The 56,629-nt window shown below is 53.1% G+C and carries 61 protein-coding genes, 2 pseudogenes and 2 other annotated features (1 of these 65 cut by a window edge); of the genes and pseudogenes, 49 read left to right on the top strand and 14 right to left on the bottom strand.

Annotated features, from left to right (window positions below):
- Together BAA01_06955 and BAA01_06950 are read left to right on the top strand one after the other, a co-directional pair.
- Positions 1-262: the end of a betaine-aldehyde dehydrogenase gene (locus tag BAA01_06955; GenBank protein OUM86479.1), read on the top strand. Its footprint begins 1,223 nt before the window's first position; the window shows 262 of its 1,485 coding nt (coding positions 1,224-1,485); its start codon lies off the left edge, out of view; its stop codon occupies positions 260-262.
- A 16-nt stretch (positions 263-278) separates the two neighbouring features.
- Entirely contained in the window at positions 279-698 is a 420-nt protein-coding gene (locus tag BAA01_06950; GenBank protein OUM86478.1) for a hypothetical protein, read from the top strand.
- Between the two features lie 28 nt (positions 699-726).
- Here BAA01_06950 and BAA01_06945 read toward each other — a convergent pair whose 3' ends face one another.
- Positions 727-1,668 (bottom strand): hypothetical protein, encoded by a 942-nt coding sequence (locus tag BAA01_06945; GenBank protein ID OUM86477.1) that lies wholly within the window; start codon positions 1,666-1,668, stop codon positions 727-729.
- A gap of 634 nt (positions 1,669-2,302) precedes the next feature.
- Here BAA01_06945 and BAA01_06940 point away from each other — a divergent pair.
- The 10 genes from BAA01_06940 (at position 2,303) to BAA01_06895 (ending at position 12,978) form a co-directional block, all read left to right on the top strand.
- A complete protein-coding gene (locus BAA01_06940) occupies positions 2,303-3,493 on the top strand; it encodes a formyl-CoA transferase (protein ID OUM86476.1) in 1,191 nt (396 codons plus the stop codon).
- Between the two features lie 95 nt (positions 3,494-3,588).
- A complete protein-coding gene (locus BAA01_06935; protein ID OUM86475.1) occupies positions 3,589-4,764 on the top strand; it encodes a carnitine dehydratase in 1,176 nt (391 codons plus the stop codon).
- A gap of 115 nt (positions 4,765-4,879) precedes the next feature.
- The gene (locus tag BAA01_06930; protein ID OUM86474.1) at positions 4,880-5,563 is read left to right on the top strand and encodes a succinyl-CoA--3-ketoacid-CoA transferase; all 684 of its coding nucleotides are present in this window, start codon (positions 4,880-4,882) and stop codon (positions 5,561-5,563) included.
- Between the two features lie 29 nt (positions 5,564-5,592).
- On the top strand, positions 5,593-6,450 hold the full coding sequence (locus BAA01_06925) for a 3-hydroxybutyryl-CoA dehydrogenase (protein ID OUM86473.1): 858 nt from the start codon (positions 5,593-5,595) through the stop codon (positions 6,448-6,450).
- A gap of 132 nt (positions 6,451-6,582) precedes the next feature.
- Complete coding sequence (locus tag BAA01_06920; protein ID OUM86472.1) at positions 6,583-7,737, top strand: acyl-CoA dehydrogenase; 1,155 nt, start codon at positions 6,583-6,585, stop codon at positions 7,735-7,737.
- Positions 7,738-7,763: 26 nt separating this feature from the next.
- The gene (locus tag BAA01_06915) at positions 7,764-8,960 is read left to right on the top strand and encodes an acetyl-CoA acetyltransferase (protein ID OUM86471.1); all 1,197 of its coding nucleotides are present in this window, start codon (positions 7,764-7,766) and stop codon (positions 8,958-8,960) included.
- Between the two features lie 39 nt (positions 8,961-8,999).
- A complete protein-coding gene (locus tag BAA01_06910; protein ID OUM86470.1) occupies positions 9,000-9,683 on the top strand; it encodes a succinyl-CoA--3-ketoacid-CoA transferase in 684 nt (227 codons plus the stop codon).
- 151 nt (positions 9,684-9,834) lie between these two features.
- On the top strand, positions 9,835-10,611 hold the full coding sequence (locus tag BAA01_06905; GenBank protein OUM86469.1) for an enoyl-CoA hydratase: 777 nt from the start codon (positions 9,835-9,837) through the stop codon (positions 10,609-10,611).
- A 95-nt stretch (positions 10,612-10,706) separates the two neighbouring features.
- Positions 10,707-11,669, top strand: coding sequence for a hypothetical protein (locus BAA01_06900; GenBank protein OUM86491.1), 963 nt, complete (start codon positions 10,707-10,709; stop codon positions 11,667-11,669).
- Positions 11,670-11,712: 43 nt separating this feature from the next.
- Complete coding sequence (locus BAA01_06895; GenBank protein ID OUM86468.1) at positions 11,713-12,978, top strand: hypothetical protein; 1,266 nt, start codon at positions 11,713-11,715, stop codon at positions 12,976-12,978.
- A gap of 12 nt (positions 12,979-12,990) precedes the next feature.
- Here the strand turns inward: BAA01_06895 and BAA01_06890 are convergent, their stop codons facing one another.
- Positions 12,991-13,509 (bottom strand): hypothetical protein, encoded by a 519-nt coding sequence (locus tag BAA01_06890; GenBank protein OUM86467.1) that lies wholly within the window; start codon positions 13,507-13,509, stop codon positions 12,991-12,993.
- 150 nt (positions 13,510-13,659) lie between these two features.
- Between BAA01_06890 and BAA01_06885 the strand changes: the two genes are divergently transcribed.
- The 12 genes from BAA01_06885 to BAA01_06830 all read left to right on the top strand — a co-directional run bounded on the left by BAA01_06885 (position 13,660) and on the right by BAA01_06830 (position 23,958).
- Positions 13,660-14,019, top strand: a complete 360-nt coding sequence (locus tag BAA01_06885; GenBank protein ID OUM86466.1) for a hypothetical protein — start codon at positions 13,660-13,662, stop codon at positions 14,017-14,019.
- Positions 14,020-14,083: 64 nt separating this feature from the next.
- Positions 14,084-14,467 carry a glycine cleavage system protein H gene (locus tag BAA01_06880; protein OUM86465.1) on the top strand — a complete coding sequence of 128 codons (384 nt, stop codon included), beginning with the start codon at positions 14,084-14,086 and terminating at the stop codon, positions 14,465-14,467.
- A gap of 78 nt (positions 14,468-14,545) precedes the next feature.
- A complete protein-coding gene (locus tag BAA01_06875; GenBank protein ID OUM86464.1) occupies positions 14,546-14,959 on the top strand; it encodes a hypothetical protein in 414 nt (137 codons plus the stop codon).
- Positions 14,960-15,133: 174 nt separating this feature from the next.
- Complete coding sequence (locus BAA01_06870) at positions 15,134-15,892, top strand: RNA polymerase sigma-I factor (GenBank protein ID OUM86463.1); 759 nt, start codon at positions 15,134-15,136, stop codon at positions 15,890-15,892.
- A 21-nt stretch (positions 15,893-15,913) separates the two neighbouring features.
- Entirely contained in the window at positions 15,914-16,567 is a 654-nt protein-coding gene (locus tag BAA01_06865; protein ID OUM86462.1) for a hypothetical protein, read from the top strand.
- Positions 16,568-16,885: 318 nt separating this feature from the next.
- Positions 16,886-17,677 (top strand): Fe-S cluster assembly ATPase SufC, encoded by a 792-nt coding sequence (locus BAA01_06860; GenBank protein OUM86461.1) that lies wholly within the window; start codon positions 16,886-16,888, stop codon positions 17,675-17,677.
- Positions 17,678-17,739: 62 nt separating this feature from the next.
- Positions 17,740-19,044 (top strand): Fe-S cluster assembly protein SufD, encoded by a 1,305-nt coding sequence (locus BAA01_06855; GenBank protein OUM86460.1) that lies wholly within the window; start codon positions 17,740-17,742, stop codon positions 19,042-19,044.
- The gene (locus BAA01_06850) at positions 19,041-20,264 is read left to right on the top strand and encodes a cysteine desulfurase (protein OUM86459.1); all 1,224 of its coding nucleotides are present in this window, start codon (positions 19,041-19,043) and stop codon (positions 20,262-20,264) included. Before BAA01_06855 ends, BAA01_06850 begins: the two co-directional genes overlap by 4 nt.
- Positions 20,251-20,685, top strand: coding sequence for an SUF system NifU family Fe-S cluster assembly protein (locus tag BAA01_06845; protein OUM86458.1), 435 nt, complete (start codon positions 20,251-20,253; stop codon positions 20,683-20,685). Before BAA01_06850 ends, BAA01_06845 begins: the two co-directional genes overlap by 14 nt.
- A 185-nt stretch (positions 20,686-20,870) precedes the next feature.
- Positions 20,871-22,268 carry a Fe-S cluster assembly protein SufB gene (locus BAA01_06840; GenBank protein OUM86457.1) on the top strand — a complete coding sequence of 466 codons (1,398 nt, stop codon included), beginning with the start codon at positions 20,871-20,873 and terminating at the stop codon, positions 22,266-22,268.
- An 81-nt stretch (positions 22,269-22,349) separates the two neighbouring features.
- Positions 22,350-23,663 (top strand): hypothetical protein, encoded by a 1,314-nt coding sequence (locus BAA01_06835; GenBank protein OUM86456.1) that lies wholly within the window; start codon positions 22,350-22,352, stop codon positions 23,661-23,663.
- Positions 23,656-23,958, top strand: coding sequence for a hypothetical protein (locus BAA01_06830; protein ID OUM86455.1), 303 nt, complete (start codon positions 23,656-23,658; stop codon positions 23,956-23,958). The genes BAA01_06835 and BAA01_06830 overlap by 8 nt, the downstream gene beginning before the upstream one ends.
- A 74-nt stretch (positions 23,959-24,032) precedes the next feature.
- On the opposite strand, the gene BAA01_06825 is transcribed toward BAA01_06830, so the two are convergent.
- Complete coding sequence (locus tag BAA01_06825) at positions 24,033-25,493, bottom strand: hypothetical protein (GenBank protein ID OUM86454.1); 1,461 nt, start codon at positions 25,491-25,493, stop codon at positions 24,033-24,035.
- A 141-nt stretch (positions 25,494-25,634) separates the two neighbouring features.
- Here BAA01_06825 and BAA01_06820 point away from each other — a divergent pair, with 141 nt between their 5' ends.
- Complete coding sequence (locus BAA01_06820; protein ID OUM86453.1) at positions 25,635-26,399, top strand: sporulation protein YunB; 765 nt, start codon at positions 25,635-25,637, stop codon at positions 26,397-26,399.
- On the opposite strand, the gene BAA01_06815 is transcribed toward BAA01_06820, so the two are convergent.
- Positions 26,396-27,400, bottom strand: coding sequence for a peptidase M23 (locus tag BAA01_06815; protein ID OUM86452.1), 1,005 nt, complete (start codon positions 27,398-27,400; stop codon positions 26,396-26,398). The two genes, BAA01_06820 and BAA01_06815, sit on opposite strands and share 4 nt — an antisense overlap.
- 188 nt (positions 27,401-27,588) lie before the next feature.
- On the opposite strand from BAA01_06815, the gene BAA01_06810 reads away from it, so the two are divergent.
- Together BAA01_06810 and BAA01_06805 are read left to right on the top strand one after the other, a co-directional pair.
- Positions 27,589-28,461, top strand: coding sequence for a lipoyl synthase (locus tag BAA01_06810; protein ID OUM86451.1), 873 nt, complete (start codon positions 27,589-27,591; stop codon positions 28,459-28,461).
- A gap of 20 nt (positions 28,462-28,481) precedes the next feature.
- Entirely contained in the window at positions 28,482-28,811 is a 330-nt protein-coding gene (locus BAA01_06805; protein OUM86450.1) for a hypothetical protein, read from the top strand.
- 7 nt (positions 28,812-28,818) lie between these two features.
- Here BAA01_06805 and BAA01_06800 read toward each other — a convergent pair whose 3' ends face one another.
- On the bottom strand, positions 28,819-29,073 hold the full coding sequence (locus BAA01_06800; GenBank protein OUM86449.1) for a hypothetical protein: 255 nt from the start codon (positions 29,071-29,073) through the stop codon (positions 28,819-28,821).
- A gap of 151 nt (positions 29,074-29,224) precedes the next feature.
- Here BAA01_06800 and BAA01_06795 point away from each other — a divergent pair, with 151 nt between their 5' ends.
- The 3 genes from BAA01_06795 to BAA01_06785 are packed head-to-tail and all read left to right on the top strand — an operon-like array spanning position 29,225 to position 32,468.
- The gene (locus tag BAA01_06795; GenBank protein OUM86448.1) at positions 29,225-30,577 is read left to right on the top strand and encodes an adenosylmethionine--8-amino-7-oxononanoate transaminase; all 1,353 of its coding nucleotides are present in this window, start codon (positions 29,225-29,227) and stop codon (positions 30,575-30,577) included.
- On the top strand, positions 30,574-31,287 hold the full coding sequence (locus BAA01_06790; protein OUM86447.1) for a dethiobiotin synthase: 714 nt from the start codon (positions 30,574-30,576) through the stop codon (positions 31,285-31,287). The genes BAA01_06795 and BAA01_06790 overlap by 4 nt, the downstream gene beginning before the upstream one ends.
- Complete coding sequence (locus tag BAA01_06785; protein ID OUM86446.1) at positions 31,266-32,468, top strand: 8-amino-7-oxononanoate synthase; 1,203 nt, start codon at positions 31,266-31,268, stop codon at positions 32,466-32,468. Before BAA01_06790 ends, BAA01_06785 begins: the two co-directional genes overlap by 22 nt.
- Positions 32,469-32,583: 115 nt before the next feature.
- Here BAA01_06785 and BAA01_06780 read toward each other — a convergent pair whose 3' ends face one another.
- The gene (locus BAA01_06780; GenBank protein OUM86445.1) at positions 32,584-32,853 is read right to left on the bottom strand and encodes a cytosolic protein; all 270 of its coding nucleotides are present in this window, start codon (positions 32,851-32,853) and stop codon (positions 32,584-32,586) included.
- A 196-nt stretch (positions 32,854-33,049) separates the two neighbouring features.
- Between BAA01_06780 and BAA01_06775 the strand changes: the two genes are divergently transcribed.
- From BAA01_06775 to BAA01_06755, 5 genes are all read left to right on the top strand, one after another.
- The gene (locus tag BAA01_06775) at positions 33,050-33,868 is read left to right on the top strand and encodes a hydroxyethylthiazole kinase (protein OUM86444.1); all 819 of its coding nucleotides are present in this window, start codon (positions 33,050-33,052) and stop codon (positions 33,866-33,868) included.
- Between the two features lie 9 nt (positions 33,869-33,877).
- Complete coding sequence (locus tag BAA01_06770) at positions 33,878-34,312, top strand: hypothetical protein (protein ID OUM86443.1); 435 nt, start codon at positions 33,878-33,880, stop codon at positions 34,310-34,312.
- Between the two features lie 10 nt (positions 34,313-34,322).
- Positions 34,323-35,504, top strand: a complete 1,182-nt coding sequence (locus BAA01_06765) for a hypothetical protein (GenBank protein OUM86490.1) — start codon at positions 34,323-34,325, stop codon at positions 35,502-35,504.
- Between the two features lie 75 nt (positions 35,505-35,579).
- Positions 35,580-36,212 (top strand): hypothetical protein, encoded by a 633-nt coding sequence (locus tag BAA01_06760; protein ID OUM86442.1) that lies wholly within the window; start codon positions 35,580-35,582, stop codon positions 36,210-36,212.
- 63 nt (positions 36,213-36,275) lie between these two features.
- The gene (locus BAA01_06755) at positions 36,276-36,752 is read left to right on the top strand and encodes a hypothetical protein (GenBank protein OUM86441.1); all 477 of its coding nucleotides are present in this window, start codon (positions 36,276-36,278) and stop codon (positions 36,750-36,752) included.
- A 109-nt stretch (positions 36,753-36,861) separates the two neighbouring features.
- Here BAA01_06755 and BAA01_06750 read toward each other — a convergent pair whose 3' ends face one another.
- On the bottom strand, positions 36,862-37,107 hold the full coding sequence (locus BAA01_06750) for a hypothetical protein (protein ID OUM86440.1): 246 nt from the start codon (positions 37,105-37,107) through the stop codon (positions 36,862-36,864).
- A gap of 201 nt (positions 37,108-37,308) precedes the next feature.
- On the opposite strand from BAA01_06750, the gene BAA01_06745 reads away from it, so the two are divergent.
- On the top strand, positions 37,309-37,671 hold the full coding sequence (locus BAA01_06745) for a hypothetical protein (protein OUM86439.1): 363 nt from the start codon (positions 37,309-37,311) through the stop codon (positions 37,669-37,671).
- Positions 37,672-37,750: 79 nt separating this feature from the next.
- Here BAA01_06745 and BAA01_06740 read toward each other — a convergent pair whose 3' ends face one another.
- A complete protein-coding gene (locus tag BAA01_06740) occupies positions 37,751-38,770 on the bottom strand; it encodes a ferredoxin--NADP(+) reductase (GenBank protein ID OUM86489.1) in 1,020 nt (339 codons plus the stop codon).
- A gap of 266 nt (positions 38,771-39,036) precedes the next feature.
- Here BAA01_06740 and BAA01_06735 point away from each other — a divergent pair, with 266 nt between their 5' ends.
- The 3 genes from BAA01_06735 (at position 39,037) to BAA01_06725 (ending at position 41,857) form a co-directional block, all read left to right on the top strand.
- The gene (locus BAA01_06735) at positions 39,037-40,179 is read left to right on the top strand and encodes an NADH dehydrogenase (GenBank protein OUM86488.1); all 1,143 of its coding nucleotides are present in this window, start codon (positions 39,037-39,039) and stop codon (positions 40,177-40,179) included.
- A 16-nt stretch (positions 40,180-40,195) separates the two neighbouring features.
- Positions 40,196-40,459 carry a hypothetical protein gene (locus BAA01_06730; GenBank protein OUM86438.1) on the top strand — a complete coding sequence of 88 codons (264 nt, stop codon included), beginning with the start codon at positions 40,196-40,198 and terminating at the stop codon, positions 40,457-40,459.
- A gap of 366 nt (positions 40,460-40,825) precedes the next feature.
- Complete coding sequence (locus tag BAA01_06725) at positions 40,826-41,857, top strand: threonine ammonia-lyase (protein ID OUM86437.1); 1,032 nt, start codon at positions 40,826-40,828, stop codon at positions 41,855-41,857.
- Between the two features lie 106 nt (positions 41,858-41,963).
- Here BAA01_06725 and BAA01_06720 read toward each other — a convergent pair whose 3' ends face one another.
- From BAA01_06720 to BAA01_06710, 3 genes are all read right to left on the bottom strand, one after another.
- Positions 41,964-42,755, bottom strand: a complete 792-nt coding sequence (locus BAA01_06720; GenBank protein ID OUM86436.1) for a thiazole synthase — start codon at positions 42,753-42,755, stop codon at positions 41,964-41,966.
- 70 nt (positions 42,756-42,825) lie between these two features.
- A complete protein-coding gene (locus tag BAA01_06715; protein OUM86435.1) occupies positions 42,826-43,029 on the bottom strand; it encodes a thiamine biosynthesis protein ThiS in 204 nt (67 codons plus the stop codon).
- A 16-nt stretch (positions 43,030-43,045) separates the two neighbouring features.
- The gene (locus tag BAA01_06710) at positions 43,046-43,687 is read right to left on the bottom strand and encodes a hypothetical protein (GenBank protein OUM86487.1); all 642 of its coding nucleotides are present in this window, start codon (positions 43,685-43,687) and stop codon (positions 43,046-43,048) included.
- A gap of 106 nt (positions 43,688-43,793) precedes the next feature.
- Positions 43,794-43,909, bottom strand: a binding site (TPP riboswitch).
- A 414-nt stretch (positions 43,910-44,323) separates the two neighbouring features.
- On the opposite strand from BAA01_06710, the pseudogene BAA01_06705 reads away from it, so the two are divergent.
- A pseudogene (locus BAA01_06705) lies at positions 44,324-44,734 on the top strand (hypothetical protein).
- Here BAA01_06705 and BAA01_06700 read toward each other — a convergent pair.
- Together BAA01_06700 and BAA01_06695 are read right to left on the bottom strand one after the other, a co-directional pair.
- Positions 44,709-45,482: a cobalamin-binding protein gene (locus BAA01_06700; protein OUM86434.1), complete on the bottom strand. Its 774-nt coding sequence runs from the start codon at positions 45,480-45,482 to the stop codon at positions 44,709-44,711. The pseudogene BAA01_06705 and the gene BAA01_06700 sit on opposite strands and share 26 nt — an antisense overlap.
- A gap of 51 nt (positions 45,483-45,533) precedes the next feature.
- Positions 45,534-46,001, bottom strand: a complete 468-nt coding sequence (locus BAA01_06695) for a hypothetical protein (protein ID OUM86433.1) — start codon at positions 45,999-46,001, stop codon at positions 45,534-45,536.
- Between the two features lie 113 nt (positions 46,002-46,114).
- On the opposite strand from BAA01_06695, the gene BAA01_06690 reads away from it, so the two are divergent.
- The 9 genes from BAA01_06690 (at position 46,115) to BAA01_06650 (ending at position 56,029) form a co-directional block, all read left to right on the top strand.
- Positions 46,115-46,534 carry a hypothetical protein gene (locus BAA01_06690; protein OUM86432.1) on the top strand — a complete coding sequence of 140 codons (420 nt, stop codon included), beginning with the start codon at positions 46,115-46,117 and terminating at the stop codon, positions 46,532-46,534.
- 65 nt (positions 46,535-46,599) lie between these two features.
- Entirely contained in the window at positions 46,600-47,397 is a 798-nt protein-coding gene (locus BAA01_06685) for a hypothetical protein (GenBank protein OUM86431.1), read from the top strand.
- Positions 47,394-47,828 carry a hypothetical protein gene (locus tag BAA01_06680; GenBank protein ID OUM86430.1) on the top strand — a complete coding sequence of 145 codons (435 nt, stop codon included), beginning with the start codon at positions 47,394-47,396 and terminating at the stop codon, positions 47,826-47,828. Before BAA01_06685 ends, BAA01_06680 begins: the two co-directional genes overlap by 4 nt.
- A 75-nt stretch (positions 47,829-47,903) precedes the next feature.
- Positions 47,904-48,013 (top strand) — a binding site (SAM riboswitch class I).
- A 110-nt stretch (positions 48,014-48,123) separates the two neighbouring features.
- Positions 48,124-49,413, top strand: coding sequence for an O-acetylhomoserine aminocarboxypropyltransferase (locus BAA01_06675; protein ID OUM86429.1), 1,290 nt, complete (start codon positions 48,124-48,126; stop codon positions 49,411-49,413).
- Positions 49,414-49,561: 148 nt separating this feature from the next.
- On the top strand, positions 49,562-50,611 hold the full coding sequence (locus BAA01_06670) for a homoserine O-acetyltransferase (GenBank protein ID OUM86486.1): 1,050 nt from the start codon (positions 49,562-49,564) through the stop codon (positions 50,609-50,611).
- 94 nt (positions 50,612-50,705) lie between these two features.
- Positions 50,706-51,185: a hypothetical protein gene (locus BAA01_06665; protein ID OUM86428.1), complete on the top strand. Its 480-nt coding sequence runs from the start codon at positions 50,706-50,708 to the stop codon at positions 51,183-51,185.
- Positions 51,186-51,472: 287 nt separating this feature from the next.
- Positions 51,473-53,368, top strand: a complete 1,896-nt coding sequence (locus tag BAA01_06660) for a protein prkA (GenBank protein ID OUM86427.1) — start codon at positions 51,473-51,475, stop codon at positions 53,366-53,368.
- An 87-nt stretch (positions 53,369-53,455) separates the two neighbouring features.
- Complete coding sequence (locus BAA01_06655) at positions 53,456-54,604, top strand: sporulation protein YhbH (protein ID OUM86426.1); 1,149 nt, start codon at positions 53,456-53,458, stop codon at positions 54,602-54,604.
- A gap of 12 nt (positions 54,605-54,616) precedes the next feature.
- On the top strand, positions 54,617-56,029 hold the full coding sequence (locus BAA01_06650; protein ID OUM86425.1) for a stage V sporulation protein R: 1,413 nt from the start codon (positions 54,617-54,619) through the stop codon (positions 56,027-56,029).
- A 78-nt stretch (positions 56,030-56,107) separates the two neighbouring features.
- Here the strand turns inward: BAA01_06650 and BAA01_06645 are convergent.
- Positions 56,108-56,455 (bottom strand): annotated as a pseudogene (locus BAA01_06645) (ABC transporter).
- Between the last annotated feature and the right edge of the window lie 174 nt (positions 56,456-56,629).

Below are 56,629 nucleotides of genomic sequence, written 5' to 3'. Positions count from 1 at the left end.
TGAAGAGCTGGAAGAGGTCATCGAGCGGTGCAACGACACCATTTATGGCCTGGCCGCGGGCGTATGGACGAGCAATATCCGGACGGCACAGTGGATGACCAAGCGCCTGAAGGCCGGGACCGTATGGGTCAATTGTTACAATGTCCTGGATGATGCGGTGCCTTTTGGCGGATACAAGTACAGCGGCATCGGCCGTGAGATGGGCAGTTATGCGCTGGAATTGTACACGCAGGTCAAGAGCGTGTGGGTCAATTACGATTAGTGAGTTGGTGGGCTGCATGGAAACGAAAAAGATAAAGAATCTGATCCGCGGTATCCTGTCTTCCGAAACCAGGCTTTCCTTGCGAAAGGAATGCGTCAATATCGGTTATGAATGCCATTTGGACGTGGTTTCCCGGGAGCAGGAAAATGGAGAATATTTCCTGGTGGGTTACATCGTGACCCACCGGGCGTTTCCCCACATGAAAGAGGATCACCGGTACGTTCAACATATTTTCAAGTTGCTCTATGAGCTGGAACGCATTCCGGCAAAACGCAGGGTCCTTATCTTTGCTGACAGTACATTATACGAAAAATTCAATAAATGGTATCCGGTCAGGGATCGCCGGGGTGTTGAGATTCGCTGCATCGATTTGAGTGAGATGTCCGCAGGCCAAGGGAAACGGCATGAGAAGAAACGATGGGCAGATAGCGGGTGAAACCGTGGCGCCGCTATCTGCCCTTGTTTTACTTGCTGTTTTGTTTGCCCAGCCATTGATCGACCAACGCCTGATTTTCTTCCACCCATCTTCTCACCACAGCAAGCTCGTCATTGCCTTTGTTGAAGATTTCGTTCTCCATCTCACCAAGCTCGGCATCACTCAGCTTAAATCGCTTGAGCGCATCAGCCACTTCAGGATATTGTTCGCTGAAGTCTTTGTGGGCAAGGATCCGGATTTCTTCCCCTTCAGGGATCACCTTTTTTGGATCTTCCAGGTATTTCAAGTCCCATTCGGTGAACATCCAGTGCGGATTCCAACCGAGAAAGACGATCGGTTCCTGCATCTGGTAAGCTTTTCGCACCTTGCTCAACATCGCCGCCTCGCTGGAGGAGATCAGTTTGTAGGAAAGCCCGTATGCGGGGATGACCTTTTCCTCCACTAATCGCATCACGCTGGCCCCGGCATCGATGCCGACGATTTCCCCCTTGAAGGCTTCCTTATGCTTCTCCAGATCGGCGATCGCATTCACTTCTTTCATATAGGAAGGAACGGCCAGACCGGTGTAGGCTTTGCCTTCATACCAACTGCCCAGATCTTCCAGTTGATTTCCTAATTTTTCCCAATAGTTTCGATGAAAACCGGGCAACCACGCGTCCAGGAACAGATCCAGATCGCCTTGTGCCAGTCCCTTGTACAAGGGGGCCACGTCCAGTTCTTTCAGCTCTACCTGATAACCTTCCCTTTCCAAAATCACTTTCCACAAGTTGGATACCACAATCGCTTCAGCCCAGTCGACGAGGCCGATGCGGATGGTGCCCTGCGGAGCGGCGGGATTGGAAGATTGGTTTGGGGACACTTGACTTGGCGCGGATACGCTGCAAGCGGTGAACAGGATAGAGAAGATGAGGATCAGAGAGCCAATAGCACCGTGGTGAAGCCGGCTTCTTTGTCGAACGTTCACGATCATGCCTCCCATTCCATTCATGCTCGATCTTGCCAACACAAAAAGCCACGACAACGCAAAAAGCCACGAGAAGAGACTTTTCCCGTGGCTAAACAGGCGCCATCACAAGCGGATCTCGCCTTCGATCAACCATGGACTTCCCTCCTTCCGGTACGCTTACGAGGTTAGCTGACGGGTTCGGGCGCCAGAATCGCCCTACCCGCGAGAGATAAAGGGTTGTTCATCCCTGTTGTCTCCGCGCGGGACTCACCCCTGCGTGCACCATGGACACGCCCATTCGGTTCCCCCGCTTCCCTGACGGGAATTCAGCGAATTGAAGAGGCAATATGATCTGTGCCATGTGATGGAATTTTCATACTCCATTGTAACTTGCTCGTCGCGGGCATGTAAAACACCGTATTCAGACTTGTCGTGATTTCTCGCAAGATAACCGCGAATCTGACCCCGTGTCGTTGCGATTGGCCAGAAAAACGGCCGATTCTTCTCAATCGCACGGCAAATGATGCGAAAGGTGTGAGGTATGAATAATGATTGTGTTTCCTTCAAGGTTGGATTACAATAGTTTAATGATCTATAATGTTTATATGATATTGTATCCAATATCCTGTGAAAACGCTGCATCAGGAGTGATCACAACATGACACGGGCGTTGGAGGGCATCCGGGTTCTTGACTTGTCCCGAACCTTGGCGGGCCCTTTTTGTACGATGTTGCTGGGTGACATGGGCGCGGACATCATCAAGGTGGAACAACCGGGAACGGGTGACGAATCGCGGCGTTTTACCCCGCCGGCGGTCGCGGGAGAGAGTGCCTACTTTCTCGCCTCGAACCGGAACAAGCGAAGCATGACGGTAAACTTGAAAGCGGAGGAAGGTAGGCAGATCATCCTGGAACTGGCAAAGCGCTCCGATGTCCTGATCGAAAACTTCCGCACCGGGACGATGGAGAAGCTGGGGTTGGGATATGAGACGCTGAAAACTGTCAACCCTCGTCTGGTGTACTGCACCATTTCCGGGTTTGGCAGGACAGGTCCAGACCGGCACAAGGCGGGGTACGATTTGCTGTTGCAAGGATATGGCGGTCTCATGAGCATCACCGGAGAACCGGATCGTCCGCCGGCCAAAGCGGGCATGTCGATTGCCGATTTGTCGACCGGTTTGTTTGCCGTATACGGCATATTGTGTGCTTTGATGGCGCGGGAAAAAACCGGGAAAGGACAGGTTGTGGACGTCAGCCTGCTGGACGGGCAGGTGGCCCTGTTGAATTATATCGCCACCGCCTATTTCATGACGGGCAAAGTGCCGGGGCGAATGGGATCGGCGCATCCGACCATCGTTCCTTACCAGGCATTTCCAACCAAGGATCAGGATATCATCATCGCCGTGGCGAATGACGGATTGTGGGCCAAGTGCTGCGCCGCCCTGGGATGGGAAGATCTGAAGGACGATCCCCGTTTCAGGAGAAACGACGATCGGGTGGCCAATCGCCAGGTTCTGATCGAGATCATGAACGAACGGCTCAAACAACGTCCGAGCGAAGAGGTATTGCGTTTATTGGATGAAGCGGGAGTCCCGTGCGGTCCGATCCACACCGTGGACCAGGTGGTTCACCATCCCCAGGTGCAGGCCAGGGGAACGATCCTGGAGCTGGACCATCCCACGGTTCCCAATCTGAAAGTACCGGGATTTGCGGTGAAGCTGTCGGATACGCCCGCCGACGTGAGATACCACCCGCCGTTGCTCGGCCAGCATACCAAAGAGATCCTGAAAGACGAATTAGGTTACTCTGAGGAGCAGATTCAGTCGCTGTATGACAGAGGCGTCCTTTAAAAAACCCATTTCGTTTGCTGGATTTTAAACGGGAAGATGGATTGGATAAGTGTGGAAATCACAGCGGATCGCTGATAGCAGAAGGAGGATGCCCAATGGGCCTTCTGGAAGGAGTGCGCGTTTTGGACTTGACCCGGTTGCTTCCGGGTCCTTTTTGCACGATGCTGCTGGCGGATTATGGCGCCGAAGTCATCAAGGTGGAGCAACCGGGGACCGGCGATTACGGCCGGAATGTGGAGCCGTATATCCAAGGATACAGCGCGCGTCATTTGACCATCAATCGCAACAAAAAGAGCCTCACGCTTGACTTGAAGCGCGAAAAGGGCAAAGAGATTTTTTGCGCGCTGGCCAAAGAGGCTGACGTGATTGTCGAAAGCTTCCGGCCCGGTGTGATGAAAAAGCTGGGGCTTTCCTATGAAGAGATATCCGCAATCAATCCCGGCATCGTTTACTGTTCCATCAGCGGGTATGGTCAGGATGGCCCTTACCGGCATCTCCCTGGCCATGACATCAATTACATTGGGTATAGCGGCGTTTTGGGATTGATTGGGCTCAAAGATGGGCAGCCTGTCGTGCCGGGTGTGCAGATAGCGGATATTGGCGGCGGTTCGCTGATGGCGCTGGCCGGCATCCTGATGGCCCTCTATTATAAGGAAAAGACGGGGAAGGGGCAGTTTGTGGATGTTTCCATGCTGGATGGAGCCATTTCCTGGATAGCGGGGTATGCCTCCGGGTATTTCGCAGACGGCCAAGTTCCGAAGCGAGGCGAGATTCGCCTTTCCGGAAAATACGCTTGTTATGATGTATACCCGACCAAAGATGGCAAGTATCTTTCGGTTGGCGCATTGGAAGAGAAGTTTTGGCGCCGCCTCTGCGAGCTGCTGGACAAGGAAGAGTGGATCGGGCAGAGGATGGCTCCGCCGGAGGTACAGGATCAAATGCGGCGGGAGCTGCGGGAGATTTTTCTGCAGAAAGACCAGGCGGAGTGGCTGAGTCTCCTGAAAGAAGAGGAGACCTGTGTTGGACCGGTATACGATCTGGATGAAGTGTTTTCCGATCCGCAGGTACTGGCCAGAAATATGGTGATTGAAACGGAACACCCGGTATTGGGAGTGTTGAAACAAGTGGGGTTTCCGCTCAAGTTTTCGCATGCTTCTGGGGCCGTCCGAAGACATGCGCCGGAGCTCGGGGAACACAATCAAGAGATTTTAACCGAGCTGGGGTTCTCATTGGAAGAGATTGAAAAGCTGGCACTTGATCGGATAATTTGAAAACAAGAACAAATCGACATCAAATTGCGCACAGGAATCTAAAGTGCTATGATTTCGATGTGCGCAATTAAACAGGATTTTATTGTGTGAATATTTGCATTAAAGGAGGGCGGAAATGGAAACAGCACGGCAGGTAAAAAAGCTCAAGACACCCAAAGAAGCGCTGCAGCCCATCAAATCGGGACAAACGGTGATGGTTGGCGGTTTCGGTTTGTCGGGCACGCCGATTACCCTCTTATATCACCTTTTGGAGATGCCTGTAAAAGATCTGACGATTATCAGCAATAATTTGGGAGAGAGCAACAGGGGCCTGGGGAAACTGTTGTTGAATCGTCAGATCAAAAAGGCGATTGGTTCCTTCTTCACGTCCAACCGGGACGCCATTGCGATGTGGGAGCGGGGCGAGGTGGAGCTGGAACTGTTGCCTCAAGGCACACTGGCTGAGGCGATCCGTGCGGGAGGGGCGGGAATTGGCGGCTTTTACACGCCGACGGCTGTCGGAACCGAGCTGGCCAAAGGAAAAGAGGAACGGGTAATCGATGGAAAACGGTACATTTTTGAAAAGGCTTTAAAGGCCGATGTGGCATTGATCAAGGCGTACAAAGCCGATGAACTGGGGAATCTGATTTACTGGAAGACGGCCGACAATTTCAACTCGATCATGGCCACTGCCGCTGATTATGTGGTGGCGCAGGTCGACGAGATTGTGCCGGTAGGCGCTTTGTCGCCTGAAGAGATAAAAACGCCGCATCTCTACGTGGATGCCCTTGTCTTGAATGAGCATCTTCCGGTGGAATAAATCATCCTATCACGAGGAGGTCATGCTGGATGGAAGTCAAAAAAATTGCCGTGATTGGCGCAGGAACGATGGGACGCGGCATTGCCCACGTGGCGGCTGCAGGCGGTTTTGAGGTCTCCCTGCAGGACATTTCGGATGAGCAGCTCAAACAGGCGCTGGTCACCATTGAAAACAATATGAAAAAAGCTGTCGAGATCGGAAAGATGACAGCGGATGAGGTTGACAAGGCACTGGCCCGGATCACCACCACGACCAGCCTGGAAGAGGCTGCCAAAGATGCCGATCTGGTGATTGAGGCTGTGCTGGAGCTGATGGATCTGAAAATCGAGGTATTCCAGAAGCTGGACAAAATCTGCAAACCGGAGACGGTACTGGCGACCAACACGTCGACGATGAGTCCGACGGAAATCGCCGCAGCCACGAACCGGCCGGATCGATGCATTGCCATGCACTTCTTCAACCCCGTGCACAAGATGAAACTGGTGGAGATCATCCGCGGCCTGGACACGTCGGATGAAACCTATGAAATCGCCCGTAAGGTTTCCGTCCAGATGGGCAAGGAAACGGTGCAAGTGAACGAGTTTCCTGGCTTTGTCACCAGCCGGATGAACTGCCTGATTGGCAATGAAGCGATGAACATGCTGATGGAAGGGGTTGCCTCTGCGGAGGATATCGACAAGGCGATCAAACTGGGCTTGAACCATCCGATGGGACCCCTGGAGTTGGCCGACCTGGTGGGGCTGGACACGCGCTTGCGGAACATGGAATATCTCCATAAGACGCTGGGAGAACGTTTCCGTCCCAGTCCGATTCTCGTCAAGTACGTCAAGGCGGGGCGGCTTGGCCGCAAATCGGGGAGAGGGTTTTACGACTATACCAAGAAATGAGCGGGGCAAGCTGCGGGAATTTATGACAAAAAACAACGTTTGCTGTTCGCAAAATAGAAAACATCTGATAAACTATGGTTGAACGCATTCATACATCATAAGTCAGACGACGATCTGAAAGGAGTACGAAGAATGGACTTTCGTCTGCCGAAAGAGATCGAGATGCTGAAGCAGACCGTGAAAGATTTTGTCTATAACACGGTCGATCCGCGTGCGCAGGAGATTGAGGAAAAGGATGAAATTCCGGCTGACATCATGGAAATGAGCAAGGAGCTGGGATTGTTCGGCCTCAGCATTCCGGAAGAGTATGGCGGACTCGGAATCGGCATGGTCGGAAAATGTGCCGTCTATGAGGAATTGGGCAAGACGCATAACGGTTTCACCACGGTGATTGGCGGGCACACCGCCATCGGGACGGTCGGTATCGTCGAAATGGGGACGGAAGAACAGAAGAAAAAGTACCTTCCCAAAATGGCCAGCGGTGAATGGATTGGCGCCTTCGCGCTGACAGAACCCAGCGCCGGTTCCAACGCGGCCAACCTCAAGACAACCGCGGTCCGCAAGGGCGACAAGTACATCCTCAACGGTTCCAAACACTTCATTACGAATGGAACCATCGCCCATGTCTTTACCGTGATGGCTGTCACCGATCCCAGCAAGGGACCGAAAGGGATCACGTCGTTTATCGTGGAAAGGGATTTCCCCGGTTTCCGTATCGGCAAAGTGGAAAAGAAGATGGGGCTGCGCGGGTCCCATTCGGTGGAGCTGTTCTTTGAGGATTGCGAGGTTCCTGTGGAAAACGTCCTTGGCAAAGAAGGCGAAGGGTATGTCAACGCGCTGAAGATTCTGGCCAACGGACGGGCAGGTCTGGCTGCACGGAACCTGGGATCCTGTATCAAGCTGCTGGAGCTGTCGATGGATTACGCGATGCAGCGCGTGCAGTTCGGCAAGCCGATTTTCGAGCAGCAGATCATCCAGCACTATCTGGCGGAAATGGCGTTGGACATTGAAACGCTGCGTTCGATGGTATATCGCGTCGCCTGGATGACCGACGAGAAAATGAATGTGATCAAGGAGGCGGCCATGGTCAAGCTGCTCGGTTCCGAGGTGTACAACCGGGTTGCCGACAAGGCCGTCCAAATCCACGGCGGAATGGGTTATATGAAGGAATACCCGATTGAACGCTATTATCGCGACGCGCGGATTACCAAGATTTATGAAGGCACGTCTGAAATCCAGAAGAACATTATTGCCGCACAGCTGAAAAAAGAGTATGCGAAATCCTGAAATTTCAAATCGAGGGAGTGAGTCCGATGCGCGAAGTGGTGATTGTTGAAGGAGTGCGTACCGCCATTGGGCGGATGGGCGGCACGCTGAAGGATGTGGAGCCCGATTACCTGGCTGCCCGCGTGATTGAGGAGCTGCTTCGGCGGACCGGCGTGGACGGGGCGATGATTGACGAGGTCATTCTGGGGCATGTCAAGCAAAGCGCCGATCAGCCGAACATCGCGCGCAAGGCGGCCCTGCGTGCCGGTTTGCCGATTGAGGTTCCCGGCTACACCGTACACCGGCAGTGCGGTTCCGGGTTGCAGGCAATCAACAACGCGGCGCAAGCGATTATGTGCGGTCTGGCCGATATCGTGATCGCCGGCGGAACCGAGAGCATGAGTACGGCACCCTATTATATCCGGGGCTTGCGTTTTGGTTTGCATGCAGGAAATGGCGTGGTCTGCGACCCGAACACCGAAAGCCAGCCCAAGGCCCAGCCTGAGGAGGTCTGGGGGAGCAACTTGACGATGGGATTGACAGCGGAGAACCTGGCCGAGATGTACAACATCAGCCGCCAGGAGCAGGATGAATTTGCGCTTCGCAGCCAGGAGCTGGCCCATCAGGCCATCGAGGCGGGCCGCTTCAAGGATGAGATTGTTCCCTATGAGGTAAAAACGAAGAAGGGAACCATCCTCTTTGAAGTGGATGAGCATCCGCGGAAAACCTCCTTGGAGGCTCTGGCCAAACTGCCTGCCGTCTTCAAGGAAGGGGGCACCGTGACAGCCGGAAACTCCAGCGGCCGGAACGACGCTGCGGCAGTCACGCTGGTGATGTCCAGGGAAAAGGCGGAAGAATTGGGGCTTCAGCCGAAGATGCGCATTGTCTCTCAGGCGGTGGCGGGTGTGCGGCCCGATATCATGGGCATCGGTCCGGTGCCGGCGACGCAAAAAGCCCTGAAACTGGCCGGTTTGACGCTGGATGATATTGATCTCATCGAACTGAACGAGGCTTTTGCGGCGCAAACGCTTGCTGTCGTAAAAGAGCTGGGCATCGACATGAACAAACTGAACGTCAATGGCGGCGCGATTGCCCTGGGTCATCCGCTGGGCGCGACATGTGCGATCCTGACCATCAAATTGATGAACGAGATGAAGCGCCGCGGCAGCAAGTATGGCATTGTCACGGCCTGCATCGGCGGAGGCCTGGGCATTACGACCGTTTTTGAGAACCTGCAGGTTTGATGAGCAATTGCTGTACACCGTTGAGAGGAGGTGAACGGATTGGCAAAAAGGGATCCTGAACACGTTCTGATTGCCAAACGTGTCGCCCTGGAATTGCGCGATGGCGATGTGGTCAATCTGGGTGTAGGCATTCCGACGCTGGTTCCGGACTACATGCCGGAAGGGAAAGTGGTTTTCCTGCAGTCGGAGAACGGCTTGCTGGGCATGGGTCCGACGCCTCCCCCGGAAGAGGTGGACATGGAGTTTATCAACGCCAGCAAACAGCCGGTAACCGCCATTCCCGGCGCTTCCATCTTCAACAGCGCGGAATCGTTTGCGATGATTCGCGGCGGACACATTGATGTGGCTGTATTGGGTGCCCTGCAGGTGGATCAGACAGGGATGATCGCCAACTGGCTGATTCCTGGCCGTCCGATTTTGGGAGTAGGAGGGGCGATGGATCTGGTGGCGGGGGCGAAAAAAATCATCCTGGCCATGACCCATACGTCCAAGGACGGCAAGCCCAAACTCCTGAAAAAGTTGACCTTTCCGATCAGCGGCATTCGCAAGGCGGAGATGGTGATCACGGAAAAAGCGGTTTTCCGGTTTGCGGATGACAAGATGATCCTGCTGGAGATCCATCCGGACATGACCGTGGATGAACTTCGGGCGATCACGGAGGCTGAGTTTGAGGTCAGTTCCGATCTCAAGCCGTACGCTGTCCAGCAAGAGGTCCATGCGTAACCGGGCGCCATTTGCACGGAAGCGATGGAGACATGGATGGTCGGAGTACCTAAGATGCTGGTAGGCTTGGCGAAAGCCAGGCCTACCTTTCTAACGAGAACATTCGGACAAATAAAAATCTGAACCTTATTTGATAAAGGAGTGGAAAAGGATGGGATATCAAAATATTCTGGTTGAGGTAAAAGGGGCGATTGCCAAGATTACGATTAACCGTCCCGAGGTGCGCAATGCGCTGGATCCCCAAACCGTGGGCGAAATCCGTCAGGCGCTGGATGAGCTGTCGCAAAAACCGGAGGTTGGCGTGTTGATCTTTACCGGAGCGGGGGACAAATCGTTTGCCGCTGGCGCGGATATCAGCAAGCTGCGCGATCGGACCATGTTGGAAGCGTTGCAGCCGGGCATGCAGGAATTGTATACCCGCGTGGAGGCGTTTGAAAAGCCGGTGATCGCGGCGGTCAACGGGTATGCGCTGGGGGGAGGCTGCGAATTGGCGATGGCCTGTGATATCCGCATCGCATCGGAAAATGCCAAGTTTGGCCTGCCGGAATTGAACCTCGGCATCATTCCTGGTGCGGGTGGTACCCAGCGGCTGGCCCGTCTGGTCGGGAAAGGCAAGGCGAAAGAGCTGATTTTTACCGGCGAGATCATTTCGGCACAGGAGGCAGAGCGCATCGGACTGGTCAACAAAGTGGTTCCTATTGACCAACTGATCCCGGCAGCCGAAGAAATGGCGGAGAAAATGCTGAAGAAAGGTCCGGTGGCATTGCGTTTGGCCAAGTTGGCAGTGAATGTCGGCACGGAAACGGATCAAAATACCGGGATGGTCATCGAGAAACTGTCTCAAGCCATTCTCATGACCACAGAGGATAAGGTGGAAGGAACAACGGCCTTCCTGGAAAAAAGGCCGCCACGCTTTCAAGGCAGGTAATCAGACTACATAGCGGGTGGACCAGCAGAGCTGGTTGACCGGGAGAGAGTTAGGAGAGATGGGCAGTGCGGAAAAAAGTGCTGCAGATTTTGCCGATGTATGACCCCAAAGGGGAGGAGATTCTCAGGCAATCTGCCGACGTCATCTATACGGAACGTTATGATGAGGATCATCTTTGCCAAATGGTCAAAGGCGTTCACGGCATCGTCCTGCGGGCCCCAGCCAGAATCACCCGCAAGATCATCGAGGCGGCCGATTGCCTGGAAGCCATTTCCGGCGCGGGTGTTGGGGTCGACAACATTGATGTCCAGGCAGCGACAGAGCGGGGAATCCCCGTGTTGCATGCGCCCAGCCTGAACACCAACGCGACTGCGGAGCATGCCGTGGCCCTCATGCTGTCCCTGTCCAAAATGGTGGTACAAGGTGACCAAGCCATGCGGCGAAATCATTTCGCCGCCCGCGATCATATGCGCACCATGGAACTTCGCGGCAAGCGGCTGGGTTTGGTCGGTTTTGGAGCGATTGCCCAGCGGGTGGCGGAAATCGCCGGGAAAGGCTTTGGCATGCAGGTTTCGGTGTATGTCCGCAGGATGGATGACCAGCGGCGTCAACGCGCCATTGAGCTGGGGGCGAGTCTTACGACCGATTTGCAGGAGCTGTTTGCCACCAGCGATATCGTATCCCTGCATGTCCCGCTGACCGCAGAAACCAGACATCTGGTCAATCGCGAACTGCTCGACCTGATGCAGCCGCATGCCTTGCTGATCAATACCGCCCGTGGAGGGGTCGTTGACCATCATGCCCTGCTTCATGCCCTGAAAGCAAAAAAACTGGCAGGCGCCGCTTTGGATGTCTTTGACCCGGAACCACCCGAACCTTCCGAGTTATTCCAGATGGAGCAGGTGATCAGCACGCCTCATATCGGCGGAATCACGCGCGAAGCGACCTACCAGATGGCTGTCACCGTCGCGCAAAATATGCTCAAGATATTGCAGGGCCAACCCGTGGAAACGGTCAGCAACCCGGAAGTGTTGCGTTCTTGCTTTGGTTCGGTTTGAGACCGTTTTGATGTGCTCAATCAGAGAGGGGCTCGAACAGCGGATGGATGCAAAACATCGAAAGGAAAAGTGGATGTCCGCAGCGGAAGCCATTGCGTTGCTTCGTTCCGAGCAGACCGTCGCGCTTGGCGGCATGCTGTCTGAGCCGCCCACGTTGGTCCGTGAACTGATTAACCAACGGGAGCGGTTTCACCGGCTGCCCTTGTACGTCATGCCGGCGGGCAGTCCGTGTGAATACGGCAACCCGGAATGGAAAAGCCATTTTGCCCTGAAATGCTTCATGATGTCTTTTCGCCTTCGCGAGGCCTACCGGCAGGGCATGGCGGATTACATCCCTTTTAACCTCTCTGACCTGCCGAAGGTCATGGAATGGTTAAAACCGGATGTTGCGCTGATTCAAACCACGCCTCCGGACGAGGAGGGGCGTGTCAACCTGGGCATGGCGGCCGATTACACATTGTCGCTCGTCCGAAATGCAAAACTGGTCATCGCCGAAGTCAATGACCAGCTTCCATGGGTGTATGGCGCGGGAACCATTCCCGCCTCCGCCATTGATATTTTTGTTTCCGCAGAACGGCCGCCGTATGAGATGCCTCCGGCCCGGCCCAGCCAGACGGATCTGCAAGTGGCCCGGCATGTGGCTGAACTGGTTCCGGATCGGGCCACGATCCAGATTGGCATTGGATCGCTAGGCGGAAGCATTTTGCATGCCCTGAAAGGAAAAAAGGATTTGGGCATGCACACCGGATCGATTTCCGATGAAGTCATTGACTTGTTCGAAAGCGGGACCCTGACAGGCGAATACAAGGAGCAGGATCGGGGACAAATCGTCGGCTGTTGCCTCATCGGCAGTGCAAGAATCCATCAGTTTGCACGAAAAAACGAGCTGCTGCAATTGCGCCCCTCCGACTATACCCACCACGCCGGGGTACTGGCCCGTTTCAGCCGTTTCTGCGCGATCAACTTTGCGCTGGAAATCGATTTGCACGGGCATGTCAATGCCGAGACGCTCGGGACGCAATATGTCTCCGGCGTGGGAGGGCAGGTCGATTTCATGCGCGGCGCGATGATGTCCAAAGAGGGGATTTCGATCATTGCCATGCATGCGACAGCAAAGGGAGGCCAGCATTCACGGATTGTTCCGCAAGTACGGACAGCCACCTCGTTGAAATCAGATATCCATTATGTCGTGACGGAATACGGGATTGCTTCATTATACGGCAAGACGCTGCGCGAACGCGCCGAAGCCTTGATCGCCGTGGCTCATCCTGATTTTCGCGCATCCTTGCGCAAAGCGCTGGATGCATGAGCAGGTATTTGTTCATTGGGGATGAGGATTGCCGCTGTCTTGGCCATCGTTGATGAAAGGCGCCGGAGCGGAATGGGCGGGCGCACGCAAGTTGATGTCCCAGAGAATATACCAGGTATCGCCTGACATGGCCAAATAGTAGTTTTGCAAAAGCGACATCGTGCCGAAGGCAGATGAAAACGTGATCTTCGTCGGAACCAGCTGTACCTTGGTAAAGGTGGTTCCCGTAAGCGGATTGGTCCACTCTTCGATCGTTTCGGGTTTGCCCAGTTGGTATTCAAACTGCCTGGCACCAAAAATCTGCATGAACACTTTGGCGCGTTCTTGGATATAGGCTTCCTTCGGCCAGTATTGCTGGATCTCGGGATGCAGCTTTTCCCATGAACTGCCAAAGTTTCCCTGCTGTTCCAGATAGAGAAACTGCTCGACCAACTCGGTCGGGTTTTCTTTATTTTTTAAAAGGCCGCATCCGCTGAGAAGCAAAGAGAGGAGCAAACAAAGTCCTGTCCAGATCAAAAACCGGTTTGGCATGCGCATTCCCCCTGCTGTTTTGCAACATGGAGCGTTTGGTCTATACTAGTTGCAAGCGGCACTCGGTGCACGCTCCCATGGACATCTTTCAGTACATATTTACGGGGATGCTGGCCAAATTATCCCTTGTTTGCAGAGGAGGAGATGGCAATGGCAAAACGGCTCACCGTCTATTGGTATCCCAAATGCGGCACCTGCCGGAAAGCAAAAAAATGGCTCGAGGAACATGGGGCTGCATTTGAGCTGGTGGATCTGGTTGAACACCCTCCTTCCGCTGACACCATTCGCCGTTGGGTGGAGCAAAGCGGCCTGGATGTCCGCCGGTTTTTCAATACCAGCGGGCAAACTTACCGTCAATTGGGCTTGAAGGATAAACTGCCGCATATGGATCAGGAAGAGATGATTCAGTTGCTCGCATCGGACGGAAAATTGATCAAGCGGCCTGTCGTCACTGACGGCAAGCGGGTGACGGTGGGTTTTAATGAGGAAGCATTTGCCGCCTGGTTATAGATTTGTTAAAATCATTATCAACTGAGAGAAATTTTGAGTTATCCAACGGAACAGGGGGGTTCGGATGCTTCTGCCCAAAGAGTTGAAGTACAGTGCGGAGCACGAGTGGGTGAAAGCGGAAGGCACAAGAGCCCGCATTGGCATTACCGATTTTGCCCAGTCTGAGTTGGGGGATATCGTCTTTATCGAATTGCCGGAAGTGGGCGACGAAGTGACGGCAGGAGAGGCATTTGGAAGCATAGAGTCGGTGAAGACGGTGTCGGATTTGTACAGCCCGGTCACGGGGCAAGTGGTTGAGGTGAACAAGGAACTGGAGGACAACCTGGAATGGGTGAATGAGTCGCCCTATGAAAAAGGCTGGATGATCGTCGTCGAGATGTCTGACCCTTCGGAACTGGAGCGGCTTCTTTCGGCGGAAGAGTATGAAGCCAAATATAAAAAGGATTAAACAAATATTTCATTTGCAAAAGGTTCATGAAGACGTATGATATGCTTAAGGAGGTTTTTCGATAAGGAGGGGTGTTGAATGAGTTTCTGTTGTGGGGCAAGTATGGTCGGTGCGATCGGGACGATGCGCCATGGCAAAACCTACGTGCACAATCTCCCGATGTTGTTCTGTCCTGTTTGTCATCAAGTGGAAGTGCACAATGCTGTGACGGAAGAGTTTGCCATCCTCATTGAGTATGCGGAGTCAGATGCTGCCAGAGAGGTAGACTTTGCAGAATACATCGACCCCTCCAGAATGGAAGACATCTTTGAAAACTGTATTTCTTGTGTGACAGAGGATCCGCACCAAATTTTTGAGGTGCAAATTGACATGGCGCTGGATTTGCTGATTATCGCCAAGAAGTTGAAAGATCTTGAGTGGGAAATGATGCTGAAAAAACGCCTCAAGGTGCTCAGTGAAAAGAAGCAGGCGATTTTATCCGGCTTGCTCTGACGTGAAGGGATAAGTGACATTCGTGATACATGCCATTCGTCAATTGTGGTGAAGCAGATTCACCACTTTTTTGTTGTTTGTCCCGGCCAAAGTTGGACCTGAACGTGAAATCAGGTATACTTTATACATGGTGCAGGATATCAGAATACTTTCCAAGGCGAGGTGTTCTCCGTCATGGTTCAACATACGGCCCTCGCACCTTCATCCACCGATTCCCTGGAGGAATTGGTCATTCAGGTGCAACAAGGTGACGAACGATTACGTCACGACCTGCTCAAAGACTACTATCCTTTTATGGTGAAGACGGCGTCCAAGGTTTGCAAAAAATATATCGACATCAGGCAAGATGATGAATTCAGCATCGCGCTGAGCGCCTTCAATGAAGCGCTGGATCATTATTCCCCGAAAGAAAGCCGCAGTTTCCTTTCGTTTGCGGAGATGGTGATTCAGCGAAGATTAATCGATTACATTCGCAGGGAGCAACGGTTTCAGAAACAGCTGCCGTTAAGTTCGTTTGAGATTGAAGATGAAGAAGAACACTATTTAAACCCGGTGGAGGTGGAAGAATCACTCCGGCTTTTTGAACAGGAACAGCAAGGCATTGCACGCCGGACTGAGATCAAGCTGTATGCCAGGCATCTCAAGGAGTTCGGCATCAGCCTTCAGGAGCTGGTTCGGCTTTCGCCCAAACATCAAGATTCCCGCCAGCTGTTGTTTGAAGTGGCCCATATCTTGGCGTCCAATCAGGAGCTGGTTGCCCAGCTTCTGGAGAAGAAAACGTTACCGATTAAAGATCTGCTGAAAGTGGTCAAAGTAAGCCGCAAGACATTGGAACGGCATCGCAAATATATTATCTCCATGGCCTTGATCCTGATATTTGATTATCCATATTTGCGAGAATATCTGGAGTTTCCCCAGGCAGAAAAAGTATAGGTCCAGGAAAGAGGGATTGGCTTGAAGCGCGGATTGGTGGTCGAAAAAGACGGGCAGACAGTCATTGTGCTGACACCGGATGGACGGTTTCAAAAAGTGAAACAGGCGATGGCACATGCCGAATTGGGCAGTGAGATCATCTTTGAAAATCCGTCGTTTTTCCGCCAGTACTCGCTCGGTCGCGCTGTGCCTGTGCTGCTCCTGACGTTTTTGTTGTTCGTCATGTTGTGTTTGCTGGAGGTTTGGGGGCATGAGGTGCAGATGTATGTCAGCGTGGGGCCAGAACCAAAAGTCGAGTTTGGTGTAAACCGCTTAAACCGGGTGGTCGAGGTCTACACCTCCGAACTGAGCCCGCAGCTGTTGGAGAAAGCATCTTCTTTTTATGGACAACCTATCGAAAAGGTGATTCGGCAAGTGACTGTCTTGCCCACAGATGAGGCAGCCTACCCGGCTTCCCCGCGTTATTATCTTGTGACATCACAGGTGGCGTCAGGAAGTACAGCGTTGTCTCGAAAGCTTCAGGATCTTCTGCCATCCGCACTGGTTTTGACTGTGCCTGCAGAGGTGCGGGAGAACGCGATGACACTGGGGGTATACCCCGGTGATTACGCCATCCACTGGTTGCTGCAACATCCTGATCATGGCACAGAGCAATTGACGCAGTTTATTCAATAAGGCTTGCAGTCGGGGAGATAAAAAGCTAAAATAAAATTAGTCTTTGACTAAAATTATTCTAAAAAGGACAGGGTCCAGCGTGCCATCTCAAACAAAAGGTTTTGTGCCTGTTTTAGATGTCATCACCGTTTCTGCACCAACTTTCGAAACAAAAGCGCATAAAATATATCGAAAGATGGATTACCTTGCCTATACTGGGGGATTCCGTTACAATCGTAGTGGCACAAAAGCGGCTCATGACGGTACGGCGATTGGCCAAAATAACGGAACCGGAAGACGTCTTTGATGTGTGGATCGAGTGTAGGAGGAGTGGATGTCATGACAAAACCGGTCTTGTCAATTCGTGACTTTCGGGTCAAGGTTGAAGATAAAGAAATACTCAAGGGAGTCACCCTTGAGGTAAAGGGCGGCGAAGTGCACGCCATCATGGGTCCCAATGGAACCGGAAAAAGCACGTTGGCTGCCGCGCTGATGGGCCATCCAAAATATGAGGTCGTCGGCGGCAGTGTGACGCTCAACGGAAAAGATCTCCTGGAGATGGATGTTTCGGAACGGAGCCGCAGCGGCTTGTTTTTGGCCATGCAATACCCGAGTGAAGTCAGCGGCGTGACCAATGCCGATTTTTTGCGCAGTGCCATCAACGCCCGGCGCGCTGAAGACGATCAGATTTCGCTCATCAAGTTCATCCGCATGCTGGAAGAGAAGATGAAAATGCTGGAGATGGATGAATCGTTCGCGCACCGCTATCTGAATGAGGGATTTTCAGGCGGGGAGAAAAAGCGCAACGAGATTCTGCAGATGATGATGCTTGAACCGCAAATCGCGATTCTGGACGAGGTGGATTCCGGACTGGACATTGATGCTTTGAAGATCGTGGCCAAGGGCGTAAACTCCATGCGCAGTGAACGGACCGGTTTTCTCATCATTACTCACTACCAGCGCCTGTTGAATTATATCCGGCCGGATTTTGTGCATGTGATGATGCAAGGGAAAATTGTGCGTTCGGGAGGTCCTGAACTGGCCGAACGGCTGGAAGCGGAAGGGTATGATTGGTTAAAGGAAGAGCTGGGCATCGTGGATGAAACCGTCGGCCAGAACGTCCAGGTATAACCCGCAGAGAATGTTGTTGCAGGTGGGACCAGCAGGATTTGACGGATGAAGGAGTGGGTGGGATGAGTGTGGATGTGAAGACGGTGGATCAGGAGTGGATCCGGCGATTTTCCGAGCAGAGAGGCGAGCCGCGGTGGATGACGGAATTCCGGCTGAACGCGTTTGAATTGGCTGAAAAGCTGCCCCTGCCAAAAGTGGAAAAGATGCGGATTCAGCGTTGGCGCCTGAATGGCGTTGTCCCCTCGGCGGATCGCCCTTTCTTTCAGGATTCGGCGGTTTTGCCGGAGCTGAAGCAGGAAATGCCGTGGCTTGATGAGAAACTTCCAAATCTCCTCATCCAGCAGGACGGTTCCGTAAGCCATTCTCGTCTTGATGAGGAGTTGCAAAGGCAGGGAGTGGTGTTTCAAAGCCTGGATTCGGCGTTACACCGGCACGAGGCGTTGATCCGGGAGCACTTTATGACGGAAGCGCTGAAAGTGGATGAAAACCGCTTGACTGCCCTTCACGCCAGCCTCTGGAGCGGTGGCGTTTTTGTCTATGTCCCGCCGAATCGGGAGGTCGAGCTTCCCCTGCAGGCCTTGTTCCGGTTTTCCGGACAGGGATTTGGGTTTTACCCCCATGTGCTGGTCATCGCCGATGAAAACAGTTCCCTGACGATGGTGGACCATTGTTTTTCGTCGAAGCAGGCAACTGGATTGCACATCGGGGCCACGGAGGTATACGTCAAGCGCGGGGCCAGGGTGCGTTATGCGACGGTGCACCTGTTCAATCAGGCGATCACGGATATTTCGTACCGGCGGGCAGTTGTTGCACAGGATGGCCAGATCGAATGGATTCTCGGTGAGATGAATGACGGCAACACACTGGCTGAAAACAACAGCATCCTCAAGGGAAAGGGCGCATCTTCCGCCTCCAGGCTGATTGCCATCGGCACGGGAAAACAACAGGCCAATTACCAGTCTCGCAACTGGCATATTGGGCAACATACCAATAGCGAGATCCTTTCCCGGGGTGTGACGAGAGATCAGTCTTGGCTGATTGTGGATGGTGTGACGAAGATCGAAAAAGGAGCGCGCCGTGCCGACGGCAGGCAGGCCCAATCCGTCCTGATGCTTTCGGAACATTCGCGGGGTGATGCCAATCCGATCCTGTATATTGACGAAAATGATGTTCAGGCAGGCCACGCCGCCGGTGTCGGCCAGGTTAGCGCAGAGCAACTGTACTATCTCATGTCGCGGGGTATTCCGAAAGAGGAGGCGGAATACTTGATCATTCTCGGTTTCCTGGAGCCCGTGGTATCGCGGATTCCGGTCGAGGGAATCCGCCAGCAACTGCTTGCGGTCATCGAAAGGAAGCTGCGGACATGAATTTGGAGAACATTCGCGATCAGTTTCCCATCCTGTCGCAGGAAGTCAACGGTCATCGGCTGGTATACCTGGACAGCGCGGCCACCTCACAAAAACCCCTGGCGGTCATCAGGGCCATTCAACATTACTATGAAACCTATAATTCCAATGTTCACCGTGGCGTGCACACACTGGGGAACAAGGCAACCGAGGCGTATGAAGGCGCGCGAGAAAAGGTGCGGCGCTTTATCAATGCGCGAAGCACGTCAGAAATCATTTTCAACCGCGGCACGACTGCAGGCCTCAATATGGTGGCCCGCAGCCTGGCTGAAGGCGTGTTGCAGGCCGGCGATGAAATCCTCATCACGCAGCTGGAACACCACAGCAATTTGATCCCGTGGCAGCAGGCAGCCAAGCGGACGGGCGCCACGCTCAAATACCTGCCCCTCCAGGCCGACGGCACCGTCCGTCTGGAGGATGTGGAAGAGGCCATCACGGAGCGGACCAAAGTGGTCGCGATGGCACACGTTTCCAACGTGTTGGGGACCGTTCACCCGATCCGGGAAATTGCTGCGATCGCCCATCGCCGTGGGGCTGTCATGGTGGTCGACGGGGCGCAAAGCGTTCCGCATATGAAAGTGGATGTCCAGGAACTGGATTGCGATTTTCTGGCTTTTTCAGGTCATAAGATGCTGGGACCCACTGGCATTGGCGTCCTGTATGGGAAGGAAGAATGGCTCAAACGCCTGGAACCGGTGGAGTTTGGCGGCGAAATGATCGATTTTGTCCAGTTGTATGATGCCACCTGGAAGCAACCGCCCTGGAAATTTGAAGGCGGCACCCCGAACATCGCGGGCGCTATCGGACTTGCGGCGGCCATTGATTTTCTCGAAACGATCGGGATGGATGCGATCCACCGGCATGAACAGCGCCTGGTTGCTTACGCCATGGAGCGGATAGGGCAGGTGGAGGGTATCCAGGTTTATGGTCCGAGAGAACGTGCGGGGATTGTGACCTTTAACCTGTCCGGGGTTCACCCGCATGATGTCGCTACGGTTCTGGACACGGAAGGGATTGCCGTACGGGCAGGCCATCACTGCGCCCAACCGTTGATGAAGTGGTTGGGAGTGACGGCGACGGCAAGAGCCAGCTTTTACCTTTACAATACCGAAGATGACGTGGATCGGTTGGTTCAGGCCTTAATCCGAGCAAAGGAGTTTTTCGGCCATGCAATTGGATGAACTATACCGCAGGGTGATCATGGACCATTATCAGCATCCGCGAAACCGGGGCAGATTCGGTGAAAACGAAGGCATTCAGATTGAGCTCAATAATCCCACCTGTGGGGATCGCATTCAGCTGCAATTGAAGCTGAACGGTGATCAGATTGAGGATGTCCGTTTTGATGGAGAGGGTTGCTCCATCAGCCTCGCTTCCGCTTCGATGCTGACGGAAGCCGTGAAAGGATTGCAGGTACAGGATGCGCTCGCGTTATCCAGCCATTTTTCCGAACTGGTACGTGGCAATCACCCTGAAGGCGTGGATTTGGGAGACTTGGAAGCACTGCAGGGAGTTTCCAAGTTTCCGGCGCGCATCAAATGCGCGACCCTCGCCTGGAAAGCGATGGAGCAGGCGCTCGGGGAAACGTCCCGCGAGTCCTGAGATGGTTCGACCTGTTCTTTCCGGCGGAGTTATGATATATTTATATTGAGAAACGTAAAAAATATCCATGTTGCTGTCAGGTTGCGACACCAGAAACACCGTGTGGACATTCACCGAGTTTTGGAAATACGCCGAGGCCGGTTTTTGGCTGTTGAGGATAGATGACAAAAAAGGAGGGATGCGGGATGGCGAAACAGTTGGTGGAATTGGGGGAATACCAGTACGGTTTCCGGGATCCGGATATTTCCATTTACCGGGCCCAGAAAGGGTTAAACCGTCAAGTGGTGGAAGAGATCTCGCGGATCAAGGGTGAGCCGCAATGGATGCTGGAGTTTCGTTTAAGAGCGCTGGAGATCTTTTTTTCCAAGCCGATGCCCACTTGGGGCGGGGATCTTTCCGAGCTGGACTTTGACAATATCACCTATTACGTGAAACCGACAGAACGGCGCGGACGCTCCTGGGATGAAGTCCCGGAGGAGATTAAGCGGACGTTTGACAAGCTGGGCATCCCGGAAGCGGAACAGAAGTTCTTGGCGGGGGTCTCCGCCCAGTACGAGTCGGAAGTGGTTTACCACAACATGCAAAAAGAGCTGGAAGAGCAGGGCGTCATCTTTTGCGATACGGACACGGCGCTGAAAGAATATCCCGAGTTGTTCAAGGAATATTTTGGCACCGTGGTTCCGCCCACGGACAACAAGTTTGCTGCCCTCAACAGCGCCGTCTGGAGCGGCGGCAGCTTCATCTATGTTCCGAAAGGCGTCAAGTGCGAGGTGCCGCTGCAAGCCTATTTCCGGATCAACACCGAGAACATGGGCCAGTTTGAACGGACCCTGATCATCGCGGATGAGGATAGTTTCGTCCATTACGTGGAAGGATGCACGGCCCCGATCTACGGAACCGATTCACTGCACAGCGCCGTCGTGGAAATCATCTGCAAGCCGCGTTCCCGCGTGCGGTATACAACCATTCAGAACTGGTCGTCCAACATCTACAACCTGGTTACCAAGCGGGCAGTGGCGTATGAGGATGCGACGATGGAATGGGTGGACGGAAACATCGGTTCCAAGCTGACGATGAAATATCCGGCCGTGATCATGAAAGGACCTCGCGCCAAGGCCAATATCCTTTCGATAGCGGTTGCCGGCAAGGGGCAGCACCAGGATGCCGGGGCCAAGGTGATTCACCTGGCGCCCGACTGTACCTCGACGATCGTTTCCAAGTCCATCAGCAAACAGGGTGGGAAGACCACCTACCGAGGGCTGACCTCCTTTGGTCCCAATTCCAAGGGTTCCAAAGCGAAAATCGAATGCGACACCCTGATTTTGGATGAGCAATCCACTTCCGATACCATTCCTTACAACGAGGTCAAGAACAAGGACGTCACCCTGGAACATGAAGCCACTGTCAGCAAGGTGAGCGAGGAACAGCTCTTCTACCTGATGAGCCGGGGCCTTTCCGAAGAAGAAGCTACCCAGATGATCGTCATGGGATTCATTGAGCCATTTACCAAGGAGCTGCCGATGGAGTATGCGGTGGAGATGAACCGGCTCATCAAGCTTGAGATGGAAGGAAGTATTGGATAACCCCGATTTATTGATATCATGCTTTGTTCAAAAGGCATCGCCCCCAAAAGGGGGCTTTTTTTGTTTCCTGAAACTGCTACAATGGATCATTATGGAGAAACGGAAGGGGGAGCAGGGGAAATCATGGATGCGCGCTCGTTGGGCACGGTTGCGGCTGGCGTGATCTTGGGCTTCATTTTTATATATTATGTGTTGCCGACTTGGTATATCCGTTTATCCGGAAAGGCCATTCGCCGCGGCAGCCCGCTTCATCCGGACGTTTCGCTGACGTTTGAGGGAAAAGCAGAGCAATGGTCGGAACTGTTGCCCATCCTCAGGTCTTTGGGAATTCGGGCCACGTTTTTTGTGCATCAGGAGCCGGGAGAAGCGAACCGGGCGGAACTTTCCCGGCTCTCAAGCGATGGCCATGAATGGTATCCGGCTTCATTTGAGCATTCGCAAGCGTTTTACCGCCCAGTCAAGGGCTGGCTGAGCCTGTATCGTCTCTGGCAGGTGTGCCGGTCGCGTTGCACCGTGGTTTTGTGGTCGGCGACGTGGAATGGCTCCCGCCTCAATCCGCAGAGATGGATGCGAAAAGTGCGAAACGGATCGGTTCTGCGGGTAAAGGGCGGCCCTGCCGACCTCCAAAGGTTTGCGCTGCTTTTGCGGCGGCTGCAAAAATCGGGTTACCGCTTTTGCACGTTGCAGCAGTTGGAGTCCCGTTATCGGCAGGAAAGGGAAGAAATGAAGGTTTGCCGCTCGCCGGTGAATCGCTTCCTGTTTTATACCTGGAAGCGATGGGAAAGCTTTGTCCACCGCTTGTTGAACATGGAGTATGTCTGCATGCAGGATGATGAACGGACGCTGTTTCGCATCCGTAAGCGGCGCTATTACGGAAAGCCGGTTTGCTTGGCGGACGGTCAGTGGTTGCGTCGCGGTGAACCGATTTTGGAACTGCACTTTAACAATGACATTTTCACACAGGTGGTGCAACGGGCAAGGACTTCCGTCCAGCTGGCCGCCACCTTGATTCGGATGCTCCGGCGATCCTTGCCCGAACTGAGCCGGTATTTGACGGAGCACCAGCAGTATCAACACGTCAAGGCGATTTACGGCATTACGATGATTTACCGGGGGGCTGATCCGTTTGGATTTACAGTGGTTCCCATGCCCAGGCGCTGGTGGAACGGGTTTATCACTTTTTATTTGCGTCTTTATCTATCCATCTTGCATCCTGATGGCCGCAAGCGCCTGACGCAAAATCGGGACAAACTCATTCCCAAGCGGGTCATCATGTCTTGCGCGCAGTTGTTGGAGTGGTACCCCCCGGCAGGGTTGTCCAAAGAAGAACCTGAACATCAGGCAGGACATAAGATGGAAAGAGAGGTTCAGAAGGGAGGTTTGTCGATTGGTTGAAATCAAACCGATTGTTATCGAGGGACATCCGTTTATCGGCGTCGTTGTCCAACTCCCCAAAACAAACCTCATCTCCATCTCGAACGACAAGGGGTACATCATGTGCGGGGCGCTTGACGTGGGTTTGCTGAACGAGCGGCTGGCCGATCGGAAGATCATCGCGGGTCGTGCGACAGGCGTGCGTACCCTGGAAGATCTGCTGGAATCTCCTTTGGAGAGGGTGACCCGTCAGGCAGAAAAGCTGGGTATCGTGCCTGGGATGAAGGGACGTGATGCGCTCCTCAGAATGATCTGAGATGGGAATTGACAAAGTGTCAGGGTTACCGGAGCACACAAAAAACGGGGCGAGAGCAGCCCCGTTTTTTCGTTTTACGTGCGGCGTTTGGCAAATTGCGCAATCACCGGATGGGTTTGGCTCAGTTCGTGGTGAATCTGTTCAAAGGTCTGGCGGATGTCCCACTGTGCCTCTTGGGAGGTGCGCAAATTAATCAGGTGATACAATTCCCAGAGACTGAGGTCGGCCACGATTTCCCGATGGTGAGCGTTGGTCACACAGTAGGCGGCAAGAGTGGGTGACTCCTGGGCCAATTGGTGGTAGATCTGCTCCGCTTGCTGGAGAAACCGGTGCATGACATCGGCCAGTCCCGCTTCCCGAACATGTGGCGGGATTGTGACGCCTCCGCCGACGTTCGGAGGTTGAAAAATAAAACTGGTACGCCGATTGTGGCGCAGCAATTGATGCCAGTTGGCTTCCGACACACTGAGGTAAAGCTTGAGCCGGATCGTCTCGAAAACCGGGTGCGGGTTATCAAACGGGCCCAGATCGGATAGCGTCTCCCGAAGGAGTTGTTCTTTTTGTTCGAGAGATTGTTCCTTTGCCCACTGTTCCGCCTGCGAATGAGAAACCGGCTGATGGCTGAAAAGCAGACCCGCGCACAAGCGGTTCAGGACGGTTTCATAATCGGGAATGTCAATGGACCTCATCCCCGCCCTGTTGCCGGCTGCTTGTCCGTTCCCGGCGTGAGGCAGTTGTTTGAACCGCTGGCTGCTGTTTACGAGATGAGCGGAGGCACCCACATGACGAAGCAGGGTGGGGAGACAAAAGCTGATCTCCCTTTCCATTTCCCGGGCCAGCCTCACGCACTCCGGAAAGGGACTGGAGAGCAGGATGACCAAGGTGTCACGCAATGCGCGGCCGTTTCCGGTCATTCCCAGGTTGGTCAGCGTGGCCAGAGGCAGTACATATCGCGCGTCCTCAAAGGCCATTTTTTCAATGCGCGTCTGATAGGCCTTGAGCGTCTCATCCTTGTTCGGTGATATCTTCTTTTCAAGATAAGATTTCAGGCCTGCCAAGAGCGTTTCATAGACATCGTACGCCTGATGCTGGAACTGAATGTACGCCTCGCGCAGGGATGGCCACTGGTCGATTTCTTCGGGGATATAAAAGTCGCCCCGGCGAGGCCGCTGGTAGCGCTGGCTGTACTCGGTAAAACTGTTGAAGCGGTTGGCCAGCTCCAGTTCGGAAGAGGCGAGCCGGCTGATCTTTTCAATGCCGATATGGGCAACGGCATGTTCGGCCACACTGGAATGGCCGTATCCCACCACCCAGCGTTCGTGAAAACGTCTGGCGGTTTCTGACAGGAGAAGCTGGTTGCCCGGTTGGGTCAAGATTTCTTCTTTTTCCAAAAGCGTTTGCAGATTTTCCCGAAAGCTCTTCGGACTGCGGGATACATAGGCGAAGATGACGGCGATGACCTCTTCGGGAAGGTTGAAGATGGCGTAGACGTTTTTATCCAGGTTGGAGACGTAATCCGTAAGTCGGTATGTCAATCGATTCCCCTCCCATATCCGGTATTCGAATTCAGGTTGATTGTAGCACAATCCTGCTTGCTTGTAGATAAAACTGGTTCGTAACGGGCGTATAGCCCTCTCTTGCGCGACATAAGTATGGTACATGAGGAGGCTGGCGCCATGCTCTGGATGAGGCGGAGAGGGGTTCGAAACCGGCTGGCAAGACGTCCGTTTTACCGGTTCATGATTCCGGTGGTGATCCTGCTGTTGATTTTTTCGGGAGTCCAGTTGTTTTATTTCATCGAGCGGAATATCCGCGTCCCGCTGATGAATATCGCGCGGGTTCAAGTCCATCAGATGGCGACGGAATCCATCATTGAATCGATTTCGAAAAAAATCGCCCGGCAGACGGATATTCGGGAGCTGATCATGATTCAATATGACGATAAGGGAGTCATCCAAAGCGCATTGTTTAATTACTCCGAATATGCGAGGATCCAGGCGGAGACCACGGCACGGGTGCATGAAATCCTCCGCGAATTGGAGGAACAGGAGATCGAGATACCGTTGGGGCAGGCGTTTAACAGCAATATCTTGGCCCATTTGGGACCGAAGATCTCGGTGCACTTACGGCCGATGGGTTCGGCCACCGTGGATCTGGAATTTGACATGCAGACCGCCGGGATTAATATGGTGATGGTGACGGTGTACGCCGTGATTAAAGCCCAGGTGGCCATCGTCATCCCTTTCTCCGTCGAATCCGGAGAGGTGTCTACCCGTGTGGCCTTGTCGAACGCCGTGATCGTCGGTCAGGTTCCCGACTTCTACTATTCGAGCGGCGGTTCCGGCGGCCGCGATCCGGCCCAGGGCGGCGGAACAAAAGACCCCTCTAATGATACGCCGTTGCCGCCCGTGATGCCGATTATACCACCTGTCGAATTTTAACGTTGTTGCTTGCGGCCGGCTCGTTCCCACGCTTTCAGGTATGGGTAAGGGTCAAAAGCCCATTCATTGCGTCCGTTATGCTTATACATCCCGTAGTGCAAATGCGGCGGAAATTTGCCCTGTGTTCCCGGCTTTCCATACCCGGAGCTGCCCACATAGCCGATTATTTCTCCCGGCTTGACGGCATCACCCGCTTTGATTTGCTTGTTGAAACCCGAAAGATGGGCGTAGTAATGGTAGACGTTGTTTAAGTCCCGGATGCCGATGCGCCATCCGCCGTATGGGTTCCAGCCGATCACTTCCACGTATCCGTAACAGGTGCTGAGAACGGGCGTTCCATAACCGGCGAAGATATCCGTTCCTTCATGCATCCTGCGGCCCCCCCAGCCCCGGGAATGGCCCCACGTATCGTGGTAGGTGTAGTGGAAACCTTTCGGAATGGGAAAAGTAAAATGGAGAAGATCCAATGTCTGAAACTTCTTGTAGATTTCCGCAAAAGCGTGAATGTGACGAACGGCGTAGTCCGAACCATAATATTCCCAAAGGCCGTGCAAGATGTCTTCTTCAGAAAAACCGTACGAAGACAAGTAAGTGGCAAAAGTGAAGATCAGATCTTGATCGCTGTTTGGATCTGCGATGCCGTCCCCGTCTCCGTCCTTGCCTATTCCGCCAAAAAACCGGATACTCGACGGATTGGTATCCTGATGATCCGGGTTGAGCATTCCGGCCCAAAGATAGTCCGGGACTTGAATGGCCAGAACCCCTTCCTTTTTCTTTTTATCCTTGCGCGTCGCTTGAATGGCTCGTTCATATTGATCGATCGCCGCGAAGTAATACCAGGGAATATGGGTGAATTGCTCCATTTGCAGAAAATATTCCATCCGCTGCTTGTAAATCGTGTTCCGTTCATCCGCAGTATTGGCCTCGCTGACAGAGGTGGAAACCAAGAGCAGCGCACAGGCCAGAAGCAGTGCGATCAGACGTTGAAGCGAGCGACACACCGTATGCTTCACCCCAGTATCATGACTCGGTTGGATACACCAAAATTAGTTTGTTGCCAGGGCGGGCTTTTATCACGCCAAATCCTGGCCAAGCACTTGAAAAATGGTTTTTTTGGGAATGAGAAGGTATAATGTGTGTAACAATCGGATGTGGTCGGGATGGCCAGGCGACTGTTGGAGGTGTGACCATGCCTGTCTACGATACTTCCAGAAAACCGGAATGGCTCAAAGTGAGGCTGTCTACAAATCGTCATTTTACGGAACTGAAGGAAATCATGCGCAGCCAGACGCTGCATACGGTCTGTGAAGAGGCGCGCTGCCCAAACATTTACGAGTGTTGGTCCCACCGCACCGCCACTTTTATGATATTGGGCGATATCTGTACGCGTGCCTGCCGTTTCTGTGCGGTGAAAACCGGTTTGCCGACGGAATTGGACTGGGCCGAACCGGAACGTGTGGCGGATGCGGTGGAAGCGATGGGGTTGAAGCATGTGGTGGTGACTTCCGTGGCCCGCGACGATCTGCGGGATGGCGGCGCGGGCATTTTTGCGGCGACGATTCGGGCGATTCGCAAGCGCAACCCGTTGTGCAGCGTCGAGGTGCTCATTCCCGACTTTCTCGGGAATTGGGATGCCTTGCAAGTGGTCATGGAGGCCCGGCCCGATATTTTGAACCATAATGTGGAAACCGTTCGCAGATTGTCTGACCAGCTGCGCCGGGCGGCAAAGTATGACCGTTCTCTGGAGCTGTTGCGGCGGGCCAAGGAAATGCAGCCGCACATCCCGACCAAATCCAGTATCATGGTAGGCGTCGGCGAGACGTGGGAGGAAATCCTGGAGACGATGGATGATCTCCGCGCAGTGAATTGCGACATTTTAACCATTGGCCAGTATTTGCAGCCGACCAAGGACCATTATCCGCTGGTTTCTTACTACACGCCGGAAGAATTTGCGCAACTGAAAGAAGAAGGGTTGAAAAGAGGCTTTCGGCACGTAGAATCCGGACCTCTGGTGCGAAGTTCTTACCATGCCCATGAACAAGTACAATCCATGCATACCTGAAGCGGCAGAGGAGTGAGAGAATGGTCGTTATTCATGGACAGCAGTACGAGGTCGTGGAGAATTATCGCAACGGATGGCAAGTGGAAGCATTCCGGGAACGCTATATTGATATCTTGCAACGCTATGATTACATTGTCGGCGACTGGGGATACGGCCAATTGCGGCTGCGTGGCTTTTATGAAAACAACCGGCCGAAGGCCAGTTTTGATCAGAAAATAGCCAGCCTGGATGAATATTTACAGGAATACTGTAATTTCGGATGTCCGTATTTCGTGCTCAAAAAGGTCACTCCGGAGCGCGGGGTCAAAAGCCGGGAAAGCCGGAGCAAAAAGAGCGCAGAAGAGGTGTAGCTGCAAGCTACACCTCTTCTGCTTCGGAGTGTGTCGGATGCGCATCCGGATGTTCCCTTTCCAGCCCGGCGTGAAAGGTGCGGTTTTCATACGTGAATTGCGGGGCAGCGTGCATGCCGCCTTCCCAAGGGGTCGTTTTTCCCAGGTGTTCCTCGTTGAACGGCGCGCCATACGGGCCCTCGGGAAATTCTTCGGCAATGATTTCGCTGCGCTGCGAAACGACGGTCTCAAGCTCCCGGTACCTCTTGTTTCGCTGAACCATGTTTTCCACCCCCTGTAAAAAGAGTTCCCAAGGGGGGTAAGGATATACCCTTTGCCGGATTAAAGCATTTTCTTTTCCAAAGATTTGTGATATATTCTAATCAAAATCGTAAACAAGTTTAATAATAATGGTTTACAATTGGGGTGGAATCATGAAAGCCTGGACTTATGAGGAGCTGTTGGAAAAAAACCGGCGTTATCTATGGAATCCTTTTACACAGATGAAGGAGTATTTAAAAGATGAGCCTGTGATCATCGAGCGCGGGGAAGGCGTGCGGTTGATTGATGTCAACGGGCGTGCTTACTATGATGGGAACGCTTCGGTGTGGCTCAATGTTCACGGGCACAACCGGAAGGAGCTGAACGAGGCGATTGTGCGGCAGCTGGATAAAATTGCGCACTCCACGATGCTGGGCATGGCCAGTGTGCCAGGTCTTCTCCTGGCAGAGAAGCTGGTGGAAATCACGCCGCCAGGATTGAACAAGGTGTTTTACTCTGACAATGGTGCCACCAGTGTGGAGATTGCTCTGAAGATGGCCTTTCTCTATTGGAAGCACCGCGGCCGCCCGGAAAAGCGGCTTTTTCTCAGCATGAACAACGCGTATCACGGAGATACGATCGGGGCGGTCAGTGTTGGGGGAATTGATCTGTTTCACGCTGCTTTTGACGCATTGTTGTTTGCGACCGAGAAGGTGCCTTATCCCTATACATACCGCTTTCCCGGAACGGAAGAAGAGTGTGTTGAATATTGCTTGACGGTTTTGGAGGACAAGCTCCGCGAGAAAGGGGAGCAGATCGCTGGATTAATTGTGGAGCCGATTGTGCAAGGGGCGTCCGGGATCATCACCATGCCCCCCGGTTTTTTAAAAGCGGTAGAGAAACTCTGCCGCCAATATGACGTGCTGTTGATTGCCGATGAGGTGGCTACCGGCTTTGGGCGCACTGGGGAGATGTTTGCTTGCAATCACGAAGCGGTGCAACCGGATTTGATGACAGTGGGGAAAGCGATCACCGGCGGCTACCTGCCTTTGGCTGCGACGCTGACGACGGATGAGATTTATGATGCTTTTTACGCTGATCACGAAGAGTTGAAAACGTTTTTCCACGGCCATTCCTATACCGGTAATCAGCTGGCCTGTGCTGTCGCCCTGGCGAATTTGGAACTTTTTGAAACAGAGGAGATTTTGAACCGGGTGAAAGAAAATGCCGGTTTTCTTGCCAAGATGTTCCAACCAATGATGGAGCTTTCTCACGTGGGGGAGGTACGTTGGCGAGGGTTGATGGCCGGGATTGAGCTGGTCAAGGAGAAAGAGCGCAAGACGCCTTACGCTCTTGCGGAGAAGACAGCGATCCGTGTCTGTCGGCGGGCTCGGGAGCTGGGGCTGATCACCCGTCCCTTGGGCGATGTGATCACTTTCTTGCCGCCATTGTGCACGGAGCAAGAGGATCTGGCAGCCATGGTGAAGATCCTGCACCAGGCCATTTACGAGGTGACAGAGAAATGAAAGGCTTGTTTGTCACCGCGACCGACACCGAAGTCGGAAAAACGGTCGTCACAGGAGGTCTGGCAGCGGCGTTAAAAGCCCGGGGATACCGGGTCGGGATCGTCAAGCCGGTACAGAGCGGGCACCCGGCGGATCACCCCAATGGAGATGCGATGCGCTTAAAGTGGCTGGCAGAGCTCTCTCATGCGCCTGAAGAAATCGTGCCTTACGCCTTTCATGCGCCAGTCGCGCCGTGGATTGCCGCACGGCGGGAAGGGAAAATGATCGACCAGAACAGGATTCTGGCTCATGTGCGCCGGATTGCCAGCAGCGTGGATATCCTCTTGGTGGAAGGTGCTGGCGGATTGATGGTGCCCCTGGGGAAGGACTGGAGCATCGCTGACTTGGCGCGGGCAATTGGTTTTCCCCTGTTGATCGTGGCGCGTCCTCATCTAGGCACGGTCAATCATACTGTGATGACGGTACAGACAGCCCGCTCCTATGGTTTACACCCGGTGGGTGTGGTGTTGAACGGTTACCGGATAGAGGAGACGGATCCCAGCATCGCGGATAACCCTGCGATGATTGAATTATTCGGCAAGATCCCCGTTTTGGGCAGGCTGCCGTGGTTGAACGAGATCACGCCGGAAGGACTCAGACATGCCGTTGAAAAAAACTTTGATCTGAACCGTCTGCTTCGTCTGTTAGGATGGGAGGAATCTGTCCTGTGAACAGCAGCTGGGAAACTTTTTTGCAGGAACAGTTGGAACGCCTTGAGGAAAGCGGACGGCTGCGCACTTTGCAACCGGTGGAAGGGGCGCAACAGCCGGTCTTGCGCCGCGGGGACAAGCGACTCATCAATTTGTCATCCAATAATTACCTGGGCCTGGCCGATCATCCCGTGCTCAAGGAAGCGGCAGCAAGGGCCGCTATACGGGGGAGCGGGGCAACCGCTTCCCGCTTGATCGTCGGCCATGACCTGCAAGTGGCGGCATTGGAAGAGAAACTGGCGGCGTTTAAAGGAACGGAAGCAGCATTGTTGTTTGGGAGCGGCTATCTGGCCAATGTGGGGGTTTTGTCTGCGCTGTTGGGCCGCGGAGATGTTGTGTTTAGTGATGAGCTGAACCATGCCAGTATCATTGATGGGATTCGCTTGAGTAAAGCGGATTGTTACCGGTACCAGCATCGGGACATGGATCACCTGGAGACCTTGTTGAAGCAGGCGGCCCAAAGAGGATTCCGCCGCCGCCTGATTGTCACAGACTCGGTGTTCAGCATGGACGGAGATGTGGCCCCGCTGCGGGAGATTGTTTGGTTGAAAAACCGCTATAATGCCGCATTGATGGTGGATGAGGCGCACGGCGGCGGGGTATTCGGCCCGCATGGGGAGGGATATGCAACGCATGCAGGGGTGAGTCAAGAGGTTGACCTGACCATGGGCACCTTCAGCAAAGCGTTTGGCGTCTATGGTGCCTATGTGGCAGGAGGGAGGGACTGGATCCGGTATTTAATCAATACTTGCCGCAGCTTCATTTACACGACTGCGCTGCCTCCGGCGGTGGTCGGAGCGATCGATGCGGCTGTGGATCTCGTTCAGTCCTCGCACCAGCTGCGGAAAGCCCTGATGGCAAAAGCGGAGCGCTTTCGCCGGCGGCTTCGGGAGATGGGCTTTGATACAGCAGGTTCCAGCACGCAGATCATTCCGGTGGTGATTGGCGGAAACAGGGAGGCGGTGGCCTTCAGCCGTGCTCTGGAGGAGCTTGGCGTGTTGGGCGTAGCCATTCGACCGCCGACGGTTCCTGAAGGCACAGCCCGCATCCGGTTCTCTCTGATGGCCAACCATGATGATGAAGATTTGGATGTTGCCCTCGCAGCGATTGGAGCAGTTGGGGAAAAGATGGGACTGATCTGATGATTTTTCTGAACCGAAGATCGCATCATTCGGTTTTTTCGCGTCATTGGCTCCTTGGAATCGCCGGCTGAAGGTGTTTCCAAGGAGCTTTTTTGGCTTCTCGTTGTTGCCGTTTTCAGACCGCAAGGTACAGGAATTCGGTCAACTCTTGCGCCTCTTCTTCACTCAAATCGAAAACATGCGCGATGTACCCTTCTTCTTCCAGATCATCCTGGCCGATGATGGCGCAGCGGCCATTTTGAATCGAGATCACGAGGGATTTCCCATAAAACCGTTCGGAACGCACAATGGCCAGATCAAACCGGTTGCTCTTGCCGACGAAACTGACAAACCGCGTTCTCGTATGTTCTGTGTCATCATAAAGAAAAAACGTGTTTTCATCCATGGTTTCCAACCTCGCTTTTGTATAACCAATCAAGGCGTCCAGGGCCTTTTTGGCGGATTTGGTTATCCTGGTTAGTTCATAATAAACGGATGTCGTCCTTAATCCTTAATTATATATGAGATGCGTGTTTTTGACAGCCAAAAAACGGTTGTGATAAGATGTTACAGAATGTAACGGAGAAGGGGCCTGTCACGTCATGGAAAACGGTTTTGGAAAACGTGTTGCCGAGCTGAGGAACAAGGTGCGGGAACAAGTTCCTTTGATCCAACACATCACCAATGTGGTGGTTACCAATTTTACAGCCAACGGCACCCTGGCGATGGGTGCTTCTCCAGTGATGGCGTATGCCCATGAAGAAGTCGAAGAAATGGTCCGGCTGGCAAATGCCCTGGTCCTGAATATCGGCACGCTGACGGCGGATGAGGTAGAGGCGATGGTGCTGGCAGGACGGGAAGCCAACCGGCGGGGTATTCCTGTGCTGCTCGATCCGGTAGGAGCGGGGACGACCAGGTATCGGCTTGAAGCGGCAAAACGGATTCTGGAACAAGTTTCGATTACAACGGTACGGGGAAACGCCGCAGAAGTGGCTGCCTTGACAGGTTTGGCTTGGGAAAGCAGGGGAGTGGATTCGGTAGGAGAGCATGGAAACCGCATCCAGTTAGCAAAAGATGCTTTCAAGATGCTCGGCATTACGGTAGCGGTGACAGGTCCAGTGGATGTCGTCGCCGGAAAAAGCGGGGTATTAACAGTAGAAAATGGTGTTCCGATGTTGGGCCTGGTCACCGGTACGGGATGCCTTGCCACCGGCGCGGTGGCCGCGTTTACCGCGGTGGAGCAGGATGAAGTGCTGGCTGCTGCCTCCGCATTGGCTTACTACGGCCTGGCCGCCGAGGTTGCTGTGGCTCGTGCCCAGGGACCCGGCAGTTTTCAGATGGCCTTTCTGGATGAACTGTACAGGCTGTCGGATCAGGAACTCAAGGAAGGGGTTCGTATCACCGCTGTCGAGTGGAGGTAGGGACAATCGGTGCTTTACCATGTCGATGTGGAAAAAATTGAGCGGCATTTGCAGTATATTGAGGCCCAACTGCCCATACTGAACCTCCTGTCAGATTCGAAGGAAGCGAACCTGAACGAACCGGTGATTCGCCTGGCGGCCGAACGACTCCTTTACCTCCTGGCGGAGGCGATCACGGATGTCAGTTCGCTCGTCATTGACGGCTTCATGTTACGCGATCCGGGAAGCTACCGGGATATGGTGGAAATATTGGCGCAGGAAGGCGCTTTCTCTGCAGCATACGGTGAACGGCTGGGAGAATTGGTTGCCTTTCGCAGCCGTCTGGTAAGGAATTATTTGGATGTGACGATTCAGGAACTGGAACAGGCTTTGCGCCTGGCTGTACAGATTGCTCCTTCTTTTCCATCCTATATTCGTTCCTTTTTGGCAGAGGAATTGTTCTAGGATGATCCGTATGGCATGGATCGTGTATCTGTTGATTGTCGTTTCATTCCTGGATCTGTTTGTGCCGCTGCCGGTCATTAGCCCCTATGCCCAACAACTGGGGGCAGGCCCGGTGGCGATCGGCTTTGTGATTGGCGCCTATTCGTTGGCCAATCTGCTCGGTAACGTCATGGCGGGAAAATGGATCGATCGTCATGGAGCCAATGGTGTATTGGTTATTGGGATGGCGGCGTCGGCATTTTTTTTGGCGCTGTATTCCTTGGCGCAAAAGCCCTTTGATCTGATCATTGTCCGTTTGCTCCACGGATTTGCCGCGGGCTTGCTGGTGCCAAGCGCCTTTACCCTTGCCTCATGGCGGGCGCAGCGGGGAGAACAGGGGAGAAATATGGCCGTTTCCGGAGCGGCTGTGGGCGTGGCGGCTGTCATTGGTCCGGCGTTGGGCGGGATCTTGAGAGCCAGACTGGGCTATGACGCAGTATTTTGGTTTGTAGCTGCGCTGATGCTGGTGAGCGCCTTTTTATGTTGGGCGATTTTTTCCAGATCGGCTCAAGCGGGACATGAGCCAAAAAAGAAAGAGATGGTCCGGAGATTTCCGGACAAAGTGGACTGGGCGAAACTGTTCCGAAACCCATATGTCACACAAGCTTGTTTGGGGGCTTTCGGGCTGACTTACAGCATTGGGGTTCTTTCGTACATGCTTCCCTTGAAGACGGAATGGTTGGGGTTGAACCGGTCGGCGGCCGGGCTTTTGATGAGCACCTTCGGTTTGGTTGCCATCCTGATTTTCTTGTTGCCCACAAATCGCCTCTTTGATCGAATGGATCCTTTAAAGACGATGTTGTCCGGCATGGCTGTCATTGCCGTTTCCGAACTGGGGCTCGCTTATTTGGCACAAATGGTGCCGTTGTTTGTTGCGATGGGGGTTTATGGGATTGGTTTTGGTTTCCTCTTTCCGTCAATGACCAAGTTGTTGGTGGAACATGTTCCCGACAGCGACCGGGGCAAGGCGTTCGGGCTTTTTTATGCGTTTTATTCCATCGGTGTGATGATCGGTTCCTTTATGATTGGGCTGGTTGCTCACACGCCCCAAGCTGCCTTCATGTGGTCTGCAGGTGTCATGATGCTGCTGGGGTGTTTGATTCTTTGGCAGGCCCAACGGAAACAAAAAAAGCGACAAATCCAAGTGAAATAAGGGCGAAGTTTACTTATCTCCTCCTTTTCAGTACAATAACAGTAATGAACCGTTTCTTGAAGAGGGTGAACCGAGGTGACGGTGGGTATCGGCAGTACACGTGAAGAAATTTTATACCTGCTGAAGAATCGTCCGTATCTTTCTGTGGGGGAAATCGCACAGGAACTTGGCATTACGGAAATGGCAGTACGACGCCATTTGAATAATCTTGAGCGGGATCACTATCTTTCTTCCCACTTGGTCAGGCAGTCGATGGGACGTCCAAGTCGGGTCTATTTTCTGACAGAGAAGGCAGACGATCTCTTTCCAAAAGCGTACCCCACCTTTGCCTTGGAAATCATTGAGGATTTGGAAGCATTAAAAGGACCTGAAGCCGTTCAGCAGCTGTTTGCGCGGCGGGAAGAGAGACTGTATCAGCAATACCAGGACCACGTGAGCGGAGAGGATCTTGACGAAAAGGTCCAGCAGCTGGCGGGACTGCAGGATAAGAAAGGTTATATGGTCAAGTGGGAGAAACAAGGGGAGCAGTACGTTATTAAGGAATATAACTGCCCGATCGCTCGGATCGCGAAGCAATTTCCACTAGCCTGTCAAAATGAAGTCAGTCTGTTTGAACGCCTTCTCGGCAGGCCGGTTCAACAGGTTCAATGCATCGCTCAAGGAGCAACTCATTGCATGTTTACCTTTTCGGCGCATCCAGGCAAGTAACCGGCGCGAGCTTCGGACGAAAGGGTGATGAGCGTGCTCCGTTTTCCAGCTGCAGGAGGCGGGATGATTCAGTTGACCTTTGACTTGCAGCATGTAGAAGCAGAGGCAGCCAGGCACGTCCTGATCTTTCCCAGTTACAATCATCGCTTGCTGATGGTTCATCATCAGACAAGAGGCTGGGAATTGCCGGGGGGCAAGGTGGAAAAGGGTGAACATCCGATGGCAGCCGCCGTCCGCGAGGTGTATGAGGAGTCGGGGGCCGTTCTCAAGGGATTGCAATGGATTGGCCAATATTCCCTTGAGAGCGAACGCTTCCGGTTGACCAAAAACATTTATTATGCGGAGGTTTTGCGGCTCGAACCATTGCCAAAAGGATTTGAGACGGATCAGATTCGGCTGTTTGATGTACCGCCCCATCCTGTTGATGGAAAAACGTTTAGCCACATCCTGCAGGATCGTGTCTATCCTCTCAGCTTGGACTACATTGCGGCGCATTACGAGTCCCGGTGGAAACGGAAAGGGACTGTTCCAAACGCCTAATTAACAATGCGTGCAAAAGGCAGTCGCGCAAAAGGCCATTACGTGTAAAAAATCATCCCGCCTCATTTTGGCAATGAGGCGGGAATTTTTCGGGGACCAACCTTGTTTATTACAGCACTTGCTCCACTTCCACGATTCCAGGCACTTCTTCCATCAGTGCCCGCTCTACGCCTGCTTTCAGCGTGATGGTAGAGGCCGGGCAGCTTCCGCAAGCGCCCATGAGACGCACCTTTACAACGCCATCTTCGACGGCAACCAGCTCAATATCGCCACCATCCCTTTGGATGAAAGGACGCAGTTTATCCAGTACTTCCTGAACCTGTTCTTCGATGGTCGGGTTTTTGGTTTGCTCCATTACTCCCAACTCCTTTCGCGATTTATTTTTATTATAATCCATCTTTGTTTTCAAATCCAATTATTATTTGCCCTTGCGCACTTGTCAGTCTCAAACATGAGGCGTATACTATATTATACAAAATGCAACTGACAAGATGTAAACCGCTTCTTGCCAATGCAATCAGCTCTTTTGGAGAACGACTGTTGAAGCGAAAGGAGGGTGTCTGGAATGCTGACACTGACCGAACCGGCATGCAATAAAATCAAGGAAATGATGGAAAAAGACGGAAACCCGGATCTGTATTTGCGCATCGGGGTTCAGGCTGGCGGTTGTAGCGGGTTCTCGTATGGAATGGGATTCGACGACCAAAAACGCGAGGATGATACCGAGTTTGAGCAGCATGGGGTTCGCGTGTTGGTGGATTCACACAGCGCGAAATATCTTCAGGGGGTCGAAATCGACTACAAGGAGAATCTGATGGGTGGCGGCTTTACGATCCATAACCCCAATGCCATCAGCACTTGTGGATGCGGTCATTCTTTCCGGACTAAAGAGGATGCCGGCCAGCCTGAACATTGCTGACCGTCAAATCATGAGATGATGGGGCTGTCCCAAACGTCAAGCGACGAAAGGGGCAGCCCTTGAATTTTTGTCCCTGGCTTCAGAGGTTGAGATTGCTGCTGTGGCCTGGTTGCAGGCGGGCGCTCGGGTCAATGTATTGTTTGGCATTGCTGACTGCCGTGGGTGCCTCGCCAAAGCCTGTCGCGATCAGCTTGATTTTTCCTGGATAGGTGACGATGTCACCGGCTGCATAGATGCCCGGTATGTTGGTTTCCATCCGTGAATTCACCTTGATGGAGCCGCCCTCAATTTCCAATCCCCAGTTTTTGATGGGACCCAGTGAAGAAACGAAACCGAAATTGACGATTACCGCGTCCACTTCGATCACGTTTGTTTCCTTGGTCTTGTTGTCGATGAGGTGAACCTTTTGAATCTCCGTCTCGCCTTCCAGCGCCGTGATTTCTTTTGGCGTCAAAATGCGGACAGACGATTTTTTCAGGTTCTCGACGCTGTGTTCATGGGCCCGAAACGTGTCGCGACGGTGTACCAGGGTCACTTCCTGAGCGACAGGCTCCAGCATGAGGGCCCAATCCACTGCCGAATCCCCGCCGCCTGCTACCAATACTTTCTTATCCTTAAATGCGTTCAGATCTTGGACAAAATAAAAGAGATTGGTCTTCTCAAAATGCTCGATGTTGTCCAGGGGCAACTTGCGCGGTTCGAAGGCGCCAACTCCCGCCGTAATGATGATCGCTTTGCTGAAGTGAACGCCGCGATTCGTGGTTAGGCGAAAGGTATTGTCCTCCTGTTTTTCCAGTTCCAGGACGCGTTCATTCAGACATACTGTAGGATGAAACAGGTTCATCTGCTCGATCAATTGATCCACCAGTTTCTGTGCGCGGATACGTGGGAATCCGGCTACGTCATAGATGTATTTTTCCGGATAAAGTGCTGCCAACTGGCCGCCCAATTGGGGAAGGCTTTCGATCAGTTTGACGCTGCAGTTCCTGATGCCGGCATAAAAAGCGGCAAACAGTCCTGTCGGTCCACCGCCGATAATGGTGATGTCATACACCTTCTCGTCTACATGTTTCAAATCAGTTTCTACCAATTCGACCATCACTTCACCCCCGAAGAACCTTTCGAAAACGGCAACCTTGTACATTATAAACTGCCGGTGTTATTTAATAAACCCCTTAAAAAAGCGTGTGTAAGAGAAATTGATCGAAGAAAGGTATTTTCCTATGCTTGCCTTGAAAAATCGCCGGGAAAAGCATATCATGATAAAGGATTTATCCTGATTTTGGGACGGAGCTGTACCTCGCAGGAAAGGATGCGTGAATCGTGGCAAAAATACTGATCCTCGGTGGTGGCTACGGTGGGATCATGACGGCCGTCACGTTGCAGAAAAAACTGCACTACAATGAAGCGGACGTCACGCTGGTCAACGAAAACAGCTACCATTATTTTACCACTGAACTCCACATGCCGGCGGCGGGTACTTACCATCACAATCGGGTAAGGGTGCCGATAAAGAGCCTCTTGAATGAGAACAAAATTCGCTTTGTCCAAGGCAGGGTAGCTGCGATTAACCTGCCATCCCAGCAGGTGGAACTGGAAAACGGCGAGTCTTTGGATTACGATTACCTCGTGATTGCACTGGGGAGCGCCCCAGAAACGTTTGGCATACCAGGTCTCCTGGATTATGCTTACGGCATCCGGAACATCAATACGGTGCGCATGATTCGCCAGCATATAGAATATATGTTCGCAAAATATGCCAATGAACCGGAGCGGTTGGAACTTCTGACGTTTATCGTCGGTGGGGCCGGGTTTACAGGAATCGAGTTTGTCGGAGAGCTGGCGGATCGGGTGCCCGAGCTTTGCCGCGAGTATGATGTGGATCGTGAGCTGGTCAAGATTTACAACATTGAGGCGGCCCCTCAGGCGCTGCCCGGCTTTGATCCCGAGCTGGTGGAATATGCGGTCAAGGTGCTTGAAAACAAAGGGGTGACCTTTTTGATTAACACTCCGATCAAGGAGTGCACACCGGAGGGGGTCATCCTCGGCGACGGGCGCGAAATCAAGGCGGGAACCGTGATCTGGACGGGCGGCGTGCGCGGCAATGCGATTGTGGAGAACAGCGGCATCGAGACGATGCGGGGACGGGTCAAGGTGGACGAATACCTGCGCGCTCCTGGAATGGAGAATGTGTTTGTCATCGGGGATTGTTCACTGATCTTTAATGGCGAAGGACGTCCTTACCCACCCACCGCCCAGATGGCGACACAGCAGGGGAAAGCTTTGGCAAACAATCTCGTGGCCTTGCTGCGAGGCTCCCGGATGGAACCATTTCAATACCGTCATCGCGGCACTATCGCTTCTCTTGGAAAAGGAGAAGGAATTGGCATGATCGGCAAGCGGAAGCTGTTTGGATCGTCGGCGGCCTTTATGAAAAAAGTGGTGGACAACCGTTCCCTGTTCATGATTGGCGGCCTGTCCCTGGTTTTGAAAAAGGGAAAGTTCTGATGCCAGAGGTGAACGGATGAATATCGCACAGTTTGTCATATCCATTCCGTTGTTCATGCTTCTGGCGTTTGGGATTGGTTTTATTCTCAACATGCTGGCGAAAACGACCTGGCTGCCGATCCTGCTTTACCTGGGCGTTGTGGCTTATCTTTTCTTCTTCAAGACGCAGGGGCGTTTTGCACTGGTGGATTGGGTCATTTTGTTTGCCGGTTTGGCAGGTTGCGTGCTCAGCGGCATCGTCATCAAGACGCTTCGTCTGCGGGGGTTTCGCATGTTTTAGATGGGCCATGAATTGATTTGCACATGTAATTGTGATAAGATTGCTGTTGAATGCCATATCCTGATTGTAAAGAAAAGTGCATGACGGAGCAGAATCGATGAGCAGGAGAGTAACGGATGGTTGAGCTTCGCAGAGAGCCGGTGGGGGTGGGAATCCGGCAAGTGGCCATCCGTGAAGATCACCTGTGAGATGAAAACCGAACGCGTGAGGCCAGTAGGTTTTTCCGGGACTCCCCGTTACAGGAGTGAGGCGGGCGACGCCTCAAAATGAGTGCCAGCTATTGCTGGAAGAAGGGTGGTAACACGGGAACCTCTCGTCCCTTGGGGATGAGAGGTTTTTGACTTTGAGAGAAGGACTGGTGAGGTGATGCATGATGGGGATTTGGTTCAATACAGCGATGTGGTTGACGCGTTAAATGTGGTAAGCGAAGTGGTACACCGGACGCCGCTTGTCTATTCGAAAACGTTCAGCCTCTGGAGCGGCAGTGAGGTGTACCTGAAACTGGAAAATCTGCAGCGAACAGGCGCGTTTAAAATTCGTGGCGCCTACAACATGATTGCCCACCTTGCCCCTGAAGAGCGGGCCAAAGGAGTGGTTGCAGCATCGGCAGGCAATCATGCGCAGGGTGTTGCCCTGTCTGCTTCTCTCTTTGGCATTCCGGCCACCGTTGTGATGCCGGAGAAGGCTCCCCAGTCCAAGATTGAGGCGACGGAAGGATATGGGGCCAAAGTGTTGCTGCGGGGGACCACATACAATGACGCGTACGAATATGCGATGCAGTATTGCCGGCTGACTGGAGCTACCTTTGTTCATGCATTTAACCATCCGCACGTGATAGCTGGCCAAGGTACGATTGCATTGGAAATTTTGCAAGAGCGCATGGATTTGGACGCCATTTTGGTGCCCATTGGCGGTGGCGGTTTGATTGCGGGGATTGGTGTGGCTGTCAAGGCGATCCAGCCCCAGATGAAAGTGATCGGCGTACAGCCGGCCGGTTCCCCTTCAACGGTTCTGTCGCTGAAGAATGGGCAACGGACCACGCTCTCCTCGATTCAGACGATTGCCGATGGTCTGGCCGTGAAGACGCCCGGAGAACTGACTTTTTCGCTCATCCAAAAAGTGGTGGATGATGTCATCACCGTGACGGAAGAGGAGATCAGCGAGGCCATGTGGCTCTTGTTGGAGAGAAATAAAAACCTGGTGGAAGGAGCGGGAGCGGTCGGCGTTGCCGCCCTGTTGAACAACCGCTGTCCTGGACTGAAGGGTAAAAAGGTGGCCGTCGTCGTCAGCGGAGGAAACGTGGATATGAGCCGCCTGCTGGCCTTGCCGCGCAAGGAACAGTCCGCTCATTTCTCAAGAGAGGACCGGAAGCCGAAAAAGGCCCTTCAGCATGCTTAATCGAATAGGTTGCCGCAAGGCCATAAAAAGAGGGCATTCCGCAGTGGCGTTATCTGCCTTGGGGTGCCCTCTTTCTATTTATTAATATTCCGTTATTATGTTCCGCTTATTCCGCTTTTGCGGCTGTTCCCCACGGGAGGCCTGATGTAGGACTGGAGGCAGAGGCGACGGCTTTTTTGGGGATGCGACCGGCCAGGTAACCTTTGCGTCCGGCAATGATCGCATCACGCATGGCTTCGGCCATGAGAACAGGATCGGCTGCTTGCGAGACGGCTGTGTTGAGAAGGATCGCGTCGGCTCCCAGTTCCATGGCCAGCGCGGCGTCGGCCGGTGAGCCGATGCCGGCATCCACGATCACCGGAACCCGTGCCTGCTCGCGAATCACTTGCAGGTTGTAAGAGTTGAGAATCCCCAGACCGGTACCGATGGGAGAGGCGCCGGGCATGACGGCGGCAGCGCCTGCTTCCTCCAGTTTTTTCGCCAGGACGGGATCGTCCGAACAGTAGGGCAGAACGATAAACCCTTCGCGGACGAGCTGGCGGGTGGCTTCCAGCGTGGCGATTGGATCGGGGAGCAGGTATTTCGGATCGCCGATCACTTCCACTTTGATCATTTCGGAAAGGCCGGATGCGCGGGCCAGGCGGGCGATGTGAACCGCTTCTTCTGCCGTGGTGGCCCCTGCCGTATTGGGCAGGAGCTTGTACTTGGATAGATCCAGCATTTCCAAAAAATTGGGTTCATCGGGTTTGTCCAGGTTGAGTCTGCGGACGGCAAAGGTGAGAATTTCCGCCTGTGAGGCCTCGACCGCTTTGGCTTGAACCTCCAGCGACGAAAATTTTCCCGTTCCTAGCAGGAAGCGGGAGCGAAACGTATAAGGACCGATCTGCCATAGGTCCATGCTGGTAAAACCTCCTTTTGGCATTTGTATTCCTATTCCTATTCCTAAGATCTTGGAGCGAAGGTGCCGGTCAGCCACCTCCGACAAAGTGGACAATTTCGATTCTGTCACCCTCCCGGAGCGGAGCGGATGCGTAGTTTTCTCGTTTCAGAATTTCCTCGTTGTGCTGGACGATGAGAATCTTTTTTCCGATGTTCAGATGATCAAGCAATCTTTGAACGGTATCCACCTCTGAAGGGATCTCGCGGCTTTGTCCGTTAATGTAAAGAAGCACAACTGACCCTCCTTTGTCATGAATCGTCATTATGGGCCGGTTTATCCGCAAAACGGGCGATCTGTTCTTTCAGGGCCATGGCTTCTTGAAGCGGTTTTGAAGCGGACATGACAGCGGAGATGACTGCGATGCCGGCGCAACCGGTAGCCAGCACCTGCGCGGCGTTGTCAGGCGTGATGCCGCCAACGGCAATGACTGGAACGGGAAGTTGATCGACCATGTTTTTCAGGACGGCCGTGCCATGTCCGGGAAGCCCTGGCTTGGAAGGGGTTTGGAAAATGTGCCCAAAAAGAACCCACTGCGCTCCGGATGTTGCCGCTTCAAGTCCTTCCGACAGTGAATGGACCGAGACGCCGGCAGCCATTTCTTGGGATAGATGTGGCTTCAGCGCAGCCAGGGGCACACTGTGGGAGGTGATTTGCACCCCGCCTGCGGCGAGGGCCAAGCTTACGTCCAGCCGATCGTTGATGATCAGTTTGTGGCGGGGAAAACCGGAGCGCAAGAGCTCTTCTCCCCACTCCCACATTTGGCGGGCTGTCCAATGCTTTTCCCGCAGGATGAAACCGTCGATGACCGGCGCAAGCTCGGAGGCGATGCGCAGCAGACGGGCATATTCCCCTGTGCCGTCACTGATTACCAGCAGTACGGGCCTATCCATCAGAGCGGGCATGAACTGTTTCACCCTTCATCTCTCCTCCGGAAACAATAAAAAACACCGCATGGACCAGCGGTGTACAGATCTGCCTTTCTCATCGGCATCCACTCCGATGTTGGCTTCCTCTCCCTACGCTGGCATTATCCAGTACAGGTTCTTACGGTCGATGCTTCAGGCAGCATCCTCTCAGCCGGACCATGTTACCCAGCTCCCGCGTGCCAAACTAATGTATGCGGTTGTGTACGTTACCTTAAGTCTATCAGATTTGGCGGCCTTTGCAAAGAATCAGATCGGCAATGAGCGGTACGTCATGGGCGCATGTTTTTCCGCAATCAGGGAAAGCTATGCTCGGTTTTACCACGAGGCGAGACGAATGGTCTTGATTGCGGAGGTGGGGGGTTCGTGCCCCATTTGGCAAAACGAACATTGTTCTTTCTCATATTGGGATGTGGATGCTGGCTGCACGTTTTGATCGCTGAAGGCATATGGATGTTTCCCCTCGCAACGCAGGTGGAGGAGCCCGTCCAAAGACCGGCGCTTAAACGCGACGTGCGTCAGAGTCAGAACCTGTCTGCCCCGGCTTTGACCCTGGAAACGGTCAAGGAGCCGCAGTATGTCATGGAGCAGGTGAAGGGCCTGCCCACCGTGCGAGTGACGGCAACTGGTTATACGGCGGGTGTGGAATCGACAGGAAAAACACCGGACCATCCAGCCTATGGCATTACTGCGTCCGGTGTACGGGTACGGAGGGATGTGTATTCGACGATCGCCGCTGATCCCAATGTGTTTCCCATGGGCACGATTCTCTATATTCCCGGTTACGGTTACGGTGTCGTGGCAGATACCGGTTCAGCCATCCGTGGCCGTTTGATCGATTTGTATTATGAAACCGTGGAGGAAATTTATGACGAGTGGGGAAAAAAAGAGGTGCAGGTTTATCTGGTCCAGCGGGGAGACGGAAAGGTTACGGAAGAGATGTTGGATGAATTGAACCGCCGTGCCAAGTCGGTTCCGGTTGATGCTCCTACAATTCCGGGTGAATCAGGTTGACCAACGCTTCCAGCCCGGTCAGCAGCCGTTGCGATGGGCGGCAATAGTATCCTTCTTGCAAAATATGCACCCGATTGTTTCGAACGGCTGACATTTGATCCCATTCGGGACGTCCCGTGATTTTCTCCTTTTTGATCTTTTCGATGGGGACTCCGCACCAAACAATCAATACAAAGTCCGGATCCTTCGCGGCGACACTTGCGTGATCCGTTTTCACATTATCTGTCGGCACTTCTGCGAACAGGTTTTCCCCTCCGGCGAGCCGGCTGATGTCCGTCAACCAGTTATCCCTTCCGGGGGTGTACACCGGATTGGGCCACCATTCCCAATAGAGGGTAGGGCGGTATGTGACATGGGTCGTGCGGGAGGCGATGGTTTCCAGTTTCCGCAAAAATTTGTCCGCTTCCTCTTGTCCGCGCGCCGGCACGCCACAAGCGCTTCCCAAAAGACGGAAATTGTCCGCTATCTCGTCGATGTGTTGGGGATTCAGGATGATATAGGGGAGGCCCAGCCGTTCCAGTTCTTCAATGTTTCTCTCCATGCCCGGTACGCTGAGTGAAGCGACGACCAAATCCGGCTGCAGGGCAGCCACTTTTTCGGCATCAATGTTCAAGTCACGGCCGACCCTGGGTTTGGTGTTGACCGCAGGTGGCCAGTCGGAGTCGTCATCCACCCCGACCACGTCATCCCACAAGCCCAACGCCACAAGCAATTCCGTATTGCTCGGGCAGAGGGAGACAATCCGCATCTGTACATCACCTCGATATTGCCATTCTTCAACAGATAATTTATAACGGTGTTAAAAAGGCGACCAGGCATGCACGGCTAGGGCTGTAAACAATCCCAGCCAGCCGCCGGCAAACACTTCCGTGGGCTTGTGGCCAAGCAGCTCTTTCAATTTTTCTTGTCCCTTTTCAGGGTGGCTCCAGTCAATTTCGCTGATGTCTTTCAGTTCCTCTAGCAGCTGGTTCAGGATTGCGGCGTGTTCGCCGGCATGGCGCCGGACTCCTGCCGCATCAAACATGGTGATCACGCTGAAGATGGCACTGATGGCAAACAGGGGGGAATCAAGCCCTTCCTGCATTCCGACGGCAGTGGTCAAGGCGACGACTGCGGCGGAATGGGAACTGGGCATTCCCCCTGTGCTGAACAGCAAGTGCCAGTTCCATTCACGCAAAGCCAGCCAATGGAGCAGGACCTTGATCGTCTGGGCGAAACAGATGGCGGTTAATGCCGCCCATAACGGAAAATTGTACAATAAGTCCATCCTGATCGTCCTTTCCTGCAGACTATTTTATAGTGTGTCGAGGGAAACGTCTATCTGTTTTTCGAGATTCCTGTTTCCTGTTTTTTGTTTTTGGCGGAGAGGAGGTATCAAAAGTGGCAAAGCGTTACCCTGACCTGTATTACCGGTTTTTTGAACAGTTCAATCAGGGGGAATATTACGCCTGCCACGATCTTCTGGAGGAGCTATGGATGGAAGATCGGAGCAACAAATTTTTGCAGGGGTTATTGCAAATGGCTGTGGCCATCCATCATATCCAGAATGGGAACGTGATTGGCGCGCGGCGCCTTTTTCAGTCGGCGCAAGCTTATCTTCAGCCGTACCGTCCCCGCTATTGGGATGTCAATCTGGAGATCGTCCTGCAATATATTGACGAGTGTCTGCGCCTTCTCCCGGCAGCGGATAAAATCAGCGTGGAGGAAGCCCGCCGTCTGTCCCTGCCGGCGTTGGTGCTTCACGTTGAGGAGGGGCCGGATTCTCCAAAAACCTCCATCAAACAATCGGAATCGCTCTGAATCCAAATCATGACGACTGTTTATACTATACGCCAAAACATTGCTGCTGACGAGGAGGCTTTCACTTGCTGTCAAAGGAACATCTGGAACGCTTCAGACAGACCCTGTTGGAACGATTGGATGCTGCCGAAAATCAACTGGAAAAGAATGAGAACTTTGGCTTAAACCGGGCGATGGCCAAGGAGTCGCTGGGAGAATTGTCCAACGTGGATAATCACCCTGCTGATCAAGGCAGTGAGTGGTTTGAACGAGGCAAAGATCTGGCGCTCAAGCGACATGTGGAAAATGAGATCCGGGACATTCAGCGCGCCTTGGAAGCGATTCGGGAAGGCTGGTACGGGCGGTGTGAGGTTTGCCGCCAGATGATTCCGCTGGAGCGGCTGGAAGCGATACCGACAACGACCACCTGTGTAAAACATGCCCACCAGCACGTTTCGGAGTCCCGGCCAGTTGAGGAGAGCGTGATTCGTGAAGCGTTTGGCCGCTATGACGATGATCCGCAAGACGGGCGGGAGGATGCCACGTTTTACGATACGGAGGATGCATGGCAGGATGTGGCCAGATATAATGAACTTGTCGGGGTCAACGAAGAGGACATTGAAGCGGACGAGGCGCGGGGATATGTGGAGGAGATTGAGGGTTTTTTGGTCACCGACCTGTATGGAGAGGAACGGGGCGTTGTGGACAGCAACTTGCGGGCTGAGTATCAGAACATGCTGGATGATGAAGGGGTCATTTCCGTCCTCGGCAACCCAGGTCCGGAAGATTACACGCTCTGGGAGGGATATGTGGACGTGGAGGAGGAGCGTGCCCGATTGAAGAAGGAGGCCCGTTCGCGCAAACCGACAGGAGGAGTTGGATGAAGCTGGAGCCGAATGCACGGAAGGAAACGGCCTCTTCCATGCAGGCCAGGCATCTGCTGAAGGGATTGATCGTCGTCACATTGATCGCTGCTGCCAGTGGCATCTTGTTGTTTTTACCGCCTTTTTCGATTTGGCCGTTGTATCCCGTAACGCTTTCCTTTCACGCTTGGATTGGGATTTTCATTTCCGTTCCCTTTTTTCTCGCCATCCTGATTCACGGGATGGCCTCCCTGCGCAAAGCCGGTCTTGGTCGATGGAAGCGTTCCGGGATGGTTCTCGGTCTTGCTTTTATGCTGGTGTTGGCCACAGGCATCTGGCGCATGATCGAACCGGAACTTCCCGGGTGGCTTCTGGTCGTCCATATCGTATGCGGTTCGCTGGTGATTCTCCTGAGCCTGGTACATGGTGCCCGGGTACGGCTGGATCGCTGAAGATTGTTTTTTCTTGACAGCAGGCATAACCCTTCTTATAATGAGGTTAATCCTTGACAATCTAACAATAGCACACTCTTATCCAGAGCGGTGGAGGGACTGGCCCGATGAAACCCGGCAACCGGCAGCGCGTGCTGCAAGGTGCTAATTCCTGCAGAATCATAGACGATTCTGGAAGATAAGAGTAGAGAGTGAACACAAAACCCTCTTCTCTTACGAAGAGGGTTTTTTGTTAAAACAACCCGATAGAGAAAACGATGAAACCAAGAAACTTTGATGAGAGGGGCTTCAAACCATGGCAGAGGAAACCAAAGCATGGCAATTGGAAACGATAGCTGTACACGCGGGACAAGAACCTGACCCGACGACCGGTGCCCGAGCGGTACCGATCTATCAGACCACTTCCTACGCATTCCGGAATGCGGAACACGCTGCCAATCTCTTTGCACTCAAGGAGACCGGAAACATTTATACCCGGATCATGAACCCGACGCAGGATGTATTTGAAAAACGCATCGCCGCTCTCGAGGGGGGCATCGGCGCTCTGGCTACTTCGTCGGGGCAGGCCGCGATTAGCTACGCCATTTTCAACATCGCAGGCGCCGGAGACGAGATCGTATCTTCCTCCAACCTGTATGGCGGAACCTATAACCTGTTTTCCACCACCTTGCCGAAACTGGGTATTAAAGTGCATTTTGTGGATGGCCGCGATCCGGAAAATTTCCGGCGCGCGATCACGCCGAGGACGAAGGCGCTGTATGCCGAAACCGTCGGCAATCCGCGCATGGATGTACTGGATATCGAGGCTGTCGCCGAGATTGCCCACGAGGCCGGCATTCCGCTGATCGTCGACAACACGCTCACGCCATACCTTTTGCGGCCGATTGACCACGGCGCGGATATCGTAGTGCATTCGGCAACCAAGTTCATCGGCGGGCACGGCACATCCATTGGCGGAGTGATCGTCGACAGCGGCAAGTTTAATTGGGACAACGGAAAGTTTCCCGGCTTGACAGAGCCAGACCCGAGCTATCATGGTCTCTCTTACACCCGCGATGTGGGAGCGGCCGCCTATATCATCAAGGCGAGGGTGCAGCTGTTGCGCGATTTGGGTGCGGCGATCTCCCCCTTCAACGCATTTTTGTTCTTGCAGGGCCTGGAGACCATTCACCTGCGGATGGAGCGGCATAGCGAAAACGCCCAGCGTGTGGCCGAATATCTGGCGGAACACCCGCTGGTGGAATGGGTGAATTACCCGGGGTTGCCTTCTAGTGAATCGTACGCGCTGGCGAAAAAATACCTGCCCAAGGGGCAAGGCGCCATTCTGACATTCGGAATTCGTGGCGGGCTGGAGGCTGGGAAACGGTTTATCGATGCGCTCAAGTTGTTCTCACTTCTGGCCAATGTCGGTGACGCCAAGTCGTTGGTCATTCATCCGGCCAGCACCACACACCAGCAACTGACGCCGGAACAACAGCTAAGCACCGGGGTGACGCCGGAACTGGTCCGTCTGTCGATCGGAATCGAACATGTGGAAGACATTTTGGCAGATTTGGAACAGGCCTTGCAAGCGAGCCAGGCGTAGTCAAACAATAGCGTGTCTTGATGAGCAGGTTTGATTGGAAACAATGGAAGAGGTGAAGAAGCATGGGGATGGAAAGCCGGTGTTGAAAATTAAGGAGCGGGAAGAGGTGGATGGCTGCCTGAAATTGGCCGATATCGGCGATTTTCAGATGGAAAACGGGGCTGTTTTGCCGGAAGTGAAAATCGCCTACGAAACTTACGGGCAGCTCAACGAGAAAAAAGACAACGCCGTGTTGGTCTGTCACGCGTTAACCGGAAATGCCCATGTTTCAGGAACTGCCGGTCACCCTGGGTGGTGGGACGGCCTGGTTGGGCCGGAAAAATGGCTGGATACCGACCAGTACTTTGTCATCTGTTCCAACGTGCTTGGCGGCTGCAGCGGCAGCACCGGCCCGGCCAGCCTGAACCCAAAAACGGGAAGACCTTATGCGACGAGCTTTCCAACAGTCACCATTCGTGATATGGTGCGCGCCCAGAAGGCGCTGTTGGATCAACTTGGCATTCCCCGGCTGCGCTGTGTGATTGGCGGTTCGATGGGCGGAATGCAGGTGCTGGAGTGGGGGATCCTTTACCCCGACTTTATGGACTGTCTGATTCCCATTGCGACAGCCGCCCGCTTTTCGCCCATGGCCATCGCGTATAACCATGTGGCGCGGGAAGCGATCATGAGCGATCCGGCCTGGCAGGGCGGAGAATACTATCCGGGCCCGGGACCGGTGAAGGGATTGTCGATTGCCCGTGCGGTCGGCATGATCAGCTATCGTACGGCGGAACTGTTTGAGGAGCGGTTTGGACGTCGTCTGCAGCAGAGTGAGGAACCGCAAAGGGAACTTGATTTTCATTCCACCTATGCCGTGGAAAGCTACTTGCGATACCAGGGGGAAAAACTGGTTCGGCGCTTTGACGCCAACAGTTACCTCTATCTGCTGAAAGCGATGGACACGCACGATATTTGCCGGGATCGCGGCAGCCTTGCGGAAGTGCTGAATGTGATACAGGCAGAGGTGTTGTTGATCGGTGTGGAGGAAGATCTCCTCTATGAAATTTCCCACCTCCGCAATTTGTATCAGATGCTCAAAAGCCTTTACAAAAGAACAAAAATGTTGACGTTCAGCTCGCCGTTCGGTCACGACGCATTTTTGGTGGAAACCGATCTGATCGGACCCGTCGTGAAACAAGTGTTGATGCAGGGTGTCTAACAACCGTTGGTGTTACATCCACTGTCGGGAAACATCCCGTCAGTGGGTGCTTTTTTCTTTTACGCCGATCTTTTTATATGAAGGAGGATGCCGCATGGAGTGGCTGGTATGGGGAATCATCCTGTTCCTGTTTGTGGCCAGCTTTGTCGGTTTGGCAGCGCCCATCATCCCATCCACCCCCCTGATTCTGGCCGGATTTTTGCTTTATCAGTTTTTTATCGGCGATGCTCCTTTGGGATGGGGGTTCTGGCTGACGACGCTCGCCCTGACTGTTCTCAGTTTTGTGATTGATTATGTATCCAGCGGCCTTTTCGTGAAGCGCTACGGAGGCTCGAGAGGTTCCTTCTGGGCTGCTGTCCTTGGTGTGATGTTTGGTCCTTTTCTTTTGGGGCCTTTCGGCTTGTTGCTTGGACCTTTTTTGGCGGTTGTGTTGGTCGAGTTGTTCCATCATCAGAAGATCACGCAGGCGATCCGCGTGGGGGCAGCTTCTGTCGTCGGGTTTCTGGGAGGCAGTTTGTTTCGCGGGTTGATCCATCTGGGGATGATCATTTGGTTTTTTGTTCTGGTTTTTTAGCCTTTCTTTGACCCTTATCTATTTTTGAAGCGGTGGGCATGGGTAACTCTGCAAGTGGTTTTGCATACATATAACATACATCATAAATAAAATCGCGACTATAAGCCCTCTTTTAGGATGGAGAATATATCCCACGCCACCGAATACATTTAAATTATCGACACCTGAATCGATTTCATGGTAAGATAATTTAAATAAAAATTTAATTTCAAATAATGTCATGCGTTCCATTGCTGAATTGAACATGTCTTTGTTGTATGTTTGCTTTCCAAAAGGGAGGAGGCTCTATGGATATCTTAAAACGTATCGAGGAACACCTGAGCCGTGAAGAAAAGCTGAGATGGGAAGGTACATTTGCCGAGTATCTGGAGATTGTGAGAAATCATCCCAATGTCGCCCAGACTGCTCACGCTCGTGTATATAACATGATTGCCAGCGCAGGCATAGAGGAAGTGAATGGCCACCGCCGATACCTGTTTTTCAGTAAAGAGATTTTTGGCTTGGACCGGACCATTGAACGATTGGTGGAAGAATATTTTCACTCGGCGGCCATGCGACTGGACGTCCGCAAGCGGATCTTGCTGCTGATGGGGCCGGTCAGCGGTGGAAAATCGACGATTGTCAACCTCCTGAAACGGGGACTGGAGGCCTATTCACGAACCGATGAAGGGGCGTTGTACGGAATCAAGGGCTGCCCGATGCATGAAGAACCCCTTCATCTGGTTCCCGCAGAGTTGCGCCCGGAAGTGGAAAAAGAGCTGGGAGTGAAAATTGAGGGGGAGCTGTGCCCCTATTGCCGCCTGATGGTGGAGCAGGAATACAACTGGCGGGTGGAGGAGGTACCGGTTGAACGGGTGCTGCTCTCGGAAAGCCAGCGGATCGGGATCGGCACCTTCAGCCCTTCGGATCCGAAGTCCCAAGACATTGCCGATCTGACTGGGAGCATCGATTTTTCAACAATCTCCGAATACGGCTCGGAGTCAGACCCAAGAGCTTACCGTTTTGATGGGGAGTTGAACAAGGCCAACCGGGGGATCATGGAGTTTCAGGAAATGCTGAAAAGCGACGAGAAATTTCTCTGGAATCTCTTATCGCTGACACAAGAGGGCAACTTCAAGGCGGGCCGCTTCGCCTTGATCTCAGCGGATGAACTCATCATTGCGCACACCAACGAATCCGAGTACAAGGCGTTCATCAGCAACAAGAAAAATGAAGCCCTGCAGTCAAGGATAATCGTCATGCCGATTCCCTACAACCTGCGGGTATCGGATGAAGAGAAGATCTACGAGAAACTGATTCGCCAAAGCGACCTCGGCCACGTTCACATCGCGCCGCATGCGCTGCTGGCCGCCGCCATCTTCTCGATCCTGACGCGCTTGAAAGATTCCAAGAAGCAGGGGATGGACCTGATTAAAAAGATGCGCCTGTACGACGGCGAATCGGTGGAAGGATTCAAGGACAGCGACGTGGAAGAGCTGCGGAATGAATATCCGGAAGAGGGGATGGACGGAATCGATCCGCGTTATGTGATCAACCGGATCTCCAGCGCCTTGATTCGCCGTGACACCGAATGCATCAATGCCTTGGATGTGCTGCGCGCTTTGAAGGACGGCTTGGATCAACACCCTTCCATTACCAAGGAAGAGCGGGAAAAGTATCTCAACTTCATTGCTTTAGCCCGTAAGGAATACGACGAACTTGCGAAAAAAGAGGTTCAGAAGGCGTTTGTTTATTCATATGAAGAATCAGCAAAGACCCTTCTGGAAAACTATCTGGACAATGTGGAGGCTTATTGCAACTGGACAAAAATTCGCGATCCCCTGACTGGCGAGGAGCTTGATCCGGATGAAAAGCTGATGCGTTCCATCGAGGAACAAATCGGCATTTCGGAAAATGCGAAGAAAGCGTTCCGGGAAGAAATTTTGATTCGCATCTCGGCCTATGCGCGAAAAGGGAAAAAGTTTGACTATAATTCACATGAGCGTCTGCGGGAAGCGATTGAGAAGAAGCTGTTTGCCGATTTGAAGGATGTGGTCAAAATTACCACTTCCACCAAGACGCCGGATGAGAGCCAGTTGAAAAAAATCAACGAGGTGACGGCACGACTGATTGATGAAAACGGCTATTGCCCCATCTGTGCCAATGAGTTGCTGCGTTATGTCGGCAGTTTGTTGAACCGTTAAGTTAAAGATGAAGAATCCCGGTTGGCGGCACTGATGAGGTGTCGCTTTTCGTTCCCTATCAAATCTTAAACAAGGGGGGCATTGCAAGTGAATCGAACGCCGTTTACGGTTTCACGCGACGATTGGTCCCTCCACCGAAAAGGATACCAGGATCAATTGCGTCATCAGGAGAAAGTACGGGAGGCCATTAAGAAAAACCTGCCCGATCTGATCAGCGATGAAAGTATTGTCATGTCGGATGGAAAGCAAATTGTGAAAATCCCGATCCGTTCGCTTGAGGAGTACCGCTTTCGCTACAATTTCAACAAGCAGAAACACACCGGACAAGGGAACGGAAAATCAAAAGTTGGCGACATTCTCGCAAGAGAAGCGGATGGCCATCCTGGCCAAGGGCAGGATGGCGGCGCGGGGGACCAGCCCGGCGTGGATTACTATGAAGCGGAAGTGACACTGGATGAAATTGAAGAAATGCTTTTTGCGGAACTGGAGCTGCCCAATCTGCAGCGCAAAGAAGAGGATCAAATGGTGGCGGAGGACATCCAGTTTGTCGATGTGCGGAAAAAAGGGCTGATGGGGAATCTGGACAAAAAACGGACGATCTTGGAGGCGATGAAACGCCATGCGGTAAAAGGCGGAAAGGGACTCGGGGCGATCACGCCCGACGACTTGCGTTTCAAGACCTGGGAGGAAGTGGAGCTGCCCCATTCCAATGCCGTAGTCATCGCCATGATGGACACGAGCGGGAGTATGGGCACATTTGAAAAATACATCGCGCGCACTTTTTTCTTCTGGATGGTTCGGTTTTTGCGAACCAAGTATGAAAATGTGGAAATCGTTTTTATCGCGCACCACACGGAGGCGAAAGAGGTCAACGAAGAGGAATTTTTCACGCGCGGTGAAAGCGGCGGAACCATTTGTTCGTCCGCTTACCGGAAGGCGCTGGAAATCATGGATGAGCGGTATCCCAGCGAACGGTACAACATCTATCCGTTCCACTTTTCAGATGGTGACAACTTGACCTCCGATAACGAGCGGTGCGTGAAGCTGGTAAAGGAAATCATCGAACGGAGCAACATGTTTGGCTACGGTGAAGTGAACCAATACAACCGGCACTCCACCCTGATGACAGCCTATCGGCAGATTCAGGATCCGAAGTTTGTCCATGTGTTGATCCGCGAAAAGGTAGACGTCTACGAGGCCCTCAAATCTTTTTTCAGGCCACGGTCAGTCGCCTAGGGAGGGGTGTGCGTGAAACAGGATGAGATCAAGCTGTTTGAACGGGCGATTGAGGAGATCGCCGAGGTGGCCAGAGGGTTTGGTCTGGATTTTTACCCTATGCGTTTTGAGATTGTGCCGGCCGATGTGCTGTATACCTTTGGCGCATACGGCATGCCGACCAGATATAGTCATTGGAGCTTTGGCAAAGCCTTTCACCGCATGAAAATGGACTACGATTTGAACCTGAGCCGCATTTACGAGCTGGTGATCAACAACGATCCGTGCTATGCCTTTTTTCTGGAAGGCAACAGCCTGATCCAGAACAAAATGATTGCCGCCCACGTGATTGCCCATTGCGACTTCTTCAAGAATAACATCCGTTTTAGCCAGACCAACCGGCAGATGGTGGAAAGCATGGCCGTATCTGCCGAACGGATTCGCCAGTATGAGATGGAATATGGATCACAGGAAGTGGAAAAGATTCTCGATGCCGCCATGTCCATACAGGAACATATTGACCCTTCCTTGGTGAAACCACCGCGCCGCCCGCCGGAAGAGAAGACGCGCTCGCGGGGAGAGCGGCCCAAGCCGCGCACGCCTTACGATGATCTATGGAAGTTGGATGGGACGCCAGAAACGCCGCGGGAGGAGCGGCGACGCCGTTTTCCGGAACAGCCGCAGAAAGATCTGTTGCTCTTCATTTTGGAGCACAGCCACGAGTTGAGCGAATGGCAGCGGGATATCCTGACCATCGTGCGGAATGAAATGCTCTATTTCTGGCCGCAAATTGAGACCAAGATCATGAATGAAGGCTGGGCTACCTACTGGCACTTGCGGATCATGCGGGAACTGGATTTGACGGAAGAAGAGACGATCGAATTTGCCAAGCTGCACAGTTTGGTGGTACAGCCCTCACGGCACACGATCAATCCGTATTACCTGGGTGTAAAAATATTTGAGGATATTGAAAAGCGCTGGAACGAGCCGACAGAGGAGGAACAAAAAAGGTACGGCAGAAAGCCGGGGAAAGGGCGGGAGAAAATTTTTGAGGTTCGTGAAATCGACTCGGACATTTCGTTCTTGCGAAACTACCTGACGAAAGAATTGGTGGAGGAACTGGATCTCTACATTTACCAAAAAGTGGGCAATGATTGGATGATTGTGGAAAAGGACTGGGAAAAAGTTCGTGATCAGATGGTGGCGGCCAAGGTCAACGGCGGATTCCCCTATATTGTTGTGGAAGACGGGGACTACCTGAAAAATGGCGAGCTTTACCTGAAACACCAATATGAAGGGATCGAGCTGGATCTGAAGTACGTGGAACGCACGCTCCCCTATGTCTACACCCTCTGGGGACGGACCATCCATCTTGAAACGGTGGTCGAGGAGCGGCCCGTGCTGTTTACCTATGACGGAAAGCGGGGCCACCGGAGATTTTTATAGAACAGTCCTTCATGCATGCAGCGTCATGACGGCGGTGCCTTTTTCTTTATCTTTGGCCATGCAATGAATCGCAATGGGTCATGAGGGCACGTGCATCGGTTGACGGCTTTTTCCGTAAGGAATGCACATCGGAAATCCATACAATGGGCATGGCGTAATTTGGCAATCCATATTGAACACCGTTTGCACCAATTCCCTCGTAATAATCTCTTCCGGCTTGCCCTGGGCATACACGGAACCTCGATGGATGGCGACAATGTGATGCGCATAGCGGCAAGCCAGGTTTAAATCATGCAGCACCATGACGATGGTGCATTTTTCTTTTTCGTTCAGGTCATACAACAAATCCAGAATCTCAATTTGATGGGTCATGTCCAAATAGGTGGTCGGTTCGTCCAGAAGGATGATGTCCGTGTTCTGCGCCAGGTATCCTCGACGATCTGGAGAAATATTTTTTGGATAACAAGTAGATGGAGCTTCTCGAAAACGTCTGGCAAGGAAAAAGGGGCTGCCCCAAGTCGTAGACTTTTGGGTCAGCCCCTTCATGCTGCCTTGATTTCATGCTGCCTTCCCTTCATGCCGCCTTCAATCGAGCGATTG

Origin of the sequence: Bacillus thermozeamaize (assembly GCA_002159075.1) — a bacterium.
GTDB lineage: Bacteria > Bacillota > Bacilli > ZCTH02-B2 > ZCTH02-B2 > Bacillus_BB > Bacillus_BB thermozeamaize.
Note: the sequence above shows the minus strand (reverse complement) of the source record. Positions and strands in the feature narration are given on the sequence as shown.

Coding starts and splice junctions, on each gene's coding strand:
- BAA01_06950 (OUM86478.1), top strand. CDS start 279: ATGGAAACGAAAAAGATAAAGAATCTGATCCGCGGTATCCTGTCTTCC.
- BAA01_06945 (OUM86477.1), bottom strand. CDS start 1,668: ATGATCGTGAACGTTCGACAAAGAAGCCGGCTTCACCACGGTGCTATT.
- BAA01_06940 (OUM86476.1), top strand. CDS start 2,303: ATGACACGGGCGTTGGAGGGCATCCGGGTTCTTGACTTGTCCCGAACC.
- BAA01_06935 (OUM86475.1), top strand. CDS start 3,589: ATGGGCCTTCTGGAAGGAGTGCGCGTTTTGGACTTGACCCGGTTGCTT.
- BAA01_06930 (OUM86474.1), top strand. CDS start 4,880: ATGGAAACAGCACGGCAGGTAAAAAAGCTCAAGACACCCAAAGAAGCG.
- BAA01_06925 (OUM86473.1), top strand. CDS start 5,593: ATGGAAGTCAAAAAAATTGCCGTGATTGGCGCAGGAACGATGGGACGC.
- BAA01_06920 (OUM86472.1), top strand. CDS start 6,583: ATGGACTTTCGTCTGCCGAAAGAGATCGAGATGCTGAAGCAGACCGTG.
- BAA01_06915 (OUM86471.1), top strand. CDS start 7,764: ATGCGCGAAGTGGTGATTGTTGAAGGAGTGCGTACCGCCATTGGGCGG.
- BAA01_06905 (OUM86469.1), top strand. CDS start 9,835: ATGGGATATCAAAATATTCTGGTTGAGGTAAAAGGGGCGATTGCCAAG.
- BAA01_06900 (OUM86491.1), top strand. CDS start 10,707: ATGTATGACCCCAAAGGGGAGGAGATTCTCAGGCAATCTGCCGACGTC.
- BAA01_06895 (OUM86468.1), top strand. CDS start 11,713: ATGGATGCAAAACATCGAAAGGAAAAGTGGATGTCCGCAGCGGAAGCC.
- BAA01_06890 (OUM86467.1), bottom strand. CDS start 13,509: ATGCCAAACCGGTTTTTGATCTGGACAGGACTTTGTTTGCTCCTCTCT.
- BAA01_06885 (OUM86466.1), top strand. CDS start 13,660: ATGGCAAAACGGCTCACCGTCTATTGGTATCCCAAATGCGGCACCTGC.
- BAA01_06880 (OUM86465.1), top strand. CDS start 14,084: ATGCTTCTGCCCAAAGAGTTGAAGTACAGTGCGGAGCACGAGTGGGTG.
- BAA01_06875 (OUM86464.1), top strand. CDS start 14,546: ATGAGTTTCTGTTGTGGGGCAAGTATGGTCGGTGCGATCGGGACGATG.
- BAA01_06870 (OUM86463.1), top strand. CDS start 15,134: ATGGTTCAACATACGGCCCTCGCACCTTCATCCACCGATTCCCTGGAG.
- BAA01_06860 (OUM86461.1), top strand. CDS start 16,886: ATGACAAAACCGGTCTTGTCAATTCGTGACTTTCGGGTCAAGGTTGAA.
- BAA01_06855 (OUM86460.1), top strand. CDS start 17,740: ATGAGTGTGGATGTGAAGACGGTGGATCAGGAGTGGATCCGGCGATTT.
- BAA01_06850 (OUM86459.1), top strand. CDS start 19,041: ATGAATTTGGAGAACATTCGCGATCAGTTTCCCATCCTGTCGCAGGAA.
- BAA01_06845 (OUM86458.1), top strand. CDS start 20,251: ATGCAATTGGATGAACTATACCGCAGGGTGATCATGGACCATTATCAG.
- BAA01_06840 (OUM86457.1), top strand. CDS start 20,871: ATGGCGAAACAGTTGGTGGAATTGGGGGAATACCAGTACGGTTTCCGG.
- BAA01_06835 (OUM86456.1), top strand. CDS start 22,350: ATGGATCATTATGGAGAAACGGAAGGGGGAGCAGGGGAAATCATGGAT.
- BAA01_06820 (OUM86453.1), top strand. CDS start 25,635: ATGCTCTGGATGAGGCGGAGAGGGGTTCGAAACCGGCTGGCAAGACGT.
- BAA01_06810 (OUM86451.1), top strand. CDS start 27,589: ATGCCTGTCTACGATACTTCCAGAAAACCGGAATGGCTCAAAGTGAGG.
- BAA01_06805 (OUM86450.1), top strand. CDS start 28,482: ATGGTCGTTATTCATGGACAGCAGTACGAGGTCGTGGAGAATTATCGC.
- BAA01_06800 (OUM86449.1), bottom strand. CDS start 29,073: ATGGTTCAGCGAAACAAGAGGTACCGGGAGCTTGAGACCGTCGTTTCG.
- BAA01_06795 (OUM86448.1), top strand. CDS start 29,225: ATGAAAGCCTGGACTTATGAGGAGCTGTTGGAAAAAAACCGGCGTTAT.
- BAA01_06790 (OUM86447.1), top strand. CDS start 30,574: ATGAAAGGCTTGTTTGTCACCGCGACCGACACCGAAGTCGGAAAAACG.
- BAA01_06785 (OUM86446.1), top strand. CDS start 31,266: ATGGGAGGAATCTGTCCTGTGAACAGCAGCTGGGAAACTTTTTTGCAG.
- BAA01_06780 (OUM86445.1), bottom strand. CDS start 32,853: ATGGATGAAAACACGTTTTTTCTTTATGATGACACAGAACATACGAGA.
- BAA01_06775 (OUM86444.1), top strand. CDS start 33,050: ATGGAAAACGGTTTTGGAAAACGTGTTGCCGAGCTGAGGAACAAGGTG.
- BAA01_06765 (OUM86490.1), top strand. CDS start 34,323: ATGGCATGGATCGTGTATCTGTTGATTGTCGTTTCATTCCTGGATCTG.
- BAA01_06755 (OUM86441.1), top strand. CDS start 36,276: ATGATTCAGTTGACCTTTGACTTGCAGCATGTAGAAGCAGAGGCAGCC.
- BAA01_06750 (OUM86440.1), bottom strand. CDS start 37,107: ATGGAGCAAACCAAAAACCCGACCATCGAAGAACAGGTTCAGGAAGTA.
- BAA01_06740 (OUM86489.1), bottom strand. CDS start 38,770: ATGGTCGAATTGGTAGAAACTGATTTGAAACATGTAGACGAGAAGGTG.
- BAA01_06735 (OUM86488.1), top strand. CDS start 39,037: ATGACGGCCGTCACGTTGCAGAAAAAACTGCACTACAATGAAGCGGAC.
- BAA01_06730 (OUM86438.1), top strand. CDS start 40,196: ATGAATATCGCACAGTTTGTCATATCCATTCCGTTGTTCATGCTTCTG.
- BAA01_06725 (OUM86437.1), top strand. CDS start 40,826: ATGCATGATGGGGATTTGGTTCAATACAGCGATGTGGTTGACGCGTTA.
- BAA01_06720 (OUM86436.1), bottom strand. CDS start 42,755: ATGGACCTATGGCAGATCGGTCCTTATACGTTTCGCTCCCGCTTCCTG.
- BAA01_06710 (OUM86487.1), bottom strand. CDS start 43,687: ATGGATAGGCCCGTACTGCTGGTAATCAGTGACGGCACAGGGGAATAT.
- BAA01_06700 (OUM86434.1), bottom strand. CDS start 45,482: ATGCGGATTGTCTCCCTCTGCCCGAGCAATACGGAATTGCTTGTGGCG.
- BAA01_06695 (OUM86433.1), bottom strand. CDS start 46,001: ATGGACTTATTGTACAATTTTCCGTTATGGGCGGCATTAACCGCCATC.
- BAA01_06680 (OUM86430.1), top strand. CDS start 47,394: ATGAAGCTGGAGCCGAATGCACGGAAGGAAACGGCCTCTTCCATGCAG.
- BAA01_06675 (OUM86429.1), top strand. CDS start 48,124: ATGGCAGAGGAAACCAAAGCATGGCAATTGGAAACGATAGCTGTACAC.
- BAA01_06670 (OUM86486.1), top strand. CDS start 49,562: ATGGAAAACGGGGCTGTTTTGCCGGAAGTGAAAATCGCCTACGAAACT.
- BAA01_06665 (OUM86428.1), top strand. CDS start 50,706: ATGGAGTGGCTGGTATGGGGAATCATCCTGTTCCTGTTTGTGGCCAGC.
- BAA01_06660 (OUM86427.1), top strand. CDS start 51,473: ATGGATATCTTAAAACGTATCGAGGAACACCTGAGCCGTGAAGAAAAG.